Below are 47,072 nucleotides of genomic sequence, written 5' to 3'. Positions count from 1 at the left end.
AGGTCGATGGTGCGCACACCAGCCTGTTGCAGGCCAGCGACCCACTGGGCGGCGCGTGCTTCCAGCTGGGCCGGGCGCGACAGGCCGCACAACTGCGCGGCGGCGATGCGGCTCTTGTCGGGCACCACCGCCACCAGCAGGGCGATATCGCGCTGCGCCAGCTTCTGGCGCAGCGCGATGACGGCCTGCAGCTTGGCCTGTGCATTGGCCTGAGCATCGCGATGGACCTGCAATTCCTCGGTCAGGAACAGCCAGCCAGGGCAACCGCTGCGCACCCGGGGGCCGGTGTCATGCAGCAGCAGCCAGCTGCCGGCGCGTTCCAGCCGGGCGGCCTGTTCCGGCAGCCAGGCATTGGACAGCTGCTTGGCGATGCGATGGGTCAGTTCACCATGCAGGGCGTCGTCACGGGTCCAGCTGGCGGGCAGCCATTCGATCTTGCTGGCATAGACCAGCCAGCCACAGCCCAGCAGGCCGGCTGCCAGCACCACGGCCAGGACCAGGCCAGCCCAGCGGCTGGCGCGCCGGGCCAGGGCGCTGGGGGCGGCCGGCGTGGCGGGAGCGGAGACGGGAGGCGTGCTCATGGCGGACTCGCGGGATCAGAACTGGAAGTAGAGGAAAGGCACCGTCTCGCGGCTGGCAATCAGCGCGAAGGACAGCAGGAAGCCGGCCACCGGCCACAGCCGGAGGAACCAGAGATACACCACGCTATCGGCCCAGCGCACCTGGCTGGCCTCCTGCCACAGGGGCGCGACGATCCAGAACAGGCCCAGCAGCACGGCCAGCGCCTGCACCGGCCGCAAGACCACGGCCAGAGCATCGCTCAAACCCATGCCGTGCAGCCCGAACTGGCCGGCATACATGGTGGCGGCGGTGGCGAAGTCGGGCGAACGGAACAAGGTCCAGGCCAGGCAGACGAACAGCAGCGTCAGCACATGGGCCAGCCAGCCGGGGATGGCCGGCAGGGTCGAGCGCGACCAGGCGCGATCCAGGCACAGGGCCAGCCCGTGGGCCGAGCCCCAGAGCAGGTAGTTCCAGCTGTCGCCGCCATGCCAGAGACCGGCGATGGCCATGGTCAGGAACAGGTTGCGGTAGGTCTTCCACACCCCATGGCGGTTGCCGCCCAGGCCGATGTAGAGATAGTCGCGCAGCCAGCTGGAGAGCGAGATGTGCCAGCGCCGCCAGAAATCCTGGATGCTGCCGGCCAGGTAGGGATGGTTGAAGTTTTCCGGGAAGTGGAAACCCAGCATCAGCCCCAGGCCGATGGCCATGGCGCTGTAGCCGGAAAAGTCAAAGAACAGCTGCAGCGAATAGGCCAGGCAGCCGATCCAGGCGTCCACGAAGCTGGGCTGCTGCAGGTGGAAGGCGGCATCCACCACCGGCGAGAGGGTGTCGGCCACCAGTACCTTCATGGCCATGCCGACCATGAAGCGGCGCGCGCCCAGGGAAAAATTCTCCCAGTTGAACCAGCGCTGGGTCAGTTCGCGCTGCACCCAGTCGTAACGGATGATGGGGCCGGCGATCGAATGGCCGAACATGGAAATGTAGGTGGCGTAGTTGATGAAGCTGCGCTCCACCGCCACCGTGCGCCGATGCACGTCCACCAGATAGGAGATCGCCTGCAGCACGATGAAGGACAGGCCGGCCGGCAGCGCCACCTTCTGCCAGGCCAGCGGCATGGCGCCGTACTGGACCATCAGGTCGCTGATGGTGGCGGCGACGATGTTGGCGTACTTGTACCAGACCAGCACGGCGGTATTGAAAACCACCAGTGCCGTGAGCAGGCGCACGCGCCCTCGCCCGTCCTCGCGCGAGCGGTCCACCAGCAGGCCGCCGACCCAAGCCACGATGGTCAGCACCACGTGCAGCGACAGGAACAGCGGGCTCAGCCAGCCATAGAACAGCCAGCTGCCCAGCAGCAGCACGAGGTTGCGCCCGCGCTGCGGCACCACCGCATAGACCAGCAGGAACAGCGGCAGGAACAGCGTCAGGAATTCAAGCGAGGCAAAGACCATGGCGGCAGCGCAGTCGGGCGATGGATTAGTTGGCCAGCTTGTCGGTCGCCGCCAGCAGGCGCGGTCCCTTGTCCGACGGCAGCAGCAGCACGCTGTAGCGTTCGCCCGCCTTCAGTTCACCCAGGTCCAGCGCCGGGCCGGTGTTGGCACCGCCGCACACCAGTTGCACCGAGAGCTTGACCGGGTTGATCGAGCGCCGTTGCAGGCTGCCCTGCTTGACGTCCTTGAACAGGTCGGCGTTACGCCCGGCCGGGCGCAGTGCCGCCCCGGCGCAGGAAGCATCCAGGTTGAAGAAAGCCAGCGAGGCCTTCAGGCCATTGAAGTCGTCCGGGTTGTCCTGCACCGTCACCTGGCTGATGCCCTTGGCACCGGGCAGCACTACCACCGTGGCGAATTCGCCGGGCTTGGCCTGCACGCCCAACTCCAGGCTCCTGGCACCGACCGTGAGGGTACCCTTGATGGTCGACTTGGCCGTCACCGGGAAGAAGGACGAGACCGGCTTGGCCGCTTCCAGCTTCAGCGGCGGCTGGCCCTTCTGGGCCAGCACCTGCAAGGGCTCGGCAGTGCCGTTGACGAAGCGGATGAAGGCTGCATCCTCGGCCGGGCCGGTGGGATAGAGCGGGATGTCGGCAGCCAGCGCGCTGGCGCCGCACAGCAGGGCCGCAGCGGCGGCCAGTGCCTGCATCACCTTCATTTCTTGGCTCCCTTGCTGCTCACGGCGTCGGCCGGCAGCTTGGCCAGCGCGTCGCCGATGGCATTGCCCCAGGACTTGTAGCCGGCCACGGTGAAGTGCTGGCCATCGGTGGTGACCCACTGGCCGGGCTTGGACATGGTCAGCGAATCGATATAGGTGCAGGGCGCCACGTTGGAAGCCAGGAAGCGCGACATCAGCTGGGTGCGCGCGTCGTTCTTGCCGTACATGCCGCCGGCCTTGCCCCAGGCCGGGCCGACCCACGCACACTTGGTGCCGGTGGCGGCAATCGCCTTGGTCAGGCCGGTCACGCTCTGCCAGGCCCAGGCCTTGGGGAAGTCCGGCTTGTCGTAGGAGGCCATGGTGTCGCCGATGACCAGCACCACCAGATCCGGCTTGTCCTTGGCGATGAGCTGGCCGATCGGGGTGGTGGTGGCTTCGCGACCCTTGATCTGGATCTTGCCGTTGTCGACCTGATCAGCGCCGCAATCGACCTTCTTGGTGGTCAGCCAGTCGCCGGCGCTGGCGCCGCAGGCGCCGATGGAATGGACCTTGGCGCCCAGCTGGGTCAGCTTGGCGTTGAGGGGTTCGGTGAGGTGGTCGGCCAGACTCATGTGGCTCTCGCCAAGCACCAGGATAGTCAGACCTGCCAGAACGGATGCAGTAGCCATAGCGATATGTCGATAAAAAGGATCAGTTGGAATAAGGAGAACGGTACGGACTGACCGGCAGGGTCAGGAAGCTGCCCTGCATGTCCTCCAGCGTGTAACGCAGATACATGGCGACGTTGAGTTCGCGGAAGTCGCTCGAATTGTTCAGACGCAGCGCGCCACCGACGAACAGGCGGGGCGCGAAGCGGTATTCGCCGTTGCCTTCCAGGCTGTAGCCCAGGCCGGTCTTGGTCTGCTGCGCGTACTGACGACCACTGGCGGCCTGCAGTGCGGCATCGGTGGGGAAGTAGTCAGCCCCATCCTGGCGGAAATACTGCATCCCCACCGAGCCCTTGAGCTGGAAGGTGAACTTGTCGGAACGCTTGGCCCAGGTGACCGGCACGCCCAGACCCAGGTAGGCCTGCGGACTGAAGTAACCGCCATGGCCGTAGGTATAGAAGTTCTGGTTGTTGGCGTAGCTGATGACGGTGGCCGACACGCCGGCGGTCATCTTCTCGTCCTCGGCATTGGTGAGGTACTGGTAGGCACCGCCACCCAGTTCCACCCGGGTGTTGGATTCCACGTTGCGGCCACGCAGGCTGTGCAGCGCGCCATAGGCGTAGACCCCGGTCTGGGCATCGTCCGAACTCATCTCGGCACGACCACCGTTGGCGGTCACGCCACCCCAGGACAGACCGGCGCGGGGATCGGTGCTGCCGGCAAACGAGGTAATGCTGTCGTTGACCGCGCGGCGCGACACGTTCACCGCGAAGCGGTTGGTGCTGCTGCCGGGGAAGGACTGCTCCACGCTCACCCCGCCAACGATGTTGGGGTACTTGAAGCCACGTGGCGTGGTGCCGAGGTCGGCCTTGACGCCATCCTCGGGACGCTCGTAGGCCACTGCCACCCCGACGCCACTGGCGCTCTGCTTGCCCAGGCCGGTGGCGCTGCTGCCGCCACCGCCGAAGCGGCTGGCTGGTTCGTCGCCGAGGGTGCCGCCATCCAGCGAGACCGGCGTGATGCGTACGGCCACGCGGTCGTTACCGACGGGCATGTTCACTTCCAGCGGGGCCTCGATGTCGTTCATGCGGCTCAGGCCCGACTCGCTGGCATTGCCGCGCACCACCACGCCTTGCGTGACATAGGCGCTGCGCGATTGCAGGATGTCGTTCAGGGCGCGCTGGGCCGGGCTCAGGTTGTCCACGGCGGCGCCATTGGCGGACGGCCCCTGCATGGCCAGCAGGGCGCGCTGGGTGGCCGTGGCCGCACCGGGCAGTGCGGTGGTGGGGGCGTTGGCGACGTTGGCGACGTTGGTATTTCTGGCACGCACGCCCGGCTGGGCCTGGGCATATGCCCCGCCCTGCACCGGTGCTGCAGCCACCGGTGCGGCCGAACTGAACACCGGGCCCAGTGCGGTGCCGTAGGCCGGCGCTGGTTGGGCCTGCTGGGCTTGTTGTGCTTGCAGGGCCTGCTGCGCCTGCAACTGGCGCTGCGCCATGGCCGGATTGGCCGGCATGGGCAACGTATCGACCGCGACTGGCACTGCCATGGCCACCGGGCGCAGCATGGTCTCGGCCGGCGGCGGAATGGCGGCCATGTCGTCGCTGCCCGGCAGGCGACGTTGGGTGCGGAAGGGATTGATGGCCGGATCGAAGCCATTGCCCTGCGCCGCCAGCGTGCGCTGGCGCGCACCGTTCTCAATCGCCACGGCCTTGCGCAGCAGTGCGGTGGCCTCGCCGGTCTTGCCCAGGGCGCGATAGATGCGTGCTGCCTCGGTCAAGGTGGTGGGGTCGCTGCTGTCGAGCTTGCCGAACTGGTCCAGCAGCTTCAGGGCATAGGCATTCTCGCGGGCCTGTACGGCGGTGTCGGCCGCCCCCAGCAAGACGTTGGCGTCACGCGGATTGCGCTGCACCAGCGGCTGGTACAGAGCCAGTGCGCGCAGGTTGTCGCCGGCCGCATTGAACATGCGGGCCAGGGCGGCGATGGCGTCGTTGTCGGTGGGGCGCTGTGCCAGTGCCGGAGCCAGGGTGTCGTAGGCGGCGGCCAGGTCGCCTCCCTGGCGCAGGCGTTCGGCCTGGCGCACGCGGTAGAGGAAACGCAGGTCGTCGTATTGCTTGCGGGTGGCCGCATTCATGCTCTGGTTCTGCAAGGCGGTGAGCATGTTGTAGACCTGCGCATCTTCGCCCGCGCGCAGCAGGATGGAGGCGTATTGCAGGCGCGTATTGACCGAGGGCGTGGCCGGTGGATTGACCAGCGGCTGCATCATCGCCATGGCGCGCGGGGCGTCGCCGGCATCGACATAGGCCGATGCCAGGGTACCGGTGCGCTCCGGATTGCCGGCCGCCTGCGGCTGCACGCGATCCAGCAGGACCAGGGCTTCCTGGCGTTGACCGGTCTTGACCAGTTCGGTGGCGTGATTGACCTGGATGGTCAGTGTCACCTGGCTGGCCAGCTCGTTCATGGCGGCGGTACGGCGCTGGTCGGGGATGCGGCGCAGCGTGTCCAGGGCGTCCTGCCACTGCTCCATTTCCACCGACAGCAAGGCGCTGGCATACAGGGCCTCGACGTTGTCGCGATGTTCGCGGGTGAAGTCGTCGATGGTGGTGCGCGCCTGCTTGGATTGGCCGGCCTTGACGTACAGGCGGGCCAGGTCGAAGGTGGTCCAGACGTTGTCGGGGTCGTTCTTGACAGCCTCGCGCATGGCCGCCAGGGCGCCGTCGATGTCGTTGCGCTGCTCGGCCAGGCTGGCCTGCTGACGTGCGCGCAGGGCACGCAGGCGCCCCTGGTCGCCGAATTCGTTCTGCTGCGCCGGGGTCAACTGGTCCAGCAGGCGCAGGGCTTCATCGGCGTGGCCGGTCTGTGCCAGCACGTTGACCAGGCCACGGATGGCCGGCACCTGCTTGGGTTGCGCCGCCAGCACCTGGCGGTAATTGGCAGTGGCGGCTTCGTACTGGCCGGCACTGGCCTGGATATCGGCAATGGCCACGCGACCATCTAGGCTCTTGGGGTCCAGGCGCATGGCCTGGGCCAGGGCGTCCTGCGACTGCGCGGTCTGGCCACGTGCCTGCAGGTCACGGCCACGCTGGATCAGCAGCCAGTAGCGCACGCTGTCCAGGGCTTTCTTCCAGGACGTGCCGCCCCTGGCGACCGAGCGGGCGAGCAAGGGCTCGGCCTCGGCCAGGCGGTTCTGCTGCTGGCGGATGACGCCCATGCCACCCAGGGCATCGACGTCGTCGGGATGCGAGGACAGGCGCTCCTGGAAGGCCTTCTCGGCTTCCTGCAGGTCGCCCTTTTCCAGGGCCTGCAGGCCGCGTCCGACCACAGTCGGCTGCTGGCCGACGGCCACCTGCTGGCGGCCCTTGGCCAGCAAATCGCGGATCTGCTGATCATCGGGATGGCTCTTGATGAATTCTTCGAACAGCGAATACTGTGCCGGCGACGGCGGCCCCTGCCAGATCAGCGCCAGGCGCCAGCTTTCGTCGGCGTCGCCGCCGATGTCGGTCTTCTTCGACAGGCGTGCCAGCTGGCGGATGCCTTCCAGACGGCTATCTTCGTGACGTGCCAGCTGCTTGGCGTAGAACAGCGCCAGGATGCTGTCGTCCGGCGTTTCGCGCAGCAGGCGTTCCATGCCCTTGCGCGCTTCGGGCCAGGCGGCATCGTTGAAGGCCAGGTTGTTGTAGTACTCGCGCCCTATCGTGCCTTGCGGCGTGAGTCCGTTGAACATCTTGCGGAAGGTGTCGGTGGCGCGGTCGCGTTCACCGGCGTCGACCAGGCGGCGGGCTTCGGCCAGCAGGGCCTTGTTTTCCGGCTTGGCCAGGGCGATGTCCTGCGCCAGCTGGTTGGCCTGCCAGGGTTGTGGCGACAGCGCCTGCAGGCGGTCCAGGTACTGCTTGGCCTGCTGCGGCTTGTTCTGCCTCACGCCCACCAGGCCCATGCCGTAGAGGGCATTGACCTGATTCGCATCCAGTTGCAAGACCTTCTGCCACACCTCAGCGGCACGCTGCGAGTTGTCGCGTGCCTGCCAGTACTGGCCCTGTTCGATCAGTTGAGCCGCCAGCTCCGGCTCGGCCGCATGAGCGGCCACACCCAGCAGCGCGCTCAGGACTCCGATGGCTAGCGTTGAACGGCGCGCGCGCATGACTTCTCCCAGGACAAATTAAGCGTTCCGTCATCGCGGAACTGATAGCGTTTCTCGACCCATCCCAATCCGAACAGGCCCAGCATGACGTTGTAATACAGGATTTCGGGGCGCGGGTCAGGCTGCGCCAGTCCGTTCTCCAGTTGTTGCGTGACGGCACGTTGCAGTTGCGCCGCCATGGCGGTTTCACCCTTGGCGACCAGATAGGGTAACAGCGCGGCGCCAAAGCCGAACGGTGCCTGTCCTTCGGTCGCGCCCGTGGTCACCTGGACCTTTTCGGGCGGCACGCCGGTCGCGGCCAGGCTCTGGCGCATGCCATCCAGTGCCGCCAGCAGCGGCGCGGCCGCCGGATCGCGGGGCGAGGTCATGCCGGCCCACAGATACACGCGAATGGCATCATAGCTGCCCAGGTCACCCTTGGCGGGATCGACCTGGAACTGCCCGGATTGCACCGTCAGCATGCGGTAGGCCACCCAGTCGGCCACGTAGCCGCGAGGCGCCGAGCCCTGGATCATGCGCAGCGTATTGTCGGCCAGCTGTTGCCAGGGACCGTTGGGTCGTTCCTTTTGCAGACGGCGCAGCAGCGGCAGCGGCAGATAGCTGGGATTGAGCGTCCACAGCGCATTGCGCTGGTTGAAGCCCTGTGGCCCCGGCAGCAGCATCTTGCCCAGGCCGGGCAGGTCCACCACCAGCTTGGCTTCGATATTGTCCAGCAGGTCCAGCGCCTGCTTGCGGTATTGCGGACGTTGCCACAGGCGCGCCGCTTCCAGCAGGGTATAGACGATCCAGAGATCGGCGTCGGAGGCCGAATTGGCGTCCTGCATCTGCCATTTGCCGTCACTGCCCTGCCCCCACAGCCAGCCCGGCAGGATCTTGCCGGGGTCGTTGCCGAGCATGTTGTGCAGGGTCCAGTTCCAGACCTTGGCAAAGCGCGTGGCATCGTTGGCGATGAGCGCCAGCAGCATGTGGTACGACTGGCCTTCGGAGGTGGTGTGATTGGGCAGCAGGCTGGAGTGCAGCACCCGGCCATCGTCCTGTACATGTGCTGCAGCCCAGGATTGCCATGCTGGCCAATCCTGGGCTGTGCAGTTCTGCTGGGTCGCGGCCAGGGCCGGCAGCCACGGTGTGGCGGCCAGCCCCCCCAGCGCGCCCAGCAGGCCAACCACCCGGCGCCGGCGCGGGGAGGCGGCCCTGTTCACTACCGAATGCCCGGCCTTACGCATTGAGGCGCTTTCTCGCCTTGGCGCGCAGGGTCAGGTAAGCCAGGCCACCCAGCAACAGGATGCCCAGGGCCACCATCAGGAACATGCTCACCACGTGCTGCGACAGCCACCAGCGCAGCATGCGCAGCGGCGACATGCTACCCACGAAATACTGTTGCTCGGCCAGCAGCGGTTCGATGCTCTCGCCGCGCACCGCCACCAGGCTACCCTGGACGGCGCCGGATTCGGCTTCCTTGCTGGCCAGGGCCGACATGATCTGCGACAGGCCCAGCTTGTCGCCACCGGCCAGCACCACCACGCTGCGGCTGCCGTCCAGCGGCGACTCGAAGCCGGTCAGGTAGGAGGTCGGGTCACCGCCCGAGAAGGCCATCTGCAGACGGGTGCGACGCTGCGCAGCCTTCGGGTCCAGGCCCAGCCAGCCCCCCACGCGCAGTGCCAGGTCCGACAGGTCGAAGCGCTGCTTGTCGCCGGTCACCAGGGTGGGCAAGCGGTCGGCCCATTGCTTGAGCAGGGGCTGGTTCTGGCCCGAGGCCATCACCAGCAGATCCTTGTCGGCAAACTTGGCGATCTGCGCGGCCTGGGTCACGGCCACACCCGTGGCCGGGTAGCCGGTGGCGCTGCCGAAGCGGCCCAGCACGGTCAGGTAGGCGCCGAGGTCAGCATCGCTGGCGTTGTCCGGCAGGACCACGGCAGTCTCGGACAGATCGGCCATGCGTGTGAAGGGGAAGCCGGCATCCTTGAACACGCCCAGGTTGGGCATGGCCATGAAGTGGTCGTAACCGCGCAGGTCGATGGTGGACTCAGGATCGATGCTGCCGCGCACGTTGTCGATGATGATGTCGGCACACTCGCCCTGCTTCACGTAGTCATACATGTAGCGCAGTTGCAGGCGCGATTGCAGAGCCGCGGTATCCAGCGGCAGGCGCACGCTCATCTCGCGCTCCAGGGCATCGCTCTTGATGGCGGCCAGCAGGCCCTGGTCCAGCTTGTCGCGGGGCAGCAGCACGTCGGACTTGATCAAGCCGTCGTTGAAGCTGACGATCAGCGAGGAATTGCTCGAACGCGGCTGTGGTGTATAGCGATAGTGCAGGTCCAGCTTGGCACCGTCCTGGCGCCAGCTCGACAGCGCCGGCGGGAAGTTCAGCGGAATGGTGATATCGCCCGGGTTGTAGCCGGACACATTGAGACGCTTGGCATCGATCAGCTCAGCCAGCTTCACCGGACGGTCGGTGGGCAACCAGTTGGGCGCGTCGTAAGGCTTGCGCGGCGCCACCGGTTGCAGCTTGTCGATCACCACCGAATTGCCGGCTACCGCCTTGTTGCCCAGGGCGGCGGCAGCAGCGGCACGCTTGACCTCTTCGGCATTGCGGCCGGTCACCAGCAGCAGCTTGCCGTTGGGATCGTTGGGGTTGGTCACCATGGTCAGGGTCGGGCCCTTGGGGGCGGCGATCTGCAGCGCGCCGATCTGGCTGGCGCCTTCGCTGCTGACCAGCACCACGCCATTGCCCTTGGCCGGCAAGGCGTTGATCTGCGCCGGGAAGCGCGAACCACGATAGCTGGCCAGCGCACCGAACCAGGACGACAGCGTGCCGGCGGCTTCCAGGGTGCCATTGTCAGGCGCGGCGGCGAACACGAAGGGCAGGTTCAGCATGCGCATGTCGCGGCGGTCGAAGAACGGCAGCGGCATCATTGACAGGTCGTCCTTCATCGGCAGCGGCGTGGTCTGCAGGGCCAGTACCGACTCGTTGCTCACGCGCGCCCACAGGCTGGAATGCAGCGGGTTTTCGCAACCCATGGTGTAGTGACCGATGAACTGCAGGCTCAGGCGATTGAATTCGGTGATCAGCTTGGTCGGGATCTCGACCTTGCTGGTCTGCAGGGTACCGGCATTTTCCTTGGGCAGCGGGATGCTGCCGGCCACCACGTCGTTGACCATCACGTTGATCTGCGACAGGTCCGGCAGCAGCGCCGGCGAATAGGTGTATTGCAGGGTCACGTTGGCGCCGGTCACCACCTGGTTGGCCGGCACGTCGAAGCCGACGCTGTCGGCGGCATCGACGCCGTGCAGCGTGATCGGATAGCCACGGCCCAGTTGCGTGAGACTGAAGTTGTAGGGGTCGCCGGCCATCGGCGTGGCGGCCGCAGCAGCACCGGCAGCTGCGGGAGCTGCGGCAGCCGCGAGGGCCTGGATCGGCAGGCTGCCCGAGGCCACTACGCCGGCCATGACCAGACAGATGGAGCGCCGACGGAAAGTCGGGTTCTTTCCTGGAGACTGCTTGTTTTTCATTGTTTTTCCATTGATTTGTCGAATGCCTGAACCACTACATCGGCCGGGACCGCGCCTGCCGCTGCTGCTACCGGAGCGCCTGCGGCCGTAGCAGCAGCTAGCGGTGCTGCCGGTGCCGCTTCCACCACCGGATCCTGCTTGACGCCAGCCGCCGCCGGCGGGCGCCGGGTATCACGCCACAGGCGCAGCTGGATCAGGGTGGCGCGGATGAGTTCCTTGATACCGTTCACACCGATCAGCGAGACTTCACGCAAGGCCTTCAGCGGCGTATCGCGGCGGCTCTTGCCCCAGTTGTTGGCCCAGATGTCGGCGCGCGAGAAGGTCAGGCGGACCAGTTCGCTGTTCTGGCGCAGGGTCAGCTCATGGAACTGGGCGCCGACCATTTCGCCACGGCTGAACACCACCACGGCCGGGAATACCTTCTCCTGCTGGTTGCGGAACAGCGTCACATTGATGTGCTGGCCACGGGCGATCGTCACGCCCTTGGGCAGGCGCAGGCCAATGCCCTTCTGCGAAAAGTCCAGCGTGGTACCGCTGACCTCATTGCCATCGGCCAGCCTGATGCGCACCGGCAGCTCGGCGGCCACGCGCGGCTCGCTGCGCACCTGGCGGGTTTCGGAAGCCACCGCCATGGCGGCGCTGCTGATGATGACGTTGTACAGCGTCCAGGCCATGTTGATGAGGATGGTGGTCATCGCATTGGGGTCGCCCATCACCAGCTGCCAGACGCCGAAGACCATGCCCAGCAGGTTCAGCAGCAGCAGCACGATGTAGGGGCGCGCCAGCTTCCAGTCGAAGTGCTTGTCGAGGATGATGCCGCCCTTGTCGGTGACGTTGAAGCCACCCAGCTTGGGGTTCACCAGCGCCAGCAGCACCGGGCCGAGGATGTACCAGGCCAGCACGGTCTCGTAGACCTCGTTCCAGAACGAATGGCGGAAACGCCCCTGGATGCGCGAGTTGGTCAGGCTGGCGTGCAGCACGTGCGGCAGCACATAGGCCGTGATCATCAGCGCCGAGGCGTGGAAGATGTGGGCGCCGAAGAACAGATAGGTCAGCGGCGCGGTCAGGAAGATCAGGCGCGGCAGGCCATAGAAGAAGTGCAGCATGGCATTGAGGTAGCAGAACCGCTGCCCCAGCTTCAGGCCCTTGCCGCGCAAGGGGTTGTCGACCCGGAAAATCTGCGCCATGCCACGCGCCCAGCGCACCCGCTGGCGGATGTGACGCGCCAGGTTCTCGGTAGCCAGACCGGCCGCCTGGGGGATGGCCAGATAGGCGGTGTTGTAGCCGGCACGGTTCATCTTCAGCGCCGTGTGGGCATCCTCGGTCAGGGTCTCGACGGCGATGCCGCCGATCTCCATCAATGCGGTACGGCGCATGACGGCGCAGGAGCCGCAGAAGAAGGCGGCGTTCCAGAGGTCGTTGCCATCCTGTACCAGCCCGTAAAACAGTTCACCTTCATTGGGTACGGAACGGAAGGTATTGAGGTTCTTCTCGAAGGGATCGGGCGAGAAGAAGAAGTGCGGCGTCTGCAGCATTGCCAGCTTGGGGTCCTTGTAGAACCAGCCCATGCAGATCTGCAGGAAGGAGCGGGTCGGCACGTGGTCGGCATCGAAGATGGCCACGAATTCGCCATCGGTGACCTTGAGCGCTTCGTTGAGGTTGCCGGCCTTGGCGTGCTTGTTGTCCGAGCGCACCAGATAGTTCACGCCGATGTTGTTGCAGAACTCGCGGAAGTCTTCGCGACGGCCGTCGTCCAGCACGTGCACGCGCAGCTTCTCCTGCGGCCAGTCGATGGCCTGGGCGGCGAAGATGGTCAGCGAAACGATGTCCAGCGACTCGTTGTAGGACGGGATGAAGACGTCCACCGTCGGCCATTCCGAAGGCGGCATGGTCAGCATCTGCGGCTTGCGACGCAAGGGCCAGGCGGTCTGCAGGTAACCCAGCGTGAGCACGATGAGTGAATAGATTTCGGCGGCCAGCAGGCCATAGCCGAAGATGATGTCGAGCCAGTCTTCGAAGGCCAGGGTGGAGGTGATGCGCCAGTACATATAGCGCATCGAGACGATCAGCGACAGCGTGATCAGCACCAGCACCGGGAAGCGGCCGGACTGCTTGCGCAGTATCAGCGCCGCCACGAAGCAGCCGATCGCGAAGATGCACTGGGTATAGAACTCCAGCGGCACCGACACCAGCAGCAGCGCCAGCAGCACCGCGACCAGCAGCAGGCCCAGCTGCAGCCAGCGACGCGGCCGCCGGGGCAGCGCTTCGAGGCGCTCGCCCCAGGTCTGGATCCAGGTCTGCAGGCGGTTGGAGGTGGGTGCGGCCGGGTCGGCGGCAGTGGCCGCCTGGCTGGCCTTGGAGGAACGGGATTGCGACTGCGCTTGCGGTTGACTCATGATGCGCGTCCACCTGCGAGGGCGGATTTGACGACCTCGGCGTGCAATTGCTCGCTGATGGTCCGGAGCTGCTCATAGGCGGGCGAATGCCCGGCCTTGATCAGCGGATTGAAGCCGTAGGCCAGGCCTTCGCTGATGGCGTGGTCCAGTGCGATCACGCCGGCCAGGCGCGACCCCATCCAGCGCTTGAGGACTTCCAGCATGTCCTGGCTGAAGGTACGGGCGGCGTTGTACTTGTTGACGATGTAGCGGCAGTTGTTGCGGCCATGCAGGGCCTGGCGCATATGTTCCAGCGCCAGGAAGGAACCGGCATCGGGCGTCACCACCGCCACCACCTGGTCGGCCGCTTGCAAAGCCTGGTCGAAGTAGGCGCTCTGCCCGGCCGGCAGGTCCAGCATGACCACGTCGCCCGGCTGCAGGTCCATGGCCTGCAGCTGACGCGTCAGCCATTGCGGATCGAGTGCCATCTGCCGGGCAATCCCGGCCTCGCCCTGGTGCGCCACCACGTCATGGGTGACCACCTTGGTGCCGGCGCTGCCGTCGCGCCAGGTGGCGCGCCAGTCGGGCGCCTCGGCGTGGATCGCAGCGGGCGCCGGACCGGCGCTGCCGGGTTCGGGCAATACACTCACGCCCAGGTGGTACTGCAGGGCATTCTGGGGATCGAGATCGATGGCGATCACCCGGCCGTGCCGCGCCAGCGCGCAGGCCAGGGCCGAGCACAGGGTGGTCTTTCCCACCCCGCCCTTGGGCGAGACGATGGCAATGACCTGGGCCGGCGTGGAGGGTGTCAGGCTGGCCAGCACCTTGTTGGCGCCGGCTGTCTGTTTGGACTGACGCTGCTGGGCGACTTCACCCAGCAGCGAACGCAGCATGGAAGGGACGGCGGCATCCGCCACCACCGTGGGCATCACGGCCGGAGCGGTCGCTGTCACCAGCGCAGCCGCCAGGGGTGCCGGCGCGGGCGCGATGGCCTCACGCGTGACCAGGGCGGCGTCGGCCGGCTGGGGCTCGGGCGAATCCGATCGGGCTTGAACTTGAACTTCAGCTTCAGCTTCAGCTTGAACTTGTGGCTGCGCCGGGATTTCCGCAGGCAAGGGGCTGGACGCTGGCGCCAGGGTCGACGAGACCATGGCCGCCATGGGGGCCGGATGCGGTGCCGAAACAGGGGCCTCGACCTTGGCCGCCGCCACATCCACATCCACCACCGGTTCCATCACGGGTTCGATACGCTGCTGGGGCGCCACCGACTTGGCCACCACGATGGGCGGCACGCTCTTGACCACGGCCGGGGCCGCCTGGGCTGCCTGTGCCACCTGCTCGGCCACCCGTTCAGCCTGCTGCTGGACTGCGGGCGCAGCCTCGACCACCACCTTGGGCGCAGCGGGCTTGCGCACCGGCTCCTTGTAGTCGATCGCGGCCTCGATTTCGAGATAGCCATCCACCGTTGCCCCGAACTTGCTCAGCAAGTTGGAGATATCGTTTCCCATTTCTTTACTCCCTGCTCAGGATCACGGGTGCCGGCTTTTGACCAGAGGCATCGGACCTGCCCTAAACCTTGTTAAAAATCGCCAAAACTTCTCAATTTTCGCCATTGGTTGGCTATATGCATCGTTCCGCTCTGTCGGCGGTCACTTTCCTTCGCGTGCTGCGAAGAAGTCCCCATGGGCCAGGATGAAGAAATGTTATAAAAACGACCACATTTCAGAGTTGTCATTAAAACAAACAAATCCTGATATCGCAACCTTCAATTGACCAAAAGTTGAAAAATTTCGTTAAAAAGCTGTTCAGTTCCCGGTAGGAAATGCTGAAGGACGAGGTCAGCATCTTATCTTTCTCGCAATGCTCTTGTCGCCTATTAGTGACACTTTGCAATTAAATCCGTCGCAGATTTGGCACATCTACCTGCACACCGCTCACAAATTTCCGACTGCAGATGAACAACATTTCATTGAGCGCCTGCTTTGGCGCCCGGGCGACCGATGTGCTGGCGGCGCGTCGTCACCGGCGGCGGAAAACGCAACGCTATCGTATGCGATCCCAAAAACTTGTCACTCGGGAAAAACCTGATAGAGGCTGATCAAGCACAACCCGGATTGTCGGGGCGACATGCTGCGCTGTCGTGACTTAATCCAATTGCGTGACAATCAAGCAACAAGTGGACCACGGAGGAGACGGGAGGTGAAGCTGAAGAGGAAGCAGAACAGAAAGTGGACGGGGAAGCAGTTGCGCTACCCCTGCCCCACCTGCCACCAGCCTGGCAACAGGGCCCGGACTTCCGGGCGGGCGAAGCGCTGGTCGATCAGCCAGACCGTGCCCTGATCGGTTTCGGTGCGGATGACGCGCCCTGCCGCCTGCACCACTTTCTGCAGTCCGGGATAGAGATAGGTGTAGTCGTAGCCGGCACCGAACAGGGTCTGCATGCGTTCGCGCAATTGTTCATTGACCGGATTGAACTGCGGCAGGCCGAGCGTGGCGACGAAGGCGCCGATGAGACGCTCGCCCGGCAGGTCCACGCCCTCGCCGAAGGAACCACCCAGCACGGCAAAGCCGATGCCCCGCCCGCCGCAGGCAAAACGCGCCAGGAAGGCATCACGCTCGCTTTCGGCCATGCGCGGCGACTGTTGCCAGGTGGGAATGTCGGGATGCTGTCGATTCAGCGCATCGCGGGCCTGCTGCAGATAGTCGAAGCTGGAAAAGAAGGCCAGGTAGTTGCCCGGCTGCTGCCGGTACTGCTGCGCCATCAGGGCGCAGATGGGGTCGATGGACGCGGCGCGACGCTGCCAGGTGGTGGAGATCTCGCGCGCCACCCGTACCTGCAACTGGCTGGCGCGGAATGGAGAATCGACATCGATCCAGGCGGTCGACGGCGGCATGCCCAGCAGGTCGGCGAAATAATGCCAGGGTGCCAGCGTGGCCGAAAACAGTGTGGTCGACTGCGCAAAGGCAAAGCGCGGCCCCAGGAAAGGCGCCGGCACCACATTGCGGATGCACAGCAGGTTGTCACGCTGGTCGTGGCGCGTCAGGTCGAACAGCGAATGCGGGCCGAAGGACTCGGCCAGCCGGACGAAGGCCATGGCATCGAAATGAAAATCGCGCAGGGCCGGCTCCAGCGGCACCGCCACCTGGGCCAGGTAGTCGTTGAGGGTGGCGATGCAATTGCTCAGGGCATCGACCAGGCGCGCCGGTGGCGCCTCCAGCACCTGATACGGCAGATCCGCGCCCTTGGTCGCCGTGGTCCAGGCACGCGCCAGCTGCTGCAGCGGCCGTGCCACGGCGGGGGGTGCCACCGCCCGTGCCGCGCGCAGGCCGGCGCGGCTCAACTGGGCGCTGTACATGCTGCGGGCGCGGGCCACCAGGTTATGCGCCTCATCGGCCAGCACGCTGACGCGCCATTCATGGGCCTGTGCCATCGCGTGCAGCATGGCACCGCCGTCGAACCAGTAGTTATAGTCGCTGACGATCAGATCGCTCCAGCGCGTCATCTCGCTGCCCAGGTAGTAGGGGCAGACCTGGTGCGCCAGGGCGATCTCCTGCAGCCGCTGGCGGTCCAGCAGCGCAGCCTCCAGGCAGGCCGAGCGCGCTGCCGGCAGGCGGTCGTAGAAGCCCTGCGCCAGCGGGCAGGAGTCGCCCCGGCACAGGCGGTCCGGATACTGGCAGGCCTTGTCACGGGCGCACAGCTCCAGCACCCGCAGCGGCAGGCCTTGGCCATCCCTGCCCGTGAGGGTGGCGGCGGCGTCCAGCGCCAGTTGCCGGCCGGGTGTCTTGGCGGCGAGGAAGAGGATCTTGTCCAGTCGCTGCTCCGGTGCCGCCTTGAGCGCCGGGAACAGGGTGCCCAGGGTCTTGCCGATACCGGTCGGCGCTTGCGCCAGCAGGCAGCGGCGGCTGCGATGGGCGCGAAACACGGCCTCCGCCAGTTGCCGTTGACCGGGCCGGAAATCTCCATGCGGAAACGCCAGGGCCTGCAGGGCAGTATCGCGGGCGGCGCGATGCGCCAGTTCCTGCGCGGCCCAGCGTGCAAAGCGCTCGCACTGGCTGGCGAAGAGGCTGGCCAGTTCTTCGCGGGGCCGGGTCTCCTCGAAGCGGGTTTCCTGCTGGCTGCCGATCTCGAAATACACCAGCGCCAGCCTGATCTGCGGCAGGTCCAGCTTCTCGCACATGAGGTGACCATAGACGCGCAACTGCGCCCAGTGCAACTGTCGATGATTTTCGGGCTGGCTGGAGATCTGGCCGCGATAGGTCTTGACCTCTTCCAGCAGTTGCTGTTGCGGGTCGTATCCGTCGGCGCGACCGCGCACGTGCAAGGAGCCATGCTCGGCCGCCAGCGCCACCTCGCTCTGGTAGTGCTCACCGCGCCGGGCGGCGACGATGGCGTGGCCGGCGATGCCCTCCTGCGCGGTGGGGGTGGGCGTGAAGCGCAGGTCCAGATCGCCGACCTTGGCGGTGAATTCGCACAGGGCCCGCACGGAGACGCGGTAGCGCGGCGCCTCGTCCGTGGCAGGCGCCACCGTGGATGCGTTGGTGGATGCGGCGGATGCGGGAGGCATGGAGAGTGCGGCAACAAAGCTCATGCAGCCAGTGCCTCCCACTGCAGGTAGCACACCGAGACCGGCATGCCGTGGCGGGCGCAATAGTCCAGCCAGCGCAACTGGTTGTCCTGCAGCTTGTCGCCGGGGCCTTTGACTTCGATCATGCGGTAGCTGCGCTGCTGCGGCCAGAACTGGATCAGATCGGGGAAGCCGCTGCGGTTCTCGCGCACGTCCTCCAGGATGCGCAGGCACCACAAGCGCAGGTGCGAGGGCGGGATGCAGTCCAGCGCCAGTTCCAGCAGCTCACGGGTGAGCCCGCCCCAGGCCACGAAGGGCGATTGCACGCCGGCCTTGGCATCATGGGTGGCCAGGATGGCGGCGCGATGGCTGCCATCCTCCAGCCGTGCCAGGCAACGCTCGAACTGCGCACGCCGGCGCCCATGGAAGTCGGCGCTGAAGAGGTCAGCCGGCTCGCGCTGGAAGGGGTGAAAGAAGGCGCCAGGAATGGCAGCGAAGATGGCCTCCCAGCACAGCAGGCCGAACAGGGCATTGGCCAGCACATTCTCGACGTAGAACACCGCTGCCTCTGGCTGCTGCCGTTGCAGGTAATCGCCCACCGCCAGTTCGACCCGTGCAGCGCCCTGGCGGGGCAGGTTCAGGTCCAGGCGATCGACAATAGCGGCGCGGCGCCGCCCCGGTGCCGGCTGCCCCAGCTGACGCGCCAGTCGCGGTGCGATGCGTGCCAGATGCTGGCGCTCCGCTTCGCTTTCCGGCGACTGTTGCGCAGTGCGCAGCAAGCTGTGCGCGGCGCCGAAGCGGCCCAGTTTTTCCAGCACGCGGATGGCACGCGCGCGGGCCCCCGGATAGGCGCAGCCTGCATAGACGGCGTGCGCCTGGGACAGGTCCTGCTGCTTCTCGAATAACTGGCCGATGCGGAACATCAATCGCTGGCGCCGGCTGTCCAGCCAGGGATTGTCGAACGCGCCGTGGGGCAGCATGGGCAACAGGCTGCCCGCGGCGGTGCCGGCCTCGTAGGCCTGGCGACAGGCGTGCAGCTGCAGATAGAGATCGATGTCGGCACGGCTGCGAAAACCCCTGGCCTCCGGCCCCAGCGTGACCCGCTCATAACGCAGGGTGCCGATATCGGCCAGCACGAATTCGCTCCAGTCCTGGCGCAGGTTACCGAAGAACATCAGCCGCAGGCGTTCGCACAGCGGCCGGTTCAGCAAGCGCACGGCCTGGTCGCTGCCCTTGTGCTGCCATTGCGAAAAAGGCCGCGGATGACCGTGGGCGGCATCCTCGGCCAGCAGCGACAACAAGGCGTCCTTGCGCAGGGCCTTGCACGCAGGCGAGCGCAAAGCCGGCGAATCGAACTGCACCAGCAGCTCGGCCCGGGACGATAACTGGGCGAACTGCTGCAGGCTCAGCACAGGGTCGTGTTCGACCCAGGCCCCTGGCAGGCCACGTAAAGCCTGCAATGAACAATCGATCTCCGGATAGGCCAGCTTACTGACGCGAAAGAGTTCACCTTTACGCATCATCATGCGCACGAACAGCGCGCGCGAAGCCAGCGGCAAGCCGGGGAAGCCGGTGATGAAGTCGCGTTCTTCCGCGTTCAGCAGATCGCCATAGCGCTGCGCCAGCCAGTCCAGAACCTGCTGGAAGTTGCCGAGGTAGTAAAAACGGTGGGTGGGGTCCAAAACGGCGGCCATGGGATGCATCTGGGGCGTTTAACTGTATATAAGCACAGTATAACGCGTCTCCCCTTCCGACTGCCCGCAAGGACCATCGGAAGAACCATTGCAAGGGCGATTACAGGCGCGGGGCCAGCGCCTCGGCGAAGAACTCCGTCACCGCCCGCACCCGGGCCGGGATGAAGCGGCGGCGCGGCCAGACCAGGCAGATGTCGCGGGTGTCGTCGATGAAGTCATCGAGGACGGTGATGATCTCCGCGTCCTGCTGCGTTCCCCTGCCCCGCCCTTGCCCCGCCCCTTGCTCGGACTCCACCAGCGAGGCGCGATTGAACATGCCGATGCCCAGACCCGCCTGCACGGCGCTGAGGATGGTCTCCACGGTATTGGACGAGAGGTTGCCGCTGACCGGCACGCTGAACCGCCCCTGGGGACCGGTGAAGTGCCATTCACGCATGTCCTTGTAGATGAGGCAGTTGTGATGCGCCAGCGCCTGCGGCGTGGCCGGCACCCCGTGCTGCGCGAAATAGTGGCGCGAACCGGCGCACACCAGCGGGCTGCTGGTGATGCGCTTGACCACCGCATCCGGATGGCGCTCCGGACTGACCCGGATGGCCAGGTCGATGCCCTCGGCCAGCAGGTCGTTGACGCCATCGGCCAGTTGCAGGTCCAGCCGCACCCCGGGGTAGCGCGCCAGCAGCGCCGGCAGTAGCGGCAGGACGTGCAGCCGGCCGAAGGTCGCCGCCGCCGCGACCCGCACCGGGCCGGAGATCTCCAGCGTGGTGCGCATGATCTCGCCATCGGCCTGGGCCATCTCTTCCAGCAGCGGCTGGGTGCGCTCGTAGTATTGGCGCCCGTGCTCGGTCAGCCGCACGCTGCGCGTGCTCCGCTGCAATAACTGCACGCCCAGGCGCTTTTCCAGCGCGTTGACCGACTTGCTGATGGCCGACTGCGAATCGCCCAGCCGCCGCGCCGCCGCCGAGAAGCCACCGGCCTCGACCACGGCGACAAAGGCGCTCAGCTCATGAAATCTGTCCATCTTCCGTCTTCCTCGGTGTTGCCCTGCCTTGCCTTCGTCCTGTCATCAGGATGGCGAACAGGGATTTATTCCATATTGGAATAAGAGTAATCGAATTCAGCCTGATTATCATCACCATCGATAGGAATTACGATTTCCTCATGTTGACCGGGCAGCCTTTGGCTTCCCGACCGGCACCGGCGCTATAGCGGCGCCTCCTGAACATTCCTTTGAGGAGAATTGAACATGAGCACATCTACACATCAGCCCCTCGCTGCAGCCCCCTCCCTGAACCTCGCCGGCAAGAAGGTGGTGGTGGTCGGCGGCAAGAGCGGCATCGGCCTGGGCATTGCGCAGGCAGCGCAGGCGGCGGGGGCCCAGGTCGTAGTTGCCAGCCGGAGGGTGGCGACCATTCAGGAACACGCAGACCTGGGCAACTTCGAACAGGTCAGCCTGGACATGCGCGACGAAGCCTCGGTACGCCAGGCCTTCGCGGGCATCGGTGCCTTCGATCACCTGGTCGTGACCGCCGCACCCGACATCGGCAGCTGGGGCGGTTTCATGGACGCCGACATGCAAGGCGCGCGCAGCTACATGGAAGGCAAGTACCTCGGCAGCTGGGCCTGTGCCCGCCATGCCGCGCCGCTGCTGCGTGCCGGGGGCTCGATCACCTTCCTCAGCGGTGGCCTGGCGGTACGTCCCAAGCCCGGCTTCGCGGCCGTCACACCTGCCTTTGCAGCCGTGGAAGCCTTGTCGGCCGCGCTGGCCATCGAACTGGCCCCGACCCGCGTGAACACCCTGCGCCCCGGCTTCACCGATACCGACATGTGGGGCTTCCTGCCGGCCGAGGTGCGCGCCGGCCTGAAGGAGAAAGTGGCCGCAGCATTCCCGGCCCGCCGCGTCGGCCGCGCCGAGGACATCGGCCACGCCGCCCTGTTCCTGATGACCAATCCCTACGTCACCGGCACCGTGGTGGAAGTCTCCGGCGGCGAAACTCTGGTCGATAGCGTGTCCTGAGGCGGCTTGCCCGGCAGGCGCAGGGGGCGGCCATCCCGGCAGCACCTTGCGCCTGGGTGGTCAACCGAGGCGGGACAAAACAGAATCGCCATTGCCGGATAAGATTGGCACCCGGCAAACCCGGTTTGCCCTCTCAACAACGATCATCGCCAAAGACCCACGGAGACCCAGGTGTACAAACTTTCCACGATTGCCCTTGCCAGCGCCCTGCTGGCCCTGACGGCCCCGCTGCATGCCCAGCAACCGCAGCAGCAGCCACCGCAGCCACAACAGCAGCAGCAACGCCACGACGAATTCTTCTGGCTGGGCGAGATCAACAAGGCCACTGCCGTCATCAATACCGACGAAGGCCTGCTGGACAAATCGATGACCCCGCTCATCGTCAAGGGCATCCGCAAGGTATTGGCCGATGCCGAACAGCCGGGCGCCAAGCGCCCTACCCTGGTCATCACCTTCGAGCCGCTGCTGATCCAGGCGGCCGGCCCGCAGATCACCTTGCTGCATGCCGGCCGCTCCAGCCAGGACATGCTGGCCACCATGCGTTCGGCCATCCTGCGCGACGACATGCTGGCCCTGGCGACCCAGCTCAATGCCACCACCGCGGCCCTGGTGAAGCTGGCAGCGCGCCAGCGCGACACCATCGTGCCCAACTACACCAACGGCGTAGCGGCCCAGCCCAACAGCTATGGCCACTACCTGCTGGGATTTGCCGCCGCACTGGACCGCGATGCCCAGCGCATCCGCGAGGCCTATGTCCGCATCGACCGTTCCTCGATGGGAACCACCGTGCTCAACGGCACCAGCTGGCCGCTGAACCGCCAGCGCATGGCGGACTATCTGGGCTTCGGTGCCATCGTCGACAACGCCTACGATGCCTCGCAACTGTCGGCGGTGGATGAGCCGGTGGAAGCCGGCGCGGTGGTCTCGTCCATCGCCCTGCATGCCGGCACCTTCATTCAGGACGTGATGACGCAGTATGCCCAGCCCCGTCCCTGGATACTGCTGCAGGAAGGGGGCGAGAACACCTACGTCTCCTCAGCCATGCCACAGAAGCGCAATCCGGGCCTGCTCAACAGCACCCGTCGCGATGCCACCACGGTACTCACCGAAGGCATGGGCGCGGCCCTGCAGGCACACAACATCCCGCCCGGCATGAGCGACCCCAAGGATGTGAAGGCCAACAAGGCCATGGTCCTCAATGCGGCCAAGGTCCTGAAGAACTGGGAGAGCATCCTCAATGCGCTGGTCATCAATCCCCAGCGCGCGCTGGAAGAACTCAACAGCGACTGGACCGCCTCCCAGGAACTGGCCGACGTGCTGATGCGCAAGTACAAGCTGCCGTTCCGGGTGGGCCATCATTTTGCGTCGGAGGTGGTGGAATATGCCAAGGCCAATGACATCCGTCCGCTGGACTTCCCCTATGCCCAGGCGCAGCGCATCTACACGCAGGCGGTACTCAATTCCGAATTCCCGCAGGTGTTGCCGATGTCGGAGCAGGAGTTCCGCAGCACCCTGGACCCGATTGCCATCGTGCGCAATCGCGCCACCGTGGGCGGCCCGCAACCGGCCGAGATGGACCGCATGCTGCGCGAGGCCAATGAACGGGTGAGCCGCCAGGACGCCTGGATCAAGGCGCGCCAGCAGCATATCCGGACCTCGCTGGAGAAGCTGGATGCGGACTTCGATCGGCTGGGGGCGGCGGCCGGGGTCAGATAAGACCCGCACCCGCGCCATGGATGTGGACGTGCTGCAGCCTCAGTCCGGCTGCAGCATCCCCAGCCAGGCCAGCAGTGCCATGACCAGCAGCGACAGCAGGATCTCCAGCCAGGTCAGGCGTGCCAGCAGCGCCAAGGCGCGCGGTTGGCGGCGTAGCGCCGGCACCAGTCCATAGCGATTGAACAGCGCCACCAGCACCATCGCGCCCACCAGCATGCACTTCAGTGCCAGCAGGCGCTGGTAGGCAAACGACCAGTCCAGCGGCAAGCCGCCGAGGATGAAACAGGTGTTGACCAGGCCGGTGAACCACACCAGCGCAACCACGCCATGCCCGGCCGTGGAAAAGCGGCGCAGGATGGTCACCGCCTCTGCTGTCTCTGGCGCTTGCGCGCTGCGCTGCAGGCGCGGCAATACCAGCAGCACTACCGGCAAGGCGCCGACCCAGGCGCCCACGGCCCAGACATGCAGCACGTCGTTGGCCTGGTGAAGCAAGCCGGGCCAGCCCTGGTGCATGGCTGCGTGGCCGGTCAGGGAGAGTCCCGCCAGGAGAATGGCACTGGCCAGCAGGCTGGCGCGCTGGGCCAGGGTGACCCGGAACAGGCCGGCCGCCAATAGCAGGACCAGCGCACTCAGCTGACACCACCATGCCGTACCGATCGAGGTGCCATTGGCGACCGCCGCCAGCATCTGCACTCGCAGTGCGTCAGGCCAGCCCTCACCGAGGATCGCCGCCTGCAGCGGCAAGGTGCCGGCCACGGCCAGCAGGATCAGGGTGCAAAGGACACGGCGGCACAGCGCCAGACGCTGCCACAAAGCATCGCGCAAGGGCTGCGGCACCAGCGCCAGCAGCATCAGCGTCATTCCCCACAGGAACAGCGCCGCCCCGTCCAGCAGCAGGCGGCACAGCCCCAGCAGCGCTACCGCGCCACTCAAGGGGCGACGGTGAAGTGGTAGCTTCCCTCGGTCTTGTGACCGTCAACCGAGAGCACATGCCATTGCACGGTGTACTTGCCTGCGCCCAGATGCAACGGCACCGGGACCATCAGCGACTTGCCCTGGTCCATCAGCATGGCCTGGCCCAGCTTGATTTCCTGTTGATCAGGGCCCAGCAGCTTGAGGCCGCTGAAGTTCAGGTTCAGGCCTTCGGTAAACACCAACGTCAGATCGGCAGGAGCAGCCGCAGCGGCTACCACCGCCTGGTCGGCGGGTGCCGCAGACTTGAGATGGGCATGCGCCCAGGCCGATGAGGTGAAGGCGAGGCTGGCCAGCAGGGCCAGGGGGAGGAGATGGCGGAGTTTTTTCATGTTGTGGGTCTGGCTGCAGATGACTGACTGAATGAATGACTGAATGACTGACTGAATAAAGCAATGCCTGTGGATGAGGCAGGGTCAACAGCTTACTCCGCTGGCGCAAGCGCGCCCGCGACAAATTGTCGCAGCCATACAAGGCTCAGCCGGAAGCCGCAGCACAGGCCGACCTGGCGTGCAGCGGGAGGATCGACGCAAAGTAATGCTCGATATGATCCAGGCACTGCCGCACCTTGGCCGGCATGTTGTCGCGATGACGCACGGTCACGAAGATGTCGAAACCGCCCAGCGACCATTGCGGGAGCACCTGGCGCAGTCGTCCGCTCTGGAGATCCTCGCCGATCTTGTTGTGCAGCAGGCGCGCAATGCCATGACCATCAAGTGCCAGAAAGCGCAAGGAGCGAGCATGATTGGCGCTGATGCGCGGTTGCAGGCGGACGCGCACGGTGCCTGAGGCCTCGTTGGAAAACTCCAGGAAGCAAGGTTCGCCATGAGGATTGAAGAGCAGGAAATCATGTTGCAACAGATCCACCGGCGAGTGGATGGGTGGCCGGCTCTCGAGGTATTCCGGCGAGGCGCACAGGACGTCGGCGAAGCGTCCGAGGAAGATGTCACCCGGCTGACGATTGCGACCTGCACGCAGTGCCAGATCGATGCGGTGATCGATCAGGTCGATGTTGTGATCGGCCACTTCGAAGCGCAACTTGACCTTGGGATTGTGCTTGATGAAATCATGCAGGGCCGGAATCAGGTATCGGGTGGACATGAAACTCGATACGGCGATGCGCAACTCTCCCACCATCTCGTTGTTGAGTACCGCAACACTTTGCTCGGCTTCGCTGGCGGCCGTGACGATGTGCGCGCAGTGCTTGTAGAACAGCGTACCCGCTTCGGTCAGACTGAGCTTGCGGGTGGAGCGATTGAGCAGCGTCGCCTGCAATGACAACTCAAGCATCCTGACATGCTGGCTGACCGAAGAGGTGGTCAGGCCCAGGGCTTTGGCGGCGCGCGAAAAAGCACCCAGTTCCACCACGCGCGCAAACGTGGCCATTCGCGCGAGATCGTCTATTCCAAGTTTTCTCATTGATTCACTATGCTGATGCGACCGCGCCCGAATCCGGTTGCGGCGCAATGCGAGTTTTTTCTATCGCAACATGATATGGATGAACTTATTCCCTTAAATGACGGATTGTACGGAATAGCAATTCTTCTCTAGATGTGAGTCGGCCATATTGCCGGTGGAAAAGGCAGGCCGTACAAGGACCAGGACATCGCCTGGGCCGGCTCGGGTGACAAGACGGCATCAAGGCCGACAGGATTGCGTCGGCAGCACGCGATCCGGATGGCGGATCGACCAGCTCGGCAGCAAAGCTGCATCAACTGCGGAATGTAATACAGGAGGGGGGGATTGATTAGGGCGCAAAAATTAAATAAATAGTTAATTTAACTTGATAGTTTCCCCACGGATACGGCAGCGTGCCGTGGCGCTACGAAGTCACGGCAAGCCTTGCTCCCGGCCGCTTCGGACGGCCGAGCGCCGGGAGGCGAGTCATTGCGCCAAGCAAGCAGGCGCGCCGGAATGCATTCACGGACCAGTTGAACCGGGCCTCACGGCCCCGCATTCCACAGTTTTTACAAACAGTCTTTCAGGCTGCAGGGGACTAAACGGGGATGCTCATCTGTAATACAGTCCGCTGGCCAGACACGAGAAGAACCAAGGATCGCACGTCGACGGTGAATCTCGGATCACGCCTGGCCAGGAAACTCCCTCCCATCCTCCGCAGTACCTCCCTACCCCTCTGGCCGAGGCAAGTCCGATCTCCTGTCCTCCACAGCGATTGGCAGGTTCCCACGCACCTACGCAACCTGGCCCAGACCACATGCACGCGACCGACTGCGATGCCATGCAACTCAATTTGAAATAAGGGGCAGCAATGAACTGGTTCACCAATCTGAAAGTCAGCCACAAACTCCTCGGTGGTTTCTTGGCCGTGGCCACGATCGGCGCCATCATCGGTACCATCGGCATCCTCAAGGCTGGGCAGATCAATGACCTGGCCACCGAGATGTACGAGAAGCAGGTGGTTGGCTTGCGCCATTCTGCCCAGGCCACGCTGGACCTGAGCTCGTCCAATCGCGCCATCCGCAGCGCCATGCTGGCCGAGACTGCCGAAGAACGTGCGACCAGCCTGGATGAACTCACCAAGCGCCTGGACAACACCGACAAGGCATTGAGCGCAGCCGAACAGCGCTTCAGCACGCCCGAAGGCCTGGCCCTGGTAGGCAAGGCCAGGCAGGCCTTCGAGGCCTATCGGGGTGCCATCACCGCCACGGCCGAGGTGCTGCGCAAGGAATCCCTGGCCGATGGCCGCCAGTCCACCAGCCAGTTGTTCTCCACCGTGCGTCCGCTGGCCAACGAGGCCGAGAAGATGATGCTGCAGATGATGGAGGTCAAGAAGGACAATGCCGACAAGCTCAACGACGAGACCGACCTCATCTATGCCCACATCCGCAGCCTGCTGATCGTGCTGACCTGCGGCGGCGTGCTTTTCGGCGTGGCGCTGGGCCTGTTCATCTCGCGCAACCTGACGCGCCAGCTCGGCGGTGAACCACGCGACGTGGCGGCCGCCGCCGACGCCATCGCCTCGGGCGACCTGAGTACCCATATCGATACCAGCCATGCGGCCCAGGGCAGCGTGGTCAATGCCATGCACATGATGCAGGCGTCCTTGCGCAAGGTAGTGCAGACGGTGCGCACCAGCAGCGAAAGCATCGCCACCGGCTCGCGCCAGATCGCCACCGGTAACCTGGACCTGTCGGCGCGTACCGAGCAGCAGGCCAGCGCCCTGGAGGAAACGGCGTCCTCGATGGAAGAACTGACTTCCACCGTCAAGCACAACGCCAACAATGCCCAGGACGCCAAGCAGATGGCCTCCACTGCCTCCACCGTCGCCCTGGAAGGCGGCGAAGTCGTAGCCAAGGTGGTCGATACCATGAGCGCCATCAATGACTCCTCGCGGAAGGTGGTGGACATCATCAGCGTGATCGACGGCATCGCCTTCCAGACCAACATCCTGGCCCTCAACGCCGCCGTTGAAGCGGCGCGGGCCGGCGAACAGGGACGCGGATTCGCGGTGGTCGCCAGCGAAGTGCGCAATCTCGCGCAGCGCTCGGCGGCGGCCGCCAAGGAGATCAAGGCGCTCATCGAAGACTCGGTGGAAAAGGTCACTGTCGGCGCGCGCCTGGCCGACCAGGCCGGCACTACCATGAGCGGCATCGTGGAGAATTCGCGCAAGGTGACGTCCATCATCGGCGAGATCTCGGCGGCCAGCGTGGAACAGACCGCCGGCATCGAGCAGATCAACCAGGCCATCATGCAGATGGACGATGTGACCCAGCAGAATGCCTCGCTGGTGGAAGAAGCCGCTGCCGCCTCGCGCGCGCTGCAGGACCAGGCCGATGCCCTGGCCCAGATCGTGAGCATCTTCAACCTGGGACAGAACGCCATTAGCTACCAGGATGCGCCCCGCCCGGCAGCGTCGCCGGCCATTACAGCCATCAAGACCTCCACGGCCAGCCAGGCCGTGGGCCACGCCGTGCCCCGGCGCCTGAACCATCAGAGTGCCGCGCAGGCGGCGAAAGAGGAGGATTGGGCGACCTTCTGAGCAGGGCATGGGCTGGTCACGAATGCGCTCAAACGAAGTGCCGCCATCGGCGGCGTTCGGCGACTCGCTTCAGTAGACCCAGCCCAGCATGACACCCCATAGGAGCGCGCTGATCAACCGCGCCAGGCGCAACGGCTATCGGCCGGCCGCCAGGCCGGGTGGCGTCAGACCTGCTCGGCGGCTGTTTCCACGCTGAATTGACTTTAAGCCGCGGAATCGCGCCATTCATCGCTTAAAAATGGCGCGGTTTTGGCACGATGTGGCGCGATAAAGAAGGCAAATATGGCGCGATTCCACAAATCGCGCCATAATCGCGCCATCTCTCCTCAACTCTGCCCCATGGCGGCCCTCCCCGATGTCTTCCACGACCGATTTGTTGAGCAGTATCCAGAGTGCGCACGACGGATTGACGCTGGCTGCCATTCTGGGGCAACACCCCGACATCGCGCGGCGAACAGCGCAGCGGCGCCTTGCCGAGCTGGTCGAGGCCGGCCAGATCGTGGCTCGTGGCGAAGGCCGGGCGCGTCGCTATGTCAGTGCCGGCATGTCGGGCGAGGCCGAGGTTCTTCCTGGTAGCGAGGATGTCTTTCCCGGCTTCATCCCGCTCTCTGCGGACAGCCAGGACATCCTGGCCTATATCAATCAGCCTGTGCAGGCACGCAAGCCGGTGGGCTACCAGCACGATTTTCTGGAGGCCTATCGCCCCAATGAGACCTGGTACCTGTCGGAGTCACTGCGCCGCCAACTGCACAAGATGGGCCAGACCAAGGACGTCGACGCGCCGGCCGGCACCTACAGCCGGGCAATCCTGAATCGCTTGCTGATCGATCTGTCATGGGCATCGAGTCATCTGGAAGGCAATACCTACTCGCGCCTCGATACGCGCGAGCTCATCGAACATGGCAAGGCTGCGCGTGGCAAGGGGGCCGTCGAGACCCAGATGATCCTGAACCACAAGACGGCCATCGAATTCCTGGTCGAGAACATCGACAGCGCGGGGCTGAATCGCTACACCCTGTTCAACCTGCACAGCGCCCTGGCGGAAAACCTCTTGCCCAACCCGGCCGATGAAGGGCGCATCCGCCAGCATGCCGTCGACATTGGCAAGAGCGTCTATCGCCCGCTATCCACGCCGCAGCAGATCGAAGCCACGCTGGACATCTTGCTGCTGAAGGCGGACCAGATCACGGACCCGTTCGAACAATCCTTTTTCATGATGGTGCAACTGCCCTACCTGCAGCCCTTCGCGGACATCAACAAGCGTACCTCCCGGCTGGCGGCCAACCTGCCGCTGTTCCGGGCCAATCTATGCCCGCTGACCTTCCTGGATGTCCCCGAGCAGGCGTATAGCCGTGCAACGCTTGGGATATACGAAATGACCCGGGTGGAGTTGCTGCGCGACCTCTATGTCTGGGCCTATGAACGCTCGACGCAGGAATACCTGGCCATCAGGCAGGACCTGGCGGAGCCCGATCCCCTGCGGCTGATCTGGCGCGACCTGATCAGGCAGACCCTACGCGAGATCATCACCCATCCAGGGATTGAACCGCTCGCCAGCATTCAGCAAGCGGTAGCACAGCAGGTGCCTGGCCATGAACAAGCCCAGGTGCAAGCGCTGATCATCGACGAGCTCAAGCGCTTGCATGAAGGCGTGCTGGCGCGTTATGGTTTGCGGCCTTCTGAGTTCGTTGAATGGAAAAAGGCGCAGCGGCAATGAAGGCAACAACTAGCAAAGCCTCGCCCTCCCCGCGTTCATTTCATCGACGAGCGGACTTGTCGTCCACTGAGTCACTGAGGTAGCGCGCCAGATCAGAACCCCGCCTCCCGCCGCATGACCGCCAATGCGCCGCGCAGATAGCGCCAGCCTGGCACGGTCCATTTTCCGGAAATGACGGCTGTGCCGCGCGAGGTATGCTGCGCAACCGAACCCCTGGTCGACAGGGCCTTGAGCATGACGCGATAAAGCGGACGTTCCGGATAGAACTGTCCATTCTTCTCCCGCGCGTCGATACCGCCGCCAGATAGACACAAACAATCAATCAAATAGATTGTATTTATTTAACGAACAGTGAAGTCGAAAAAGGCGGCTTTATCCGTAAAAACATGCTGCTTATAGTGCGACCAAGATGTCGTCTCCGACATTCTTCCTCCACCAACAGAAAGGAAGCATCATGAGCAAACTTCAAAGCAAGGTCGCCGTCGTCACGGGCGCATCGAAAGGAATCGGCGCTGCCATCGCCAAGGCGCTGGCAGCCAGCGGTGCCGCCGTTGTCGTCAACTACGCGACCAGCCGCGCCGGCGCCGACAAGGTCGTGGGCGAGATCGTCGCCGCAGGTGGCCGTGCAGTGGCCGTGGGCGGCGACGTGTCCAATGCAGCGCATGCGGCAGGCATCATCGACGCCGCCATCAAGGAATATGGTCGCCTCGACATTCTGGTCAACAATTCGGGCGTATACGACATGGTGCCGCTGGAAGCCATCACCGAAGAGCATTTTCATAAACAGTTCAACGTCAACGTGCTGGGCCTGCTGCTGGTAACCCAAGCCGCCGCCAAGCATCTGCAGGAAGGTGCCAGCGTCATCAACATCGGCTCTGTCGTCAGCAGCATCACGCCGCCCGGCAGCGCCGTCTACACTGCCACCAAGGGTGCCGTCGATGCAATCACCGGCGTGCTGGCGAAGGAACTGGCGCCGCGCAAGATCCGCGTCAACAGCGTCAATCCGGGCATGGTCGAGACTGAAGGCACACACAGTGCCGGCTTTATCGGTTCGGATTTGGAGACCTGGGCCGTGAGCACCACGCCGCTGGGCCGCATTGGCCAGCCCAATGATATTGCCGACGTGGTCACATTCCTGGCGTCGGATGATGCACGCTGGTTGACTGGCGAGAAGATTCTGGCCGGCGGCGGCAGCCGCTAAGAAACCATTCCACAGGAGTGGCGGCCTAGAAATAAAAAAGGGATTAGATAGTCGACCCGAGGTTTTATTTCAAGAAAAGATGAAAAGGGGTGAGGCGCTTTTGCCTCGCCCCTTTTCGCCTTTTTCACCCCTTGTTTTGCCAGAAGATGCTCCTGGTGTCGATTTGCGTTCAAAACTGACACACGCAAGTCAATTTGCCCTTCCCCACAAAATTGGCCTATTGGTCTTACCAATAAACTGGTAATATCCAACTTCCAAAACGACAGGTGATCCCATTCGCTTGCGCGCCAATGCGCCGCCAGCGGGCGACGACGCCGATCCGAGACAACTCTTTCTTCAAGGAAACCAGATGAAATTACTGCGTTACGGCCCGGTTGGGCAGGAAAAGCCCGGCATCCTCGATCAGTCCGGCAAGATCCGCGACCTGTCGGCCCATATCAAGGACGTCAACGGCGCCGCCCTGGACGATGCTTCGCTGGACAAGATTCGCAAGCTCGACATCGCCAGCCTGCCGGTGGTCGAAGGCTCGCCGCGCATCGGCGCCTGCGTGGGCAATATCGGCAAGTTCATCTGCATCGGCCTGAACTATGCGGACCATGCGGCCGAATCCAACCTGCCCATCCCGGCCGAACCGGTGGTGTTCAACAAGTGGACCTCGGCCGTGGTCGGCCCCAATGACGACGTCAAGATCCCCCGCGGCTCCAAGAAGACCGACTGGGAAGTGGAACTGGGCGTGGTCATCGGCAAGGGCGGTACCTATATCGACGAGAAGGACGCCATGTCCCACGTGGCCGGCTATTGCGTGGTCAACGACGTCTCCGAGCGCGAATACCAGATCGAGCGCGGCGGCACCTGGGACAAGGGCAAGGGCTGCGATACCTTCGGCCCCATCGGCCCCTGGCTGGTAACCCGCGACGAAGTGGCCGATCCGCAGAAGCTGGGCATGTGGCTGGAAGTGGATGGCAAGCGCTACCAGAACGGCAACACCAGCACCATGATCTTCGGCGTGGCGCACATCGTGTCCTACCTGTCGCGCTTCATGAGCCTGCAGGCGGGCGACGTCATCTCCACCGGCACTCCGCCGGGCGTGGGCATGGGCGTCAAGCCGGAAGCGGTGTTCCTGCGCGCTGGCCAGACCATGCGTCTGGGCATCGACGGCCTGGGCGAGCAACAGCAGAAGACCATCGACGCCTGATCGCTGCATCATCGCTGCATCATCGCGGCCTCAGCGCCGCGTCAGTGCTGCGCCGCCATCCGGTGGCGCAGCCAAATCCAATTCAATAACAAGAAAAAATGTTGCGCAGGCTCGTGCGGCCTGCGTTACCCAATGACCGAATCAGGGAAGGAGAAACAATGAATCACTACGATTTCCAGGGCCGCAGCGCCATCATCACCGGCGGTGCGCAGGGCTTCGGCTATGCCGTGGCTGAACGTCTGTTGCAGGGCAAGGCCAAGGTCGTGCTGTGGGACATGGATGAAAAGGCACTGGCCGACGCGCGCAGCAAGCTGGAAGCGCTGGGCAATGTGGAGACCGTGAAGGTCGACATCTCCAGCGAAGCCGACGTCAAGAAGGCCATCGAAGCCACCGAGAAGCTGACCCAGTCCATCGACATCCTGGTGCACAGCGCCGGTATCGCCGGCCAGAACAATCCGGTGGCGGACTATTCGCCGGAAGAATGGCGTCGCGTCATCGACATCGACCTCAACGGTGCCTTCTACGTCAACCAGGTGGTGGTCCAGCGCATGATCGCGCAGAACTACGGCCGCATCGTCAACATCGCTTCCATCGCCGGCAAGGAAGGCAATCCCACCGCCTCGGCCTACAGCGCCGCCAAGGCCGGCATGATCGCCCTCACCAAGAGCCTGGGCAAGGAAACCGCGACCAAGAACATCGCCGTCAATGCCATCACTCCGGCAGCGGCGCAGACCCGCATCCTGGAGCAATGCACGCCGGCACACATCGAGTACATGCTCTCGAAGATCCCGCGTGCACGCTTCGTGAAGGTGGAAGAACTGGCGGCCATGGTGGCCTGGCTGGTGTCGGAAGAGAATTCCTTCACCACCGCCTCCGTGTTCGACCTGTCGGGCGGCCGCGCGACCTACTGATGCTCCGGCGCCGGCTGCCGCCGGCGTGGATCGCGTGAACGGCCATGGCGCACGGAGTCCTTCCGTGCGCCACCCCTCGCACTACAACAAGACAACAACACGATAAGACGACCTCCCGCACTGCGCGGAGGCGATGGACTTTTTGCGCCTTCATTTTTTGAAAAAGCTAGAGGAGAGACCCCGCATGACTACCACCACCATTCCGGCCAGCGCGGCGGAGCACATGGAAACCCAGCTCTATCGCCGTATCACCTGGCGCTTCGTACCGCTGCTGATGATCTGTTTCGTGTTCGCCTACCTGGACCGGGTCAACATCAGCTTCGCCAAGCTGCAGATGCAAAGCGACCTGGGCTTCTCGGATGCCGTCTATGGCCTGGGCGCCAGCATCTTCTTCGTCGGTTACTTCCTCTTCGAAGTGCCCAGCAACATGATCCTGCACAAGGTCGGGCCGAAGCGCTGGATCGCCCGCATCATGGTCACCTGGGGCATCGCCTCGGCGGCGATGATGTTCGTTACCAGCGAGACCAGCTTCTATGTGCTGCGCTTTCTGATCGGCAGCCTGGAAGCGGGCTTCGTACCGGGTGCGCTGTACTTCTTCACCAACTGGTTCCCGTCGGCGCGCCGGGGTCGCATCAATTCGCTGTTCATGGCGGCCATTGCGGTATGCGGCATCATCGGCGGCCCGATCTCGGGCGGCATCATGAAGTTCACCCATGGCGTGAGCGCGCTGCATGGCTGGCAATGGCTGTTCCTGCTGGAAGGTATTCCTTCGATCCTGCTGGGCGTGGTGTGCTATCTGGTCATCGATGACCATATCGAGGACGCAGGCTGGTTGAAGCCGGAAGAAAAGCGCCTGCTGATCGAGCGCATCGCGGCCGAACCCAAGAGCGAGGCGGCCCACTCCTTCGGCGAAGCGATCCGGCAGCCGGCCACCATCGTCATGTCGCTGATCTACCTGATGCTGGCTTCGGGCATCTATGGCTTGGTGTTCTGGATGCCGCAGCTGATCAAGTCGGCCGGCACCGATGACACCTTCATCATCGGCCTGATCTCGATGGTGCCTTACCTGTGCGCCGGCCTGGGCATGATCCTGATCGGCCGCAACTCCGACCGTACCGGCGAGCGTCGCTGGCACCTGGCTGCCTGCGCGCTGATGGGTGCCATCGGCTACGCCGCCAGCGCCTGGTTCGGCAGCAATACCCTGATCCTGGTGGTGGCGCTGTCGGCAGCGGCCACTGGCATCATCGCCGGCATCGGCCTGTTCTGGATCCTGCCACCGCGCGTGCTCAGTGGTGCCGCAGCCGCGGCCGGCATCGCGCTGATCAACTCGGTGGGCCAGCTGGGCGGGATCATCACGCCCTACATGGTCGGCAAGATCCGCGACATCACCGGCAGCGCCGCACTGGGCCTGTACGTGGTGGCGCTGGAATGCCTGGTGGGTGCGGCACTGCTGCTGTGGGCCTTGCCGCGTCGGGTGTATTTCAAGGAGCCGGCACAGCAATGAGCGAGTATACGGAAATGATATAAACGATTTCCGAACCCTTGCAGAACCCGCCACCATGGCGGGTTCTTTTTTTGGGAGAGGCGATCTCAACGCAGGGCCGGCCTGAGGGGTGTGATATCGACGCTGCCGGCGTGGGCGTAAGCCACCTGATCCTGGGCCAGCAAGCGGAACTGGCTGACCACCTCCGACAGGCGCGCCGCCTGTTCCTGCATTGCTTCGGCGGCGGCTGCGGCCTGCTCCACCAGTGCCGCATTCTGCTGGGTGGTCTGGTCCATGTCGTTGATGGCCAGGTTGACCTGGCTGATGCCGTCGCTCTGCTCGCTGCTGGCGGCAGTGATCTCGGCCACGATCTGGGCCACCTGATGCACGCTGGAGACCACCTCGTCCATGGTGCTGCCGGCACGGACCACCAGTTCGCTGCCGGAGCCGACCTTGCTCACGGAGTCATCGATGAGGGTCTTGATTTCCTTGGCGGCGGAGGCCGAGCGTTGGGCCAGCGAGCGCACCTCGGAGGCCACCACGGCAAAGCCGCGTCCCTGCTCGCCGGCTCGGGCTGCTTCGACGGCGGCGTTCAGGGCCAGGATATTGGTCTGGAAGGCGATGCCATCGATGACGCTGATGATGTCGACGATCTTGCGTGAGGATTCGTTGATGGAGCCCATGGTCGAGATCACCTGCGACACCACCTCCCCGCCCTGCTGTGCCACCGACGATGCCGAGGCCGCCAGCTGGTTGGCCTGGCGTGCATTGTCGGCGTTCTGCGAGACGGTGGAGGTCAGTTCTTCCATGGCCGAGGCGGTCTCTTCCAGGGCGCCGGCCTGGCGTTCGGTGCGCGCCGACAGATCGAGGTTGCCGGTGGCGATCTCGCGCGAGGCGGTGGCGATGGCATCGGTGCCGCTGCGCACCTGGCCGACGATGCGCGCCAGGTTGCCCGTCATGGCATGCAGGGCGTGCATGAGTTTGCCGGTCTCGTCGCGGCGCGCTGCAAGGGTTTCATCGACGCGCATGGTGAGGTCGCCTGCGGCCACCGCTTCGGCCACGTCCACCGCCTGCTCCAGCGGGCGGGTAATGCCCAGTGCCAGACTGCGTGCGAACAGCCAGCCCAGCACCACCTGCAGCACGGCCAGCGCCAGCATCAGGTTGCGGCTCTGGAGATAGGTGTCGTGGATGTGGACGGCCACCTGGTCAATGTTGGCACGCTGCACATTGAGCAATTGCTGCAGCAGATCCAGATACCCCTTGGCGGCCACATCATAGGGCCCCGCCAGGATCCTGGCGGCTTCTTCGGTCTGGCCATCGGCCTTGGCCTTGGAGATGGCGTCGCGATATTTGATGTAATCCTTGCGCACGGCCGAGAGCTTGGCGAAGACCTCTTTCTCCTGATCGCTCTCAAGCAGCGCTTCGATGGCCTTCTGCTGCTCGGTGGACATGCGGCTGGCGGCGGCGGCGTCATCGGCAAAGAAGGCTGCCAGACTGGCGTCGGCGCTCTTGGCGATGGCCGTCGTGCGGCGCACACTGGTATGGATGGTGCGATACCAGTCCGAGACCAGTCGCTCCTTGGTCAGGGGTTCATGCATCATCTCGTCGGTAGCGGCGGCAATGCCATGCAGGCGCCAGATCGACAATGCCACCACCACGCTGGCAGCCGCCAGGATGACAGCGAAACCCAGGGCCAGGCGGCGGCCTATCTTCATGTGGGAAAAATAGCTCATCTGTCTCTCTTCTTGCGCAAGGGTGGAGGGTCGGCCGGCGCCAAGAACGGCGCACGGGCCGATGATGCAAGCAAACACGGACAGGCGCGATCAGGGTTTTCCTGAGCGCGGGACCATGACAAGCGTACGAGCCGGGCAGGCTGATGGCCGCGCCGGTGCCGCGATTACCTCGATTGCCGCGAGTGGCGCTATTGTTGCCAACAAGTCTTGCCGGCAGGCATTCGTATTTGTACGTAGAGACGGAGCGCTCATGCTGAGCTATTGCGCACATGGTACGCCCGCCCCGGCAATTCAAACATCAAAAAAGGATGCCGAAGCATCCTTTCCAATTGCCTTTCACAGGTGTTTCCTGCTCGCATCTGCTCAATGCTGTTCGGCGTAGTCCTCGATGGTCTGGGACGCCGGGAAATGCACGGTGAAGGTACTGCCGTGATCCGGCACCGAGGCGATGTCCAGTGTCGCATGGTGGCGCAGCAGGACATGGCGCACGATGGCCAGCCCCAGGCCGGTGCCCTGGGTCTCGCGGGAACGGCTCTTGTCGACGCGGTAGAAGCGCTCGGTGAGGCGCGAGATGTGCTCAGGGCTGATGCCGATGCCGGTATCCTGCACCGCAAAATGCGCGCCCTGCTCATCGCTCTGCCAGCGCAGGGTGATGGTGCCGCCTTCCGGGGTATAGCGCACGGCATTGGTGACGAGGTTGGTGAAGGCACTGCGCAACTCGTCGGCATTGCCCTTGAGATCGGGGCCTTCGACCACGAGGCGGATGTCATGCTTGCCGGCCGACAACGCCCGCCCCTCTTCGGCGATGCGTTCCAGCAAGGGGCGCACCCGCAGCACTTCCGAGCGCAGCGGATAGTCGATCGATTCCAGCCGGGTCAGGGTGAGCATGTCGTCGATCAGGTTCTGCATGCGCTGCCCCTGCTCGGTCATCAGCTTCAGATGGGCGGTACGGATCGTTTCGTCCAGGTTGGGCTGGGCCAGGGCGATTTCCAGGAAACCGTTGATGACCGTCAAGGGCGTGCGCAGCTCGTGCGAGGCATTGGCCACGAAATCGCGGCGCATCATGTCGATACGCTGCGACTCGGTGACGTCGTGGGTGACCAGGATCTGGCGCCGGTTTTCAAAGGGGATGATCTGGATGATCAGCTTGCGCTCATGCAGGGCCAGCGTAAGCGGCTGCTCGTAGCGACCCAGGATGATGTAGTCGATGAAGGCCGGGTTGCGGATCAGGTTGGTCACGCGCATGCCCTTGTCGCGGTCCAGCTTGAGCCCCAGGTGTTGCTGCGCGGCCGGGTTGCACCATTCCAGGAACAGCACGTCATCCATGATCACCACGCCATCGGGCAGCAGGCTCATGGCCTGGCGGAAACGCGCCAGCCACTCGGCCAGTTCGGCCTGGTTCTTCTCGTCATCGCGGCGCATGCGGTACAGGCGCGCATAGACATCGGTCCAGGCGCCCCAGCCGTCGGGCAGGCGCGACTGGCCGGAATCATCCAGCCAGGTCGACAGGCGCAGCAGGTAATGCAGGTGGGCGATCATCATCGCCCCCACCGCCAGCACTGCCGTGACCAGCCCGATGATCGGGCCAAAGAAGAAACCGACGACTCCCGCTCCGGCCAGGCACAACACCAGGCGCAATACAGCAGGAATCCAGAACAGAAGTTGTGGACTCATTGATTTGGCAGATAGATCTTGCAGGCGCCCGCGCGCCCGGATTTGTTATTGTCGCCTGAATAGGGCGGCGGCGGGCTTATTTGGTGGAGAGCATGTAGCCGACGCTGCGTACCGTCTTGATCAGGTACTCGGCATCGCGCAGGGCCTTGCGCAGGCGCAGCACGTGGACATCCACGGTGCGCTCTTCGATCACCACGTGGTCCCCCCAGACCCGGTCCAGCAACTGGCTGCGCGAAAACACGCGGTCGGGATGGGCCAGGAAGAACTTCAGCAGCTTGTATTCGGCATGGCCGATATCGATGCGCGCACCCGACAGGCTCACCGAGCAACTGGCCGGATCGAGCGTAATCGGACCGGCCGACATCACTTCCTGCGCGTGCTCCGGGCTCTTGCGACGCAGCAGCGCCTTGATGCGGGCGGTCAGCTCGCGCGGCGAGAAGGGCTTGGTGATGTAGTCATCGGCACCGTTGTCGAGGCCGGCGATCTTGTCTTCTTCCATGCTCTTGGCGGTGAGCATGATTACCGACAGCTGCTGCAGCTGGCGATCGGCGCGGATGCGCGAGAGCAGGTGCAAGCCGCTACGGTCCGGCAGCATCCAGTCCAGCAGCACCAGTTGCGGGGCGCGATGCTGGACGAAGTCCCAGGCCGCCGCCGCGTTGGAGACGACGAAACTGGACCAGCCCGCCTCCTTGAGGGTGAAGGCAATCAGTTCGGCAATGGAGGGTTCGTCTTCGACGATGAGGATAGTAGTCATGGTATCGGTTGAGCAGTATCGCGGGTCTCCCCTCCGCAACCCGGTGATGGACGGCTCTTCCCGACCGCCACCACCGGCGCCGTGCTATCAGTCTTCTTCGTCTTCGATCGACTTGGCCGAACCGAAGTCGGTATGGCGGATATCCTTGCCACCGACCACGTAGACGACATACTCGGCGATGTTCTTGGCATGGTCGCCGATACGTTCGATGGCCTTGGCCACCCACAGGGTATCGATGGAACCGGAGATGGTGCGCGGGTCTTCCATCATGAAGGTGATCAGGCTGCGGGTGATGGAGCGGAAGCCGTGGTCGATGCGTTCATCCTGCTTGATCAGCTCGGCGGCCTGCTTGTCATCCAGGCGGGCGAACGCATCCAGGGCGCTACGCAGCTGGTCCATGGCCTGCTCGGCGATCAGGCTCACGGTCTCGTAATGCGACACCAGACCGATCCCCCGCTTGTGCAGGTGGATGGCGGTCCGGGCGATCTTGGTCGCCTCGTCGCCCACGCGTTCCAGGTCGGTGATGATCTTGATGGTCGCCATGACGGTACGCAGGTCATTGGCGGTCGGCTGGCGACGCACGATGAGGTGGCTGCAGGCATCATCGAGTTCGACTTCCAGCCGATTGACGGCCTCGTCGTCCTTCATCACGCGATGCGCCACGTCCAGGTTACCGTTACGGAAAGCCGCAATCGCATCCTGGAACTGATGCTCCACCATGCCGCCCATGGCAAGCACCTTGGAGCGGATCTGCTCCAGATCCTGGTCATACTGTTTGGAGGAATGATCGCCGGTCATGTGACGTCCCTAAAAGAAAATTCTATAAAAAATATGTGCCCTGACTACTCTGTGGAATCGTCGTATCGGCGTAGCGAGCGCTTCGAGTTCGCGTCGAGAAGCGCAGCCGTACTGGAGTACGGCGAGCATCGCAGACGCGAAATCGGAGCGCGCAGTAGCCGAGACGACGGTTCAGCCGAACCGGCCGGTGATGTAGTCTTGGGTTTCCTTGCGCACCGGATTCATGAAGATCTGGTCCGTCTCGCCAAACTCCACCAGCTCGCCCAGGTACATGTAGGCGGTGTAATCCGAGCAGCGGGCCGCCTGCTGCATGTTGTGGGTCACGATGGCGATGGTGTAGTCGTTCTTCAGCTCACCGATCAGCTCTTCCACCTTGGCCGTGGAGATGGGGTCCAGCGCCGAGGTCGGCTCGTCCAGCAGCAGCACTTCCGGCTTGACCGCGACGCCGCGGGCGATGCACAGACGCTGTTGCTGACCACCGGAGAGCGACAGACCGCTCTTGTGCAGCTTGTCCTTGACTTCACCCCACAATGCCGCCTTGTTGAGCGCCCATTCGACGCGCTCGTCCATCTCGCCCTTGGGCAGGTTTTCGTACAGGCGGATGCCGAAGGCGATGTTGTCGTAGACCGACATCGGGAACGGGGTCGGCTTCTGGAACACCATGCCGACCTTGGCGCGCAGCATGTTCAGGTCTTGTCCCGGCTCCAGGATGTTGTTGCCGGCGTAGATGATCTTGCCCTCGGCACGCTGGCCGGGGTACAGGTCGTACATGCGGTTGAAAGTGCGCAGCAGGGTCGACTTGCCGCAGCCCGAGGGACCGATGAAGGCGGTGACCTTGCCTTCCCAGATATTGAGGTTGATGTTCTTGAGGCCCTGGAATCCGCCGTAGTAGAAATTCAGTTGCGAAACTTCGAGCGTGGCCTTCTTGTCCGCAGCAGCGTTGGCGGATGCGGTAGTAGCGTGGCTTGCCATTTGATGAGCAGTAGTCATGTCGGTCACTTGGAGAATTAGCCGGGGATTTGTTGCTTGAACAGGGTGCGCGAGAGCACGTTGAGCAGCAGCACGCTGAAGGTGATCAGCAAGGCGCCGCCCCATGCCAGCGAGACCCAGTTGTCATACGGGCTCATGGCGAACTGGTTGATCACCACCGGCAGGTTGGCAATCGGACGGTTCATGTTGGTGCTGAAGAACTGGTTGTTCAGGGCGGTGAACAGCAGCGGCGCGGTCTCGCCCGAGATGCGGGCCACCGCCAGCAGCACGCCGGTCACCACGCCGGCCTTGACGGCACGCAGGCGCACGATGATGGCCACCTTCCAGCGCGGCGCACCAAGTGCGAAGGCGGCTTCACGCAGACCACTGGGGACCAGCTTCAGCATGTTGTCGGTGGTACGCACCACCACCGGAATGGCGATCAGCGAGATGGCGAAGGTACCGGCCCAGCCCGAGAAGTGGTTCACGTTGGCCACGTAGATGGCGTAGATGAACAGGCCGATCACGATGGACGGTGCCGACAGCATGATGTCGGTGACGAAGCGGGTCACCTGGGCCAGCTTGCTCTCCTCGCCATACTCGGCCAGGTAGACGCCGGCCAGGATGCCGATGGGGGTACTGATCAGGGTGCTGATGCCGACCATCATCAGCGAGCCGACGATGGGGTTCAACAGGCCGCCGCCGGCATCGCCCGGTCCGGGGGTGTTTTCGGTCAGCAGGCCCAGATTGAGCGCGGCCACGCCCTTGAAGACCAGGGTCAGCAGGATCCAGGCCAGCACGAACAGGCCCAGGCCCATGGCCAGGAAGGAGAACAGCATGCCCATGCGATGCTGCAGCAGGCGCTTGCGGTAGACGGGATTGATGGCTTGCGGCGCGTTGGCGGCGGCGCTGCCGGTTGGTACGGTCTGGCTCATTATTTGGCTCCTTCCTTGCGGGTCATGCCCATCAACATGATCTTGGCGGCGGACAGAACGATGAAGGTGATGACGAACAGGATCAGGCCCAGCGCGAACAGCGAGGACACGTGCAGCTTGCTGGAGGCTTCGGCGATTTCATTGGCCAGGGTCGAGGCGATCGAGTTGCCGGCCGAGAACAGCGACCAGGACAGGCGGTGCGAGTTGCCAATCACGAAGGTGACCGCCATGGTCTCGCCCAGAGCGCGGCCCAGGCCCAGCATCACGCCACCGACCACGCCGGTCTTGGTGTAGGGCAGCACCACCTTGCGCACCACTTCCCAGCGGGTGCAACCGAGGCCGTAGGCCGATTCCTTCAGCACGGCCGGCACCACTTCGAAGACGTCGCGCATCACCGAGGAGATGAAGGGGATGATCATCACCGACAGGATCAGGCCGGCGGTGAGGATGCCGATGCCCATGGTGGGGCCCGAGAACAGCACGCCGATGCCGGGAATCTGGCCCAGCGTGGCCTTCAGGAAGGGCTGGCCGTATTCCGAGAACAGCGGCGCGAACACGAACAGGCCCCACATGCCGTAGATGATGGAAGGCACGCCGGCCAGCAGCTCCACGCAGGTACCCAGCGGGCGGCGCAGCTTGGCGGGGCAGATTTCGGTGAGGAACAGGGCGATGCCGAAGCTGACCGGAAAGGCGATCAGCAAGGCGATGATCGAGGTCGACAGCGTACCCACGATGGCGATCATGGCGCCGAATTCGTTATTGGTCGGGTCCCATTCGACGCGGGTGATGAAGCCCGGGCCGAAGGCCTGGAACGCGGGTGCAGCACCGATGATGAGGGACACGATGATCCCGCCCAGCATCAGCAGCACTGACAGGGCGAAAATCAGGGTGATCTTGTGGAAGAAGAAGTCCTGCAGTCGCTGGCGGCGCATGACGGCCATCAACTTCTCGCGCGCGACCTGCGCACTATCAGTCTCTGTCGGGGATTTTTTGACTTCGGTATTCGACATTGCCGTGGTGGAATAATTAGCGCTCATTTGAATTCACCATTAAAACGGGCCATCGCCGCGAATGCTCTGTGCTCCAGAGTTGCTCGTTCTCGCTGCGATGGCCCGAATACTCCGTAGGGGAGAGGCTTGCTTGGCCGGGCCTGTTCAGAGCCCGGCCGGACTTGACGGTGGCTTACCAGATCGCCTTGCCGCTGCTGTCCTTGACGTTGCTCTTCCAGGAATCTTCCACCAGCTTGGTGACCGAATCCGGCAGCGGCACGTAGTCCAGGTCGGCGGCGACCTTGCCACCATTCTTGTAGGCCCAGTCGAAGAACTTCAGGACTTCGCGGCCCTTGGCGCCATCGCCAGCCTGTTCCTTGTGCAGCAGGATGAAGGTGGCGCTGGAGATCGGCCACGATTCCTTGCCGGCGGCGTCGGTGAAGTCAACTGCGAAGCCCGGGGTCTTGGCCCAGTCGCCGTGGGCGGTGGCAGCCTTGAAGGAGGAGTCATCCGGGGAGACGAAGTTGCCGTCCTTGTTCTTGAGCTGGGTGTAGTTCAGCTTGTTCTTCTTGACGTAGGCGTACTCGACGTAGCCGATGGAGCCCTTGACCTTCTGCACGTTGGCGGCAACGCCTTCGTTACCCTTGCCACCCACGCCGGTGGGCCACTTGACGGCGGTACCGGCACCGATCTTGGCCTTGAAGTCGGCATTGGCCTTGGACAGGTAGGAGGTGAACACATAGGAAGTGCCCGAGGCGTCCGAACGGTAGACGACGGTGATGTCGTCGGCCGGCAGCTTCACGCCCGGGTTCAGGGCGGTGATCTCAGGCGCGTTCCACTTGGTGATCTTGCCAGCGTAGATGTCGCCCAGAACCTGGCCCGACAGCTTGATCTGGCCCGGGGTAACGCCGTCCAGGTTGACCACCGGGACCACGCCACCGACCACGGCCGGGAACTGGGTCAGACCGGCTTCGGCCAGTTCGCTCTGCGGCAGCGGGGCGTCGGAGGCGCCGAAGTCGACGGTCTTGGCCTTGATCTGCTTGATACCACCACCGGAACCGATGGACTGGTAGTTCAGGCTGTTGCCGGTGGCAGTCTTGTACAGTTCAGCCCACTTGGCGTAGACCGGGTACGGGAAGGAGGCGCCGGCGCCGGTGATTTCTGCTGCATGAGCGGCACCGCTGAAGGCGAAAGCGCCGGCCACTGCGACTGCAACAGATTTGATCAGATGGTTAAACCCCATTTCAACTACTCCTATGATTTTGAGAGAGGAACGTCAGAAAGAAACATCACGATGGGAGGGATGACTTCCGAGACAGGGCGAACTTTAACCAGCTAATGTGACGAGTTTATGACCCGAACTTGTCATCCAGGCCAGCCCCGGCGGCCCTTCGCCGGGCGCCGGGGCAGATCCTGGTACCGGGCTGCAAAACCAGGCGCCAGGCTGCACGCGGGTTTCCTGACAATTCCGTGTCATGCCGACAAACCCGCATTGCATATGAGCAAATATGTTTTTGTCATCACATGGGCTTGCTCTTATACTGAAGCAATGTGACAAAGCGACATGAGTGTTGTCATAAACTCGTCATACCTCCTAAATACACTGCCCGCTCAAAGTGGATGGACAGGGAACATTGATGATCAGAAAAGCAAAACCGGAAAGCAGCACACCTCCTGAACTTCCCGCCAATACGATTTACCTCAATCGCGAACTGTCGCAGCTGGCCTTCAACCGACGCGTGCTGGCCCAGGCCGAAGACGACAGCGTGCCGCTGCTGGAACGCCTGCGTTACCTCTGCATCTGCAGCAGCAACCTGGATGAATTCTTCGAAGTGCGCATCGCCAGCCTGCTGGCCAATCGCATCGAGGGCGAGAATATCGATCCGCCCGAACTGCGCGCCGCGCTGGAACGCACCAGCGCCGAATGCCACCGCATCGTGACGCGCCAGTACGAACTGCTCAACGACGAAATCCTGCCGCAACTGGCGGCCAACGGTATCCACCTGCTGCGCCACGATGACCGCAACGAGGCACAGCGCGCCTGGGTCAAGCAGTATTTCGAGCAGCATGTGCGCCCGCTGCTGACGCCCATCGGCCTGGACCCGGCCCACCCCTTCCCGCAGGTCCATAACAAGAGCCTCAATTTCATCATCGAGCTCTCCGGCAAGGATGCCTTCGGGCGCGGCACGGCCATCGTCATCGTCAAGGCGCCACGGGTGCTGCCGCGCGTGATCAAGCTGCCGGACCATCTCTCGGCCAAGGGCCAGTCCTCGTTCTGCCTGCTGTCCTCGGTGATCCATGCACACATCGCCGACCTGTTCCCGGGACGCGACATCACCGCCTATTCGCAATTCCGCGTGACCCGCAACAGCGACCTGTGGGTCGATGAAGAAGAGGTCAAGAACCTGCGCCAGGCCCTGGAAACCGAATTGCAGAGCCGCCAGTTCGGCGTGGCGGTGCGCCTGGAAGTGGCGGCCAATTGCCCCGAACACCTGGCGCAGTTCCTGCTGAACCAGTTCAACATCGAACGCAACCGCCTGTACGCGGTACAGGGTCCGGTGAACATGGTGCGCCTGGGCGAGATCGTGAACCTGGTCAACCAGCCGGAGTTGCGCTTCCCGCCCTTCTCCCCCACCCTGCCGCCGCAACTGGCCAGCGAGAATATCTTTGCCGCCCTGGACAAGAAGGACGTGCTGCTGCACCACCCGTTCCAGTCCTTCCAGCCGGTGGTGGATTTCATCCGCACCGCCGCCCACGACCCGCGCGTGCTGGCCATCAAGCAGACCATCTACCGTACCGGCATGAACTCGGACCTGATGGAGGCGCTGATCTACGCCGCCCAGCACGGCAAGGAAGTGACGGTGATCGTGGAACTGATGGCGCGCTTCGATGAAGAAGCCAACATCAACTGGGCAGTCAAACTGGAGCAGGCCGGAGCGCAGGTGGTCTATGGGGTGGTAGGCCTGAAGACGCACGCCAAGCTGGCACTGGTGATCCGCCGCGACGACGACCAGGGCCTGCGCTTCTACGCCCACCTCGGCACCGGCAACTATCACCCAAATACCACCAAGTTCTATACCGACTTCGGCCTCCTGACCTCGAACCAGGAGCTCACGGCCGAAGTCAACGAGGTCTTCATCCATCTCACCAGCCTGACCAAGCCGCGCAATCTCACGCATCTGTGGCTGGCGCCGTTCTCGCTGCAGAAGGAAATCATCCGTGCCATCCGCAACGAAGGCCAGATCGCCCGCGAAGGCCGGCCGGCGCGCATCATCGCCAAGATGAATGCGCTGCTGGACGAGTCGGTGATCCGCGCCCTCTACGCGGCCTCGGCCGATGGCGTCAAGATCGACCTGATCGTGCGCGGTGCCTGCGCGCTGCGCCCGGGTGTGCGGGGACTGTCGGAAAACATCAAGGTGCGATCCATCATCGGCCGCTATCTGGAGCACTCGCGCATCTATTACTTCCGCAACGACCTGGCCCACGATGTCTACCTGGCCAGTGCGGACTGGATGAACCGCAACCTGTTCCGCCGTATCGAGGTAGCCTTCCCGGTGCTGGACAAGACGCTGAAGAAGCGGGTGATTTCGGAAGGTCTGAACCCCTACCTGAAGGACAACACCAATTCCTGGCAACTCGACGTCAATGGCGTCTATACGCTCAAGAAACCGCGCACCAAGCAGCAGTGCTTCAACGCCCAGCAACACCTGATGACCACGCTGGGCATTCCGGCCACGCCACCGGAAGAGTGAGCCCGACACCGAAGCACTCCCGACGCCACCTGCCGATTTATCCGAGGAGCTGAGATGGACCTGATTCTATGGCGACATGCCGAGGCCGAGCTGGGCGAACCCGACGAGGGCCGCGCCCTGACCCCGAAGGGTCACAAGCAGGCTGCCAAGATGGCTGAATGGCTGGACCGCAACCTGCCGGAAAGCTGCCGTATCCTGGTCAGTCCCGCGACACGCACCTTGCAGACGGTGGAGGCCCTCAAGCGCCGGCACAAGGTGGTGGCCGACCTGGCCCCCAACATGACTGCGGCCGACCTGCTGCGGGCGGCCAACTGGCCGGACAGCCGCGAGCCGGTACTCATCGTCGGTCACCAGCCGACACTGGGCCAGGTGGCCGCACAACTGATCTGCGGCCAGCCGCAGGAGTGGTCGCTGCGCAAGGCCAATATCTGGTGGATCAGCCAGCGCGAACGCGGCGACGTCACCACCAACTACCTCAAGGCGGTGGTGGCACCGGAATTGCTGGCGACCTCGGGCAAGCATCACCCGCGCTGACGGCCGATCTGACAAGGCAGGCATAAAAAACGCTGCGACCGGCACGGGCTGGTCGCAGCGTTTTTGCTTTTTGCTTTTGTCTTTTTTCGG

At 64.0% G+C, this 47,072-nt stretch carries 33 protein-coding genes; 10 read left to right on the top strand and 23 right to left on the bottom strand.

All coding sequences use genetic code 11. The annotated features are described in order from the left end of the window. The 12 genes from HFRIS_RS21010 to HFRIS_RS20955 form a co-directional block, all read right to left on the bottom strand. Positions 1 to 581 (bottom strand): alginate O-acetyltransferase AlgX-related protein (locus HFRIS_RS21010; RefSeq protein WP_006465012.1); only part of this gene is annotated, 581 nt, incomplete at its 3' end. A gap of 15 nt (positions 582 to 596) precedes the next feature. Beyond that, positions 597 to 2,012 carry an MBOAT family O-acyltransferase gene (locus HFRIS_RS21005; RefSeq protein ID WP_006465011.1) on the bottom strand — a complete coding sequence of 472 codons (1,416 nt, stop codon included), beginning with the start codon at positions 2,010 to 2,012 and terminating at the stop codon, positions 597 to 599. 25 nt (positions 2,013 to 2,037) lie between these two features. Then, the gene (locus HFRIS_RS21000; RefSeq protein ID WP_006465010.1) at positions 2,038 to 2,706 is read right to left on the bottom strand and encodes an alginate O-acetyltransferase AlgF; all 669 of its coding nucleotides are present in this window, start codon (positions 2,704 to 2,706) and stop codon (positions 2,038 to 2,040) included. After that, on the bottom strand, positions 2,703 to 3,374 hold the full coding sequence (locus HFRIS_RS20995) for an SGNH/GDSL hydrolase family protein (protein WP_039876752.1): 672 nt from the start codon (positions 3,372 to 3,374) through the stop codon (positions 2,703 to 2,705). Before HFRIS_RS20995 ends, HFRIS_RS21000 begins: the two co-directional genes overlap by 4 nt. Before the next feature lie 22 nt (positions 3,375 to 3,396). Then, positions 3,397 to 7,491, bottom strand: coding sequence for a cellulose biosynthesis protein BcsC (locus tag HFRIS_RS20990; protein ID WP_006465008.1), 4,095 nt, complete (start codon positions 7,489 to 7,491; stop codon positions 3,397 to 3,399). Beyond that, the gene (gene bcsZ / locus HFRIS_RS20985; protein WP_006465007.1) at positions 7,467 to 8,714 is read right to left on the bottom strand and encodes a cellulose synthase complex periplasmic endoglucanase BcsZ; all 1,248 of its coding nucleotides are present in this window, start codon (positions 8,712 to 8,714) and stop codon (positions 7,467 to 7,469) included. Before bcsZ ends, HFRIS_RS20990 begins: the two co-directional genes overlap by 25 nt. Beyond that, positions 8,707 to 11,001 (bottom strand): cellulose biosynthesis cyclic di-GMP-binding regulatory protein BcsB, encoded by a 2,295-nt coding sequence (bcsB, locus tag HFRIS_RS20980; protein ID WP_006465006.1) that lies wholly within the window; start codon positions 10,999 to 11,001, stop codon positions 8,707 to 8,709. Before bcsB ends, bcsZ begins: the two co-directional genes overlap by 8 nt. Beyond that, the gene (gene bcsA / locus HFRIS_RS20975) at positions 10,998 to 13,397 is read right to left on the bottom strand and encodes a UDP-forming cellulose synthase catalytic subunit (protein ID WP_006465005.1); all 2,400 of its coding nucleotides are present in this window, start codon (positions 13,395 to 13,397) and stop codon (positions 10,998 to 11,000) included. Before bcsA ends, bcsB begins: the two co-directional genes overlap by 4 nt. Then, on the bottom strand, positions 13,394 to 14,884 hold the full coding sequence (gene bcsQ / locus HFRIS_RS20970) for a cellulose biosynthesis protein BcsQ (RefSeq protein ID WP_006465004.1): 1,491 nt from the start codon (positions 14,882 to 14,884) through the stop codon (positions 13,394 to 13,396). The genes bcsA and bcsQ overlap by 4 nt, the downstream gene beginning before the upstream one ends. 741 nt (positions 14,885 to 15,625) lie before the next feature. After that, positions 15,626 to 17,941 carry an ATP-dependent DNA helicase gene (locus HFRIS_RS20965; protein WP_051110949.1) on the bottom strand — a complete coding sequence of 772 codons (2,316 nt, stop codon included), beginning with the start codon at positions 17,939 to 17,941 and terminating at the stop codon, positions 15,626 to 15,628. A 20-nt stretch (positions 17,942 to 17,961) separates the two neighbouring features. Then, on the bottom strand, positions 17,962 to 19,644 hold the full coding sequence (locus tag HFRIS_RS20960; RefSeq protein ID WP_006465002.1) for a VRR-NUC domain-containing protein: 1,683 nt from the start codon (positions 19,642 to 19,644) through the stop codon (positions 17,962 to 17,964). Between the two features lie 91 nt (positions 19,645 to 19,735). Next, positions 19,736 to 20,653: a LysR family transcriptional regulator gene (locus HFRIS_RS20955; protein ID WP_006465001.1), complete on the bottom strand. Its 918-nt coding sequence runs from the start codon at positions 20,651 to 20,653 to the stop codon at positions 19,736 to 19,738. 225 nt (positions 20,654 to 20,878) lie between these two features. On the opposite strand from HFRIS_RS20955, the gene HFRIS_RS20950 reads away from it, so the two are divergent. Further along, entirely contained in the window at positions 20,879 to 21,649 is a 771-nt protein-coding gene (locus tag HFRIS_RS20950) for an SDR family oxidoreductase (RefSeq protein WP_006465000.1), read from the top strand. A 171-nt stretch (positions 21,650 to 21,820) separates the two neighbouring features. Continuing rightward, entirely contained in the window at positions 21,821 to 23,365 is a 1,545-nt protein-coding gene (locus HFRIS_RS20945) for a lyase family protein (protein ID WP_006464999.1), read from the top strand. Positions 23,366 to 23,404: 39 nt separating this feature from the next. On the opposite strand, the gene copD is transcribed toward HFRIS_RS20945, so the two are convergent. The 3 genes from copD to HFRIS_RS20930 form a co-directional block, all read right to left on the bottom strand. Beyond that, a complete protein-coding gene (copD, locus tag HFRIS_RS20940) occupies positions 23,405 to 24,298 on the bottom strand; it encodes a copper homeostasis membrane protein CopD (protein ID WP_006464998.1) in 894 nt (297 codons plus the stop codon). Continuing rightward, the gene (copC, locus tag HFRIS_RS20935) at positions 24,295 to 24,669 is read right to left on the bottom strand and encodes a copper homeostasis periplasmic binding protein CopC (RefSeq protein WP_006464997.1); all 375 of its coding nucleotides are present in this window, start codon (positions 24,667 to 24,669) and stop codon (positions 24,295 to 24,297) included. The genes copD and copC overlap by 4 nt, the downstream gene beginning before the upstream one ends. A 145-nt stretch (positions 24,670 to 24,814) precedes the next feature. After that, a complete protein-coding gene (locus HFRIS_RS20930) occupies positions 24,815 to 25,723 on the bottom strand; it encodes a LysR family transcriptional regulator (protein ID WP_006464996.1) in 909 nt (302 codons plus the stop codon). 883 nt (positions 25,724 to 26,606) lie between these two features. On the opposite strand from HFRIS_RS20930, the gene HFRIS_RS25975 reads away from it, so the two are divergent. The 6 genes from HFRIS_RS25975 to HFRIS_RS20900 all read left to right on the top strand — a co-directional run bounded on the left by HFRIS_RS25975 (position 26,607) and on the right by HFRIS_RS20900 (position 34,865). After that, the gene (locus HFRIS_RS25975; RefSeq protein WP_006464995.1) at positions 26,607 to 28,337 is read left to right on the top strand and encodes a methyl-accepting chemotaxis protein; all 1,731 of its coding nucleotides are present in this window, start codon (positions 26,607 to 26,609) and stop codon (positions 28,335 to 28,337) included. Between the two features lie 355 nt (positions 28,338 to 28,692). Next, positions 28,693 to 30,054, top strand: a complete 1,362-nt coding sequence (locus HFRIS_RS20920; RefSeq protein ID WP_006464994.1) for a Fic family protein — start codon at positions 28,693 to 28,695, stop codon at positions 30,052 to 30,054. Positions 30,055 to 30,508: 454 nt separating this feature from the next. Further along, the gene (locus HFRIS_RS20915) at positions 30,509 to 31,255 is read left to right on the top strand and encodes a glucose 1-dehydrogenase (protein ID WP_006464993.1); all 747 of its coding nucleotides are present in this window, start codon (positions 30,509 to 30,511) and stop codon (positions 31,253 to 31,255) included. Between the two features lie 349 nt (positions 31,256 to 31,604). Further along, complete coding sequence (locus HFRIS_RS20910) at positions 31,605 to 32,450, top strand: ureidoglycolate lyase (RefSeq protein WP_006464992.1); 846 nt, start codon at positions 31,605 to 31,607, stop codon at positions 32,448 to 32,450. 158 nt (positions 32,451 to 32,608) lie between these two features. After that, complete coding sequence (locus HFRIS_RS20905; protein ID WP_006464991.1) at positions 32,609 to 33,361, top strand: SDR family NAD(P)-dependent oxidoreductase; 753 nt, start codon at positions 32,609 to 32,611, stop codon at positions 33,359 to 33,361. Positions 33,362 to 33,545: 184 nt separating this feature from the next. Then, on the top strand, positions 33,546 to 34,865 hold the full coding sequence (locus HFRIS_RS20900) for an MFS transporter (protein ID WP_006464990.1): 1,320 nt from the start codon (positions 33,546 to 33,548) through the stop codon (positions 34,863 to 34,865). Between the two features lie 86 nt (positions 34,866 to 34,951). On the opposite strand, the gene HFRIS_RS20895 is transcribed toward HFRIS_RS20900, so the two are convergent. The 8 genes from HFRIS_RS20895 to pstS all read right to left on the bottom strand — a co-directional run bounded on the left by HFRIS_RS20895 (position 34,952) and on the right by pstS (position 43,939). Next, entirely contained in the window at positions 34,952 to 36,577 is a 1,626-nt protein-coding gene (locus HFRIS_RS20895; RefSeq protein WP_006464989.1) for a methyl-accepting chemotaxis protein, read from the bottom strand. 363 nt (positions 36,578 to 36,940) lie between these two features. Beyond that, entirely contained in the window at positions 36,941 to 38,251 is a 1,311-nt protein-coding gene (gene phoR, locus HFRIS_RS20890) for a phosphate regulon sensor histidine kinase PhoR (RefSeq protein ID WP_039876744.1), read from the bottom strand. A 76-nt stretch (positions 38,252 to 38,327) separates the two neighbouring features. Next, entirely contained in the window at positions 38,328 to 39,005 is a 678-nt protein-coding gene (locus HFRIS_RS20885; protein ID WP_006464987.1) for a response regulator, read from the bottom strand. Positions 39,006 to 39,092: 87 nt separating this feature from the next. Further along, positions 39,093 to 39,803, bottom strand: coding sequence for a phosphate signaling complex protein PhoU (gene phoU, locus HFRIS_RS20880; protein WP_006464986.1), 711 nt, complete (start codon positions 39,801 to 39,803; stop codon positions 39,093 to 39,095). 171 nt (positions 39,804 to 39,974) lie between these two features. Continuing rightward, positions 39,975 to 40,775: a phosphate ABC transporter ATP-binding protein PstB gene (gene pstB / locus HFRIS_RS20875; RefSeq protein ID WP_006464985.1), complete on the bottom strand. Its 801-nt coding sequence runs from the start codon at positions 40,773 to 40,775 to the stop codon at positions 39,975 to 39,977. A gap of 35 nt (positions 40,776 to 40,810) precedes the next feature. Beyond that, entirely contained in the window at positions 40,811 to 41,707 is an 897-nt protein-coding gene (pstA, locus tag HFRIS_RS20870) for a phosphate ABC transporter permease PstA (RefSeq protein ID WP_006464984.1), read from the bottom strand. Beyond that, on the bottom strand, positions 41,707 to 42,717 hold the full coding sequence (gene pstC, locus HFRIS_RS20865) for a phosphate ABC transporter permease subunit PstC (RefSeq protein WP_039876741.1): 1,011 nt from the start codon (positions 42,715 to 42,717) through the stop codon (positions 41,707 to 41,709). Before pstC ends, pstA begins: the two co-directional genes overlap by 1 nt. 172 nt (positions 42,718 to 42,889) lie before the next feature. Next, positions 42,890 to 43,939 carry a phosphate ABC transporter substrate-binding protein PstS gene (gene pstS, locus HFRIS_RS20860; RefSeq protein ID WP_006464982.1) on the bottom strand — a complete coding sequence of 350 codons (1,050 nt, stop codon included), beginning with the start codon at positions 43,937 to 43,939 and terminating at the stop codon, positions 42,890 to 42,892. A gap of 394 nt (positions 43,940 to 44,333) precedes the next feature. Between pstS and ppk1 the strand changes: the two genes are divergently transcribed. Continuing rightward, positions 44,334 to 46,448, top strand: coding sequence for a polyphosphate kinase 1 (ppk1, locus tag HFRIS_RS20855; RefSeq protein WP_006464981.1), 2,115 nt, complete (start codon positions 44,334 to 44,336; stop codon positions 46,446 to 46,448). A 54-nt stretch (positions 46,449 to 46,502) separates the two neighbouring features. After that, positions 46,503 to 46,982, top strand: a complete 480-nt coding sequence (locus HFRIS_RS20850; RefSeq protein ID WP_006464980.1) for a SixA phosphatase family protein — start codon at positions 46,503 to 46,505, stop codon at positions 46,980 to 46,982. Positions 46,983 to 47,072: the final 90 nt, after the last annotated feature.

Source organism: Herbaspirillum frisingense GSF30 (genome assembly GCF_000300975.2).
Taxonomy (GTDB): Bacteria; Pseudomonadota; Gammaproteobacteria; order Burkholderiales; family Burkholderiaceae_D; genus Herbaspirillum; species Herbaspirillum frisingense.
Note: the sequence above shows the minus strand (reverse complement) of the source record. Positions and strands in the feature narration are given on the sequence as shown.

Coding starts and splice junctions, on each gene's coding strand:
- HFRIS_RS21000 (WP_006465010.1), bottom strand. CDS start 2,706: ATGAAGGTGATGCAGGCACTGGCCGCCGCTGCGGCCCTGCTGTGCGGC.
- HFRIS_RS20990 (WP_006465008.1), bottom strand. CDS start 7,491: ATGCGCGCGCGCCGTTCAACGCTAGCCATCGGAGTCCTGAGCGCGCTG.
- HFRIS_RS20910 (WP_006464992.1), top strand. CDS start 31,605: ATGAAATTACTGCGTTACGGCCCGGTTGGGCAGGAAAAGCCCGGCATC.
- pstS (WP_006464982.1), bottom strand. CDS start 43,939: ATGGGGTTTAACCATCTGATCAAATCTGTTGCAGTCGCAGTGGCCGGC.
- bcsA (WP_006465005.1), bottom strand. CDS start 13,397: ATGAGTCAACCGCAAGCGCAGTCGCAATCCCGTTCCTCCAAGGCCAGC.
- HFRIS_RS20920 (WP_006464994.1), top strand. CDS start 28,693: ATGTCTTCCACGACCGATTTGTTGAGCAGTATCCAGAGTGCGCACGAC.
- HFRIS_RS20955 (WP_006465001.1), bottom strand. CDS start 20,653: ATGGACAGATTTCATGAGCTGAGCGCCTTTGTCGCCGTGGTCGAGGCC.
- HFRIS_RS20930 (WP_006464996.1), bottom strand. CDS start 25,723: ATGGCCACGTTTGCGCGCGTGGTGGAACTGGGTGCTTTTTCGCGCGCC.
- bcsZ (WP_006465007.1), bottom strand. CDS start 8,714: ATGCGTAAGGCCGGGCATTCGGTAGTGAACAGGGCCGCCTCCCCGCGC.
- pstA (WP_006464984.1), bottom strand. CDS start 41,707: ATGAGCCAGACCGTACCAACCGGCAGCGCCGCCGCCAACGCGCCGCAA.
- HFRIS_RS20915 (WP_006464993.1), top strand. CDS start 30,509: ATGAGCAAACTTCAAAGCAAGGTCGCCGTCGTCACGGGCGCATCGAAA.
- HFRIS_RS20960 (WP_006465002.1), bottom strand. CDS start 19,644: ATGCATCCCATGGCCGCCGTTTTGGACCCCACCCACCGTTTTTACTAC.
- phoU (WP_006464986.1), bottom strand. CDS start 39,803: ATGACCGGCGATCATTCCTCCAAACAGTATGACCAGGATCTGGAGCAG.
- phoR (WP_039876744.1), bottom strand. CDS start 38,251: ATGAGTCCACAACTTCTGTTCTGGATTCCTGCTGTATTGCGCCTGGTG.
- copC (WP_006464997.1), bottom strand. CDS start 24,669: ATGAAAAAACTCCGCCATCTCCTCCCCCTGGCCCTGCTGGCCAGCCTC.
- HFRIS_RS20900 (WP_006464990.1), top strand. CDS start 33,546: ATGACTACCACCACCATTCCGGCCAGCGCGGCGGAGCACATGGAAACC.
- ppk1 (WP_006464981.1), top strand. CDS start 44,334: ATGATCAGAAAAGCAAAACCGGAAAGCAGCACACCTCCTGAACTTCCC.
- HFRIS_RS20995 (WP_039876752.1), bottom strand. CDS start 3,374: ATGGCTACTGCATCCGTTCTGGCAGGTCTGACTATCCTGGTGCTTGGC.
- HFRIS_RS20895 (WP_006464989.1), bottom strand. CDS start 36,577: ATGAGCTATTTTTCCCACATGAAGATAGGCCGCCGCCTGGCCCTGGGT.
- HFRIS_RS20905 (WP_006464991.1), top strand. CDS start 32,609: ATGAATCACTACGATTTCCAGGGCCGCAGCGCCATCATCACCGGCGGT.
- HFRIS_RS20965 (WP_051110949.1), bottom strand. CDS start 17,941: ATGCCTCCCGCATCCGCCGCATCCACCAACGCATCCACGGTGGCGCCT.
- HFRIS_RS21005 (WP_006465011.1), bottom strand. CDS start 2,012: ATGGTCTTTGCCTCGCTTGAATTCCTGACGCTGTTCCTGCCGCTGTTC.
- HFRIS_RS20950 (WP_006465000.1), top strand. CDS start 20,879: ATGAGCACATCTACACATCAGCCCCTCGCTGCAGCCCCCTCCCTGAAC.
- pstB (WP_006464985.1), bottom strand. CDS start 40,775: ATGGCAAGCCACGCTACTACCGCATCCGCCAACGCTGCTGCGGACAAG.
- HFRIS_RS20885 (WP_006464987.1), bottom strand. CDS start 39,005: ATGACTACTATCCTCATCGTCGAAGACGAACCCTCCATTGCCGAACTG.
- HFRIS_RS20850 (WP_006464980.1), top strand. CDS start 46,503: ATGGACCTGATTCTATGGCGACATGCCGAGGCCGAGCTGGGCGAACCC.
- bcsQ (WP_006465004.1), bottom strand. CDS start 14,884: ATGGGAAACGATATCTCCAACTTGCTGAGCAAGTTCGGGGCAACGGTG.
- pstC (WP_039876741.1), bottom strand. CDS start 42,717: ATGTCGAATACCGAAGTCAAAAAATCCCCGACAGAGACTGATAGTGCG.
- HFRIS_RS25975 (WP_006464995.1), top strand. CDS start 26,607: ATGAACTGGTTCACCAATCTGAAAGTCAGCCACAAACTCCTCGGTGGT.
- bcsB (WP_006465006.1), bottom strand. CDS start 11,001: ATGAAAAACAAGCAGTCTCCAGGAAAGAACCCGACTTTCCGTCGGCGC.